Below are 54,039 nucleotides of genomic sequence, written 5' to 3'. Positions count from 1 at the left end.
CTCTGGTTATTAATGTTGCCGCCAAGGTTGTTGGTGCCTTGTGCGACCAGGCGTGTGATACCTGCACCGCTGGCGACGTTGGCAAAGTCACCGTCACTCAACTCGTGTGTTTGACTGAGGATCTGTTGCGACGGGTTGGCATTGACGGTCGTAGGGTTTGGATCGGGAATCATCGGTGGAACCACCGCGTTGCGCGGTTGTACATCACGCTTGATCGTTATGATGCCGTTATCAGCCTGTACTGGCAGGCAGACACTTGAGCCCAATGCGCATCCAATCAGCAGAAGGCTATAGATGCTCTTATTAAATGTCCCCACAGCGGCAATTCCTTCTGTAAGTGGAACGCTGGCCCTTATCAGCGTTGCGAGGTAGAGAGCAGAAGGTGTGCCGGTTTTGCTTTTTCTTTTAAAAACAGTTAGTTGACTGAAATTGACGAGCGGGTCAAAAAAAGTTGTTACACCGCTGAGACAGGCTTACGCAAAAACGCCGCGCCATGCAGGCGGCATTGCTCGCTAAGGTAGCTGAAGGCTTGTTGTATCAGTGGTTTAACATATTCTCGCCCAAGCGCTCGGGCCGCTTTAACTCGCGGGTTTACCCAAGAGTGGGTGTTTCAGGAATGGACATTTGATGGCGGGGCGGGTTGCCCTGTCAGGTCTTGAGCAAGCGTGTCACAGCCAGGAACGCCGCGGCCCTGCGCTGTGTCCAGTCACCTTGCAGTACCTCGAATGGCTGGCGGTGCAGGTCAAGCCATTGGCGGCTGGCCAGGAAAAACGCCTGGCGTTCTGTCAGGTGTGGTTGGCAGCGCTGACCGTCGTCATGCCAGGCCACAGTTTCGGGGCTTAGCAGCAAATGCAGGTCGTAGTGCCGTGCCAGCAATGCTTGCTCGATCCATGTCGGGCAATCGCCAAACAATGTGCGACTCCAAAGGATATTGCTTAACAGGTGTGTATCGAGAATCACCAGTGAGGGTTGTTGGGCGCGTGCCTGGTCTTCCCAGGTCAGTTGGCCTTGAGCTATGGGTGTGATGTCTTCGTAGCGGGTTTCGCGGGCTTCGCTATCAATGAAATGGCGAACGTACTCACCGACCAACAGGCCGCCAAAATGGGCGTGAATTTCTCCCGAAAGCCAGCTCTTGCCGCTGGATTCGGGACCTGTGAGCACCAGCACCTTCATGTACGCAATGCCGGGTCGGCACGCCATTCACGCCAGCCTTGCACGGCCAGCAGCAGGAACAGTGCATAGAGGGCAGACGTGAGGTACATGCCTTTGTAGATGAACAGCCCGACAAAAATCACATCAACGGCGATCCACAACGGCCAGCATTGCACGCGTTTTTGCGCCATCCACATTTGCGCGACCAAGCTGAACCCTGTGAGTGCGGCGTCGAGCCAAGGCTGGGCGGCATCGGTCCAGTGCGCCATGGCGGCACCCAACAGCACACTGCCCAGCCCGCCGACCGCGAGGCCCAAAGCGACTGACTTTGAGTCAAGCCGGCTGACATGCCGGCCGGTGTTCGCTTCACCTGCGCGAGTCCATTGCCACCAGCCATAGAGTTGCAGCGCGGCGTAGATCACTTGCAGGAGCATGTCCGAATACAGCTTCACCTCAAAAAAGATCCAGCTATAGAGCAGCACCATGACCAGGCCGATCGGCCAGCACCAAGGGTTCTGTTTGACCGTCAACCAGACGGCGATCACACCGAGGGCGGCGGCAAACAGTTCAAGCCCGGACATGGAAGTTCCTTGGGGAAGACGAAGTGGGGGGCGGATTGTACCTAGGCAGTAGGGAAGATCCATAGCGACACAGGACCAAAATCTGAAACGCAACTGTGGCGAGGGAGCTTGCTCCCGCTGGCTGCGTAGCGGCCCCGAATACTGCAACCGGATTTCTACAGGAGAAATTCAGTCAGCTTTTTTTGCGACTGCTGCGCAGCCGAGCGGGAGCAAGCTCCCTCGCCACAAGATTGATCGTGAGTGTTGTTACACGCGAAACTGCTTGAGCAGCCCGTTCAGTTGCTCGCTCAGGTCTTTCAGTCGAACACTCGCCACACTCGATTGCTCCGCTGCCAACGCCGTACTGTGGGACAACCCCGCCGCCTGGGTCACGTTCTGATTGATGTCTTCCACCACATGGGCCTGCTGCAATGTCGCGCTGGCGATCGAAGCGTTCAGCCCGTTGAGGTTGCGCAACGCCTGGCCAATCGCATTCAGACTCGCACCGGCCAGGCCCGCCTGTTCAATCGTCAGTTGTGACGCGCGGCTGCTGTCGCCGATGACCTTGACCGCTGCTTCGGAATGGCTTTGCAGGCGTTCGATCATCAACTGGATTTCCGCAGTGGACTTCTGCGTGCGCTGGGCCAGCAGGCGCACTTCATCGGCCACCACCGCAAACCCTCGGCCCTGCTCACCCGCCCGGGCGGCTTCGATGGCGGCGTTAAGGGCGAGCAGGTTGGTTTGCTCGGCGATGGAGCGAATCACCTCCAGAACGCTGCCGATCTGCGTACTTTCCGTTGCCAGGGTGCGAATCACCTCCACGGCTTGATCGATGGTGCCGGACAGTTTGTCGATCTGTTGCAAGCTTCCGTCGATGTTGATCTGGCCCTGTTGCGCCTGGGATTCGGCATCGCGCATTTCGCTGGCCGCATGCTCGGCGTTCTTCGCCACATCCTGCACGCCATAGGTCACTTCATTAATGGCCGTGGCCACCAGTTCCATCTGCTGGGACTGCTGCTGGCTGCGTTGCTGCGCTTGGGCGGCGTCATTGCCCAATTCACTGGACGACTGACCCAACGCGCTGGCGGATACCTGCAACTCGGTGATCACCAGGCGCAGCTTGGTGGTAAACGCGTTGAAGTGCCGTGCCAGTTGCGCCACTTCGTCCTGGCCGTGGGTATCGAGGCTGCGGGTCAGGTCACTTTCACCGCTGGCGATGTTAGCCATCGCGTTCACCGTGTCCTGCAGCGGGCGCACAATACTGCGGGCAATCAGGATCACCAACAGCGCCATCACCAGCGCAATCACCGCGCCAACGAAAGTGGCCTTCCACACTTGGCCATTAAATTCGGCCTGCATGTCATCGATGTACACCCCCGAGCCAATCACCCAGCCCCAAGGCTCGAAGAGTTTGACGTAAGAGGTTTTTTCCACCGGGGCGCTGGCGCCCGGTTTCGGCCAGCGGTAGTTGACCATGCCGGCGCCCTTGGCCTTGGCCACGGCGACCATTTCGTTAAACACCGCAAAGCCATCCGGGTCGCGGATGGCCGAAAGGTTCTGGCCATCGAGCTTGGGGTTGGCCGGGTGCATGATCATCACTGGCGTCAGGTCGTTGATCCAGAAATAGTCATTCTGGTCATAGCGCAGCCCGCGAACGGCTGTCAGCGCCTGCTTCTGCGCGGCATCGCGGGTGAGGGTGCCGGCCGTTTCCAGGTCATGGTAGTAATACAGAATGCCGCTGGCGGTCTGCACCACGTGCTGGGTTTTCTGCGCCTTGGCCAGATAAAGGTCGTCGTGAATCTGTTTGAGCATCAAGGCGCCCAATGTCAGTAACATCACCACGGACACGATCAAGATGAGCCACAAGCGTCGGCTGATCGACACACTGCGCAAGCTGTTCATAACGCTGTCACTCCAATTTTCTTTTTATTGTCATAAACGATTGCCAGCATCCAACCACGCTTTGCCGGTCGGGCCTATGCGACCCAAGTCTTATTCCGCAGCAGCGTTATAAAGACTTGTCTGATAGGATTTCGGCCCCGCGCGGAAAAACCTGAATCACGCTCTATTTTCACGGAATTTTTACGGTTTCGTCTGGATCCTGTGCGCACGGAACTTCAACTACGCTCAGCGCAATGAACGTTTAAATAAAACTAACGGGGCATGCCTGGGGGCATTGCTTCTTGGGGGATTGATGGATCTTTGGACTGCCTTTCAGGCATTGATACTTGGCGTAGTAGAAGGGCTGACAGAGTTTCTGCCCATTTCCAGTACCGGGCACCAAATCATTGTGGCCGACTTGCTCAACTTCGGTGGTGAACGGGCTATCGCGTTCAACATCATTATCCAGTTGGGTGCAATCCTGGCGGTAGTGTGGGAATTTCGTCGCAAGATTCTTGATGTGGTCACCGGTTTGCCGACGCAACCAAGTGCGCGTCGCTTCACCGCCAACCTGCTGATCGCCTTTATGCCGGCGGTGGTACTGGGGGTGATTTTCTCCGACCTGATTCACCATTACCTGTTCAACCCGATTACCGTCGCGACGGCGTTGGTGGTGGGCGGTGTGATTATGTTGTGGGCCGAGAAACGCCAACATCAGGTGCATGCCGAAACCGTCGACGAGATCACTTGGCAAGATGCACTGAAAGTCGGTTTCGCTCAGTGCCTGGCCATGATTCCAGGGACGTCGCGTTCCGGCTCGACCATCATTGGCGGGTTGCTGTTCGGCCTGTCGCGCAAGACCGCTACCGAGTTCTCGTTCTTCCTGGCGATGCCGACCATGGTCGCGGCGGCGGTGTATTCGGGTTTCAAATACCGTCACCTGTTCGTGCCGGCGGATTTCCCGGTATTTGCAGTGGGTTTCGTCACGGCGTTCATCTTCGCGATGATCGCGGTCCGTGGCTTGCTCAAGTTTATCGCCAGCCACAGCTACGCGGCGTTTGCCTGGTACCGCATCGTGTTCGGGCTGGTCATTCTGGCCACTTGGCAGTTTGGCTGGATTGACTGGTCCGCGGCCAAACCATGAGTGACGCCGGCAGGCGCCACGACCCCGGACGCAGTTCCGGGGGAGAGCGCATCCAGCATCTACGGTTGAAACTGCTGGTTTTCGCAGCACTGTGCGCGGTGCCGCTGTTTGGTTCAGTGTCGCTCTGGCTGCGTGGGGTGTCGTTGATTCCGTTCGCAGCGTACGGGATCGTCAGTGTGCTGGCGTTTTTTCTGTACTGGAGCGACAAGCGCAAGGCCCGCGCCGACGCCTGGCGCACGCCGGAAAACGTCTTGCACGCGGTCGAACTGGCCGGTGGCTGGCCCGGCGCCTTGCTGGCCCAGCAGGTGTTTCGGCACAAGACCCGCAAAGTCTCGTATCAACTGCTGTTCTGGCTGATTGTGTTGCTGCACCAGGTGTTCTGGATCGACCAGATGTTTCTCGGCGCCCACCTGTTGGCCTTGTTTTAAAGCAGCAGTCCCACCTGGGTGCGCTTGGGCAGTTTGCTCACCACCAATTGGTGGGACCGTTGCAACAAGCCTTGCAGTTCTTCGGCACCCAGCGGGTAGGGCGTTTGCATGATGATCCACTGGGCTCTCGCCAGATAGGGAGCCGGGTGGATGCCCGGTCGATCGCAATGGCCCAGGAACAGGTCCTTGTCGACTTTGAAAGCCAGGGAGTCGCCGCGCAGGTTCTGCAACGCGAACATTTTGTTCCCGGCAATCGAAAACACCCGCACACCGCCCCATTTATAGTCTTCCCGCGCACCCGGCAGCGCGAGACAGAATTGCGCGACATCCTCTTCGCTCATACGTCCAGCCTTCATATCAATCGGTCCCCACACGCATTGAATGTTTCGATCAAATGGTCGAGCCAGGCGCGAACCGCCGGCATCACCCCGCGCCGGTGAGGGTAGACCGCTTGCAGCCAGCCGCCAGGCAACGACCAATCGGGTAACAGTTGCACCAGCGAGCCATCTTCCAGCTCCGGCTCGCAATACATCATCGGCAACATCGTAAAACCCTGGCCGGCGAGGGTGCAGGCCTTGCGCACGATAAAGTCATCAATGCCCAGCCGCGCCTCCAGGCTGAGTTCGACACTTTTGCCCTGCTGATCCAGCAGGCGGATATGCACCATACGGTCGGCTTCCAGGGCGCCGAGCACGGGCAGGTTTTTCAGGTCTTCGGGGTGATTGATTTCACGCCCGTGCAAAAACGCCGGAGTGGCGACCATGGCCATTTGGGCCTGGCGCAGGCGTCGGGTCACCAGCAGCGGATCTTCATCGCCCAGTTCACGCACGCGCAAGGCGACATCGACGCCTTCGGTCACCAGGTCGACCCGGCGGTTGAGCAGCATGACTTCCAGTTGCACTTGCGGGTATTTCTCAAGAAATCGGGCGATGACCGTCGGCAACATCTCATGCGCCAGGCCGACGGGGCAGGACACCCGCAAGCGCCCGCGCGGTTCGCTGGACATGCTGGCCACCGCTTCATCGGCCATTTCCGCTTCCAGCAGCATCGCCTGACAGTGCCGCAGGTAACGTTCGCCTACGGCGGTGAGCTTGAGTTGCCGGGTGGTGCGTTGCAGCAGACGCGCGCCGAGGCGTTCCTCCAGCTCGGCGATACGCCGCGACAGACGCGACTTGGGAATGCCGAGCAAACGCCCGGCGGCCGCAAAACCGCCGGCTTCAACCACCTTGGCGAAATAGTAGAGATCATTGAGGTCTTGCATGACGGTGGTCCGATTGTTCTATCAGTGGGACGAACTATCGCATTGTTGCGGTCTAATCAGCTATTGGTTTCGTCTGTAGGATTCACTCCATCAGATCGCCTCGTGGCGGTCCTCACCTGGAGATCACACATGAAACTGTTGCATATCGATTCGAGCATTCTTGGTGACAACTCGGCTTCCCGTCTGCTGAGCAGCGAAGTCGTCAAAGCCTGGCAAACCGCAGAGCCGAACGCCGTGGTCACTTACCGCGACCTGGCCGCCGATGCCATCAGCCATTTCTCCGCCACGACGCTGGTCGCCGCCGGTACTACCGCTGAACTGCGCAACGCCGCCCAACAGCACGAAGCCGAGCTGAGCGCCACGACGCTGGCTGAATTCCTCGCCGCCGATGCCGTGGTGATTGCCGCACCGATGTACAACTTCACCATCCCGACCCAACTCAAGGCCTGGATCGATCGCATCGCCGTTGCCGGTCAGACCTTCCGTTACACCGAAGCCGGCCCTGAAGGCCTTTGCGGTGGCAAGAAAGTCGTGATCGTTTCGACTTCTGGTGGCCTGCATGCCGGTCAAGCCACTGGCGTTGCTCACGAAGAGTACTTGAAAGTGCTGTTCGGTTTCATCGGCATCACCGACATCGAGTTTGTCCGCGCCCATGGCCTGGCTTACGGTGACGAAGTCCGCACCAAAGCCATGAGCGACGCTCAAGCGCAAATCAGCGAGCAATTGTTCGCCGCTGCGTAAGGCTTGCGTAAAAACGTAAAACTGCTCAGGCAACACCCCAAAAAACTCTGTATTCTGGTCACGCAAGTGCCAGATACGGAGTTTTTTGTTTCTGGCCGTTTCAGGTTGTGGCCCAGGTTATGCAACAGGGGGTTAACGCTCCCGTTCTGCAACGACCTTGGTGGCCGCAATTGCTGGTACAAGGCCGCTGCCTCGGTGTTTCGAGGAGAACGGGCTTTCCGGTCAAGTAACAAAATGGTGGGGCATCCTCATGGTGCGTCTTTGTGCAACGTTACTGTTTTGCCTGCTCAGCAGCCTGAATTCAGTGCACGCCGCGCCTGCGCCGCATCCTCACTGGAGCGTCGGCTTCCATGAGATGAGTTTTCTCGACCCCCTTGATTTGCAGCCGATGCACGCCATCGCGTTCTATCCCTCCAGTGATCGTGAACACACCAGTAAAATTGAGGGTTACACGGTCGAGGCCGGTGAGGACATCCCGGTAGCTATCGGCCGTTTTCCGATGCTGATGCTGTCCCATGGCAACACCGGAACCCCGCTGGCCCTGCACGACCTCGCCACCTCACTGGCGCGCAAAGGTTTTGTGGTGGTGGCGGTAATTCATCCCGGCGACAACTCCAAAGACCACAGCCGCCTCGGTACGTTGAGCAACCTTTACGGCCGCCCCATCCAGATTTCCGAAGCCATTACTGCCACCCTGGGCGATCGCATGCTCGCGCCGTTCGTCAATGCCAATCAGGTCGGAGTCATCGGCTATTCGGCAGGCGGTGAGACGGCGTTGATCCTGTCCGGTGCCACGCCTGACCTGGATCGTCTGCGTCGGTATTGCGAGGAACGCCCGGACGATCGCGATGCTTGCAACACCAAGGGTGAATTGATTGTCGATCGTGACGACCTGCAACCCGTGGCCGACCCGCGTGTGCGCGCCTTGCTGTTGATGGCGCCGTTGAGTCTGAAATTCGGCCGTCACACCTTGGCCGATGTGCATGTGCCGGTGCTGCTGTACAGCGGCGACGGCGACAAACTGGTGGCCTTCGACAAGAACGCCGCTGCACTCGCGCGTAAGCTGCCGATTGCCCCGGATTTCAAATTGCTGGCGGGGGCAGGGCACTTCGTGTTCATGGCGCCGTGCAACGATGAACAGATCGCCACCATGCCGGGGCTGTGCACCGACGCTGATGGTGTCGACCGCGAAGGCATCCATCGCGACATGATTTCCGAGGCAGGGCGATTTTTCTCCCGCACACTGGGCATCGCCACTCGGGCAGGCCTGCAAACCGCGGATCAATAAAATATTGTGGGTGTCAGGCCATTGCGCGGCGCTTGAGTAGCAGAGTCAGCGCCAACCCGGTCACTGACATCAACGCCGCGCTAAAGAAAATCCACGTATACCCCAGGTTCAACGCCACCGCGCCCATCAGCGGGCCGGCGATGGCCAGTGCCAGATCAAAAAATACCGCATAAGCACTCAAACCCGCGCCGCGACTGGAATTGGGCACCTGCTTGATCGCCTCAACCCCCAGCGCCGGATAGACCAGCGACAAGCCAAAACCGGTCAGGCCCGCGCCGATCAGCGCATAACCGGTCGAAGGTGCCAGCCACAGCAGCACCAGGCCCACGGTTTCGACGCTCATGCAGGCAATGGCCGAGGTGAATCCGCCGAAACGTCTGATGCTGGAGATGAACAACAGTCGCGCCAAAATGAAGCAGACACCGAACACGGTGAGGCAATACGCGGCACCGGCCCAGCCACGGCTGATGTAATACAGGGTAATAAAGGTGGTTAGCGTGCCATAACCGATGGACGCGAGGCTCAGGCTTGCACCAAACGGTGCAATGCGCCCGAACACCGCCCAGAACGGCAGGCGCTCGCCGCGAATCACCGGCACCGATGGTTTGTGGCGGATCAGCAGCAGTGCGGCAAGCGCCAACAGTGACAGCGCGATCCCCAAACTGGCGAAACCATACTCGGCGACCATCACTACGCCCAGCGGCGCGCCAATGGCGATGGCGCCGTAAGACGCGATGCCGTTCCAGGAGATAGAACGCGCGGTGTGCTCCGCGCCAACTTGGCCCATGCACCAACTGATGGTGCCGACGCCGATCAGGCCCTGGGCTACCCCGAGCAGCAAGCGACCGGCGATCAGGATCAACAGACTCAGCAACGGCATGCTCTGCAGCAACGTCGACATCAGCGTCAACACGCCGCTCAGCACAATGCCCGATAACCCGTAGACAATCGCCCGCTTGGTGCCGATGCTGTCCGACATGCGCCCGGCCATGGGCCGGCTGAGCAGGGTGGCCAGGTACTGCGAGCCAATGGTCATCCCCGCGATGATCGCGCTGAAGCCCAGTTGTTCATGAACATAGCCCGGCAACACCGCAATCGGCAGGCCGATGCAGAGGAAGGCAATAAAGGTATAAAAAACGATGGAGACGATCTGCAGGGTGATCGCCAGGGAGCTTTGCGAGGGTTGTTGCTGCGCAGACATGTCGGCTCGTTCGCGGGCGGCGGTGGGAGAGCTGCATCATGGCTTGGGCTGCGAATAAAAGGAAGCAGGCTAACTATTTTGTCTGACTATTTTTGGTTGTCCTTTAGGGCCCCTTCGCGAGCAAGCCCGCTCCCACATTTGTTCGCATTCTTACAGGAAGAACTCGGTCAAATGTGGGAGCGGGCTTGCTCGCGAAGGTTTCAGCACCAGAAAAACGGTCGGCCATGAAATGCAAAAAGCCCCGTCACATGGACAGGGCTTTTCAGTTTCCGCAGGTGCTTAGAACACTACACCCTGACTACGCAGGTAATCATCATAAGTACCGCTGAAGTCGATCACGCCACTAGGGCTCAACTCGATGATGCGGGTGGCCAACGACGATACGAACTCACGGTCGTGGCTGACGAAGATCAGCGTGCCCGGGTAGTTTTCCAGCGCCAGGTTCAGCGCCTCGATCGATTCCATGTCCAAGTGGTTGGTCGGTTCGTCCATGATCAGCACGTTCGGCTTTTGCAGGATCAGCTTGCCGAACAGCATGCGACCTTGCTCACCACCGGAGATGACCTTGACCGACTTTAGGATCTCGTCGTTGGAGAACAGCATGCGACCGAGGGTGCCGCGAACGATTTGTTCGCCGCCTTGGGTCCATTGGCCCATCCAGTCGAACAGGTTGCAATCATCTTCGAAGTCGTGTGCGTGGTCCTGAGCGTAATAACCCAGCTCCGCGGCGTCGGTCCATTTCACGGTACCGGCATCCGGGGTCAGTTCGTTCACCAGGGTGCGCAGCAGGGTTGTTTTACCGATACCGTTCGGGCCGATAATCGCCACGCGCTCGCCAGCTTCAACCTGGAAGCTGAAGTCCTTGAACAGGGGCTTGCCGTCGAAGCCTTTGGCCATGCGCTCGACGATGACCGCCTGACGGTGCAGCTTCTTGGTTTGTTCGAAACGGATGAAAGGGCTCACGCGGCTCGAAGGCTTGACCTCGGCCAGTTGGATCTTGTCGATCGCCTTGGCGCGGGAAGTCGCTTGCTTGGCTTTCGAGGCGTTGGCCGAGAAGCGGCTGACGAACGATTGCAGCTCGGAAATCTGCGCTTTCTTTTTGGCGTTGTCCGACAGCAGTTGCTCGCGGGACTGGGTCGCCACGGTCATGTACTCGTCGTAGTTGCCCGGGAACAGACGCAGTTCGCCGTAATCCAGGTCAGCCATGTGGGTGCAGACGCTGTTCAGGAAGTGACGGTCGTGAGAGATGATGATCATCAGGCTGGAGCGCTGGGTCAGAATGTTTTCCAGCCAGCGGATGGTGTTGATGTCCAGGTGGTTGGTCGGTTCGTCGAGCAACAGCACTTCAGGATCGGAGAACAGCGCCTGCGCCAGCAATACGCGCAGTTTCCAGCCTGGGGAAACCTCGCTCATCGGACCAAAGTGTTGCTCGATGCCGATACCCAGGCCCAGCAACAGCTCACCGGCACGGGATTCGGCGGTGTAGCCGTCCATTTCGGCGAACTCGGTTTCCAGCTCGGCCACGGCCATGCCGTCTTCTTCGGTCATTTCCGGCAGCGAGTAGATGCGGTCGCGCTCGGCCTTGACCTTCCACAGCTCTTCGTGACCCATGATCACGGTATCGATCACGGTGAATTCTTCGTAGGCGAACTGGTCCTGGCGCAATTTACCCAGACGCACGTTCGGCTCGAGCATGACCTGGCCGCCGGACGGCTCGAGGTCGCCACCGAGGATTTTCATGAAAGTCGACTTGCCGCAACCGTTGGCGCCGATCAGACCGTAGCGGTTACCCGCGGCGAATTTGACCGAAACGTTTTCGAATAGCGGCTTGGCGCCGAACTGCATCGTGATGTTAGCTGTGGAGATCAATTACCTTACCTATCAATGGTTTAGAGCTGGTCGTTTTTGCCTGATACCGATTTGATACCAATCTGGAGCTTTTCCAGCTCCGCCCAGTCTGAGCTTGAGTTGAGCCAACGCGCATACGTCGACAGCAACATTTGGACGCTGTGGCCAAGTTGCTGAGCTATGAAGGCGGGGTTCATGTTGGACATTAAGCATATTGTCGCATAAGTATGACGGCAGTTGTACGGCGGCCGATAAGGGATCTCCAGCGCTTTCAGGGCCGGCCCCCATTGTTTATGAAGGTCTGAGGTCTGTCGGATGTACTCACTGTTCTTCGACGGCGGGAACACGTAGGGCAATTCCTTGATCTTGCCGACACCCTTTTTGCGGCGCTCAGCATACTGGCGGGCGAATTCCAGCGCGTGCAATGCCCGTTCATTGAGCAGCACAAAACGATCTTTTCCGGTTTTGGTGCGTTCTTCGACGACGCCAAGGGCGACGGTGCGACAAACGTGAACCTGGCGCTTGATCAGATCGACGGCATCCCAACGAAGCGCCGCGACTTCAGATAAGCGCATCCCGCTGAAGAACGCGAACTCGAAAAATGCCGCGTAGATACCGCTCGGCCAGTGTATCGCCTCGTAGAGGTGATCAATAATCCGATTCGCTTCTTCCAGTGTGAATGGATTGATTTCCTTCCTCTTCCGTTTCGGACGATCGATAGCCTTGGCGGGATTCTTCTTGATCAGCTCTTCATTCAGCGCCGATTCGAGGATGGTTGTAAGCCTAACCACCGCGTCGCGCCGAACACCTTGAGAGGTCCACTCAATTGACCCAATGACGCGGCGAAGCAACGAGGTAGTTATCATGTCGATTCGAATGAGGGCGAGCGCTGGCACCCAATACAGATTCAGCGCTCCTTTGTAGTTCTTCCGTGTGCCGGCGGTGATCACCCGACCGTCGAGCCAGGATTGGGCGTAATCGAGAAATGAAGGTACACCATCGAGCGACACCGTTGAGCCAGGGAACAACTCTGCATATTTTGCATCATCCAACAGCCCGAGTTTGATCAGGTTATCTACCTGATCGCGAAGCTGGGATGCAGCTTTAATGCCTTTTTGCGTCGTGGGGAAGGGGAGTGTTTCGCTTCTCCGGACACCGTTCCAGGTAAACCGAATCCGGAGAGAGTTGCGGAAGAGCTCCAATCCGTTGGGCAAATCCACTGACTTTCTTGCCATGCCTCATACCTCATTTTGCTATACATAATTCGGCCGCCGCACTTGTTCCAGACCCCTTCGGGGATCTGCTTTCGCGCTCGACGGGTTGATAACGCTCGGTGTGTGGTGCCCAGAATTATTGCCATTTGGGCTTCAGATACCTTATCCACGCCGAGTGGCGGGATTTGGTCAGTTTCATTTTTTTCAGGCATGGCATAACTCCATACCGCCTTATGGCGGCAGTAAGTGTGGGACGAGTTAGGTAGTGGTTTCTTTCGAGAAAGGATCAGGTGCCAGAAGGGTGTGCCGCCAATCTAGAGCAGCAAAATTGGCGCGACAGATCTCGCAGTCATGCCCAACGACTACGTCTTTGGAACTGTCATAAAGCCCTCCAAGGGAATCGCCTATCTGTGCATCGCAGCGTGCGCAATGGTGGTATCCAAAGCAAAAGGTCGTGATCTTGCTGTGCCCAACCAAGGTGCAGACCATTAATTTTTGTGTTTCGTCTTCAAGCCCTTCAATGCGCTTGAATATGTCGTCTTGAGTTATTTCAGACATGGGAAGACCTTGCCCGCCGTTTATTGGCAGGTCGTTAAAAATTTTTGAGATGGAAAGGCATGCTGCTGTATCGTATGCACCGCTCGCCCGGTTCCGGTTTACACGCGGGATGAAACGGGACAGTGCCGGGCGGGTGACTTCAGTTGAGTTTTCCGTTGATCCGTTCGCGCCAGGTTAGTCTCCGAGAAAGATGCTCGGTATTTTCGATCTCAATAACGGTGTACGCGCATTTGTCGAAGTCGTCTTCGCGCAGACTTTTGAGCCAGCTTGCTTCTTTTTTAGCCTCTTCAGCGATGGACGCTTCCAGTTCATGAATGCTGAAGCCGTTGCTGTAGACATGCCAGCCATGAATCACTGCAATGAATCGGCTCATAACCCGAACACCTCCCCACACAGAGTGGATGTCTCAATAGATGCAGGGGATGAGTCGGGGCCGAGCTTCGTCCCGCAGTCGCTGTCATCTGGGTCTTCAATCATGGAGTTCGGCAGACACGAAATTGCGCTGGCGCCGTTGTACGTAGATAGCCAGCACGTCACAGCATGGGTGTCATCGTGCACGACGGTAACGGTCGGGACGTTTGCCGAGGCTTGATAGCCAGTGAGGGCCAGCAGCAAGGTGAAAAGGATCTTTTTCATACAAAGCTCCAAACGAGTCCGATGATGCCCAAGATCGCTAAGACGGCTCTTATCCACAGAAGTGGTTTAGCCGCGTCTTCTAGTGTCTGATCAGGTGGTTCGTGTTTCACAGCAGGCGCTCCCATGTGTCACTGGTGGTTAAATTTTCTTGAGTGATTGGCAGCCGAGCTAGTATCTATCGATCCCCTCCAGATCGTCGGCGTTCTTCTCGTGGATCAGCAGGTAGGCTTTTCGCGTCACCCGCCGGCGATAGCGCCGGGATGACTGGCATTTCTTGGGCATGGCGATACCTTCATTGGATGATCAGAAAAGTTATTCCAGAAAGGGGCAAAGTTATTCTGTTTTAGCTACAGTTATGACTGAGAAAGCTCTATCCAATTGAAGCGCTGTGACTTGTGACCTACATTTCTAATGCATATTCCCACTAAACAAAGCCCGAGTTGCTCCTCTAGCTTGGGGGCATGCAGATGCGAAACCTGTAGTCATAACGGCAGAGGTGAATCTCATGGACGCCAGTAAATCAATACATGCTAAGGAAAAGTCGGGACCGAAAAAGCGGACGAAGTCCGCGCTTGATGACTCTCAATCGGAAGAGAAATGTGAAGCACCATTGGAGCCCGAATGGTTCGATGTGTTTGACGCTATGAGCCTGCTGAACTCTATGACCCGTAAGGTGCGTACTGGTCCTCCCGCCAAACCGCTTTCTAGATAAGTCTGGAGAGGTGATAGTGCTGTATTTAGATCGGGAGTTGCCCATCAGGCATCAATACCGGCATCGTGAGCTCATTATCAAACTCAATTGGAAATGGCCAAATGCAGGTATTCCGGAGAGTGCAGTCGTCCTCTGCGAAAGCGAAGTGCCGGGGGAGTCAGTAATTGCCCTTTATTTGAACGGCCCTTGGACTAGTTTTGATCAGGCAATGTCCGAGGTGATCTTGGCGGGTGAGTTGTGGGTCGACTGCCAATAGATTGCTGCTGTAGTAGCAACTCGGTAACAGTTTTTATGCCTTTTGCATAACTCGGCGGCCTGCTCAGCGCTGCACGGATTAGGTTCTGAACCAGCTTGGCAATGAAGGGCGGATCAGAGAGTGCGGCACCGGCAGACCTCACCATGTCCAAAGCGAAGTTCTGTCCCTCCAGAAACATGACTTGGTTGATAGGGCCACTGATATCGATGGCGCTTATGTCGAGCGGTGGCGCGATGTCGTCGAGAACAGAGGCCAATTGAGTCTCCGGGCAGGAAATGGGCACTGGTTCCCCTTGCGCGCGATCAAGCGCGTGCTGAGCGATGGGGCTCATGGAGTTTCCTTCTGAGAAACGCTCAGACCTACGGCGATTGGGCGGACCCAAATCGGCATGCTGTTGAGCATGAATGTCTCGCCGGCTGCTGCCAGCAATAGGGTGGTGCCCATTACATGGGCGATTGCTTCAGCGGCTGCCGGCGGTACTGCATTACCGATCCGCTCGCGCCAGGCTTGATCACTCAATCCGTCCAACTCGAACTGTTCTTCCGGCTCAACCAAGCTTTGTAACGCAGCCAATTCCAAGGTGGTGAAGGGGCGGTGCCAAGTGCCGTCGAGGCTTTCAATCACGCACGTCAGCCGCTCGTTGGCTTCGGGCAAACGCGGGTCTGCAACGGACCATCGCCCATTATCCTGGTGGGCGCTTGCGGATACAGCGCCGCATTGTTGATTCCACCCAATCACGCCGTAATGGCCACCGGAAAGGAACGCATCGCCTTTCACTCGCTTCAGGCCCGGACGCGGGTCTGCGATCGACAGAGCTCCGCTGGCGACCTGCTGTGAACCGGTGACAGTACCCGCAGTTTTCTCCCAAGGGCATACGTTCAGCTTTCGGCTGCTCGCGTTTGGATGCCAGTTGGTATAACGCGGATCTTGAACTGCATAGGCACCTTGACCCGTAGTACTACCAGCGATAACGGTTCGCGAAGCGCCATCCCATTTGGCGACATTGTATTTGGCGTGGTTGACGCCAGGATCACGCGGGTCGGCAACGCTAAACGTACCTTGCCCAGGAGACTTCACACCGATAATGGCGCCGCTGGTTTCGTCCCATCTTCGAACGCCGAACTGCTGGTATTGCAGGGCATCGGATTTTGCACGGGGATCTGCTATCGAGAACTTGCCATTTGTTGGGCCGCTCCGAGCGGCTACAGTACCGGCCGGCTCTTGCCAATCATGAACACCCAGAAACCCATCGCGAAACTTAGGCACAATCACCAAGTCTCGTAGGTAACCGTCTTCGATTACCAGATCATTCAGGCTGCGCCAGTCTTTGCCGGCGGTTACCAGGGCGAGGCGTACCCACGTTTTCCATTGCAGTGCCGGAACTCGGTGCATGGGGCCAGCAGCCTCGACATTACCTGCAAGCGGCATGCGGCCAAGGATCGAACCAACAGACTTGAGCGTCTTCTTTTCCGGTTCGTACAGGAATGGCGGCACCTTCTCGACGTGGCGGGCGACCAGCAAGAAGCGCTTGCGGCTCTGGGCCAGACCACCAATGACGCCGCAGTCGTGGGTAGTCTCGGCGACGGCGTAGCCGAAGTGAATGAGCAGCTTGTTGATCTGATCCAGCAGATGGCGCCCGCGAGTGGCGAGTCGTGGCACGTTCTCGAACACCAGCAGCGGGACAGCGTCGGCTTTCCATGCCTCGCCGAACAACCAGATACATCGCAGCGTCAATTCGTTCAGGGCCTGGTACTTTGGAGTCTGGCTCATCGTTTCGGACAACAATCCGGACGCGCCTTTGCATGGACTGGAAATAAATACCGCGTCAGGCCGCTGGTAATTTGCTGCTCGGCGGATGTCTTCGACGGTGGCTTCACGCCAACCTAGTGGCGGCTCTTTGCCGTGGAAACGAAAGTATTGATCTCGGGTGAACAGATCCAGCAGCGTTCCCTTTACGCCACTTAAACGCTCGAAATCGGCCAGTCCAGCTGGATCGACGTCGACGCCACCGATACACCGCCAATCGGCTTGAACGTTGCCAACAATTGGCTTGGCTTTGTTGAAGCCTTTGGCGCCGCCACCGAGGCCGCAGCAGAAATGGAAGTGATTGAGTATTCGCTTGAGCATCATGGTGCATTGTCCTGCAGAAGTGGAATGCCAACTGGCGTGCACGCCACTGCCCTCCGACGACGGACGCAGTGGCACGTTTAATGTTTGTGGGCTATTGAATTGAGTACTCGGGATCTCGCGTGACAGGAGTGCAAAAATGAATAGCAAGCCAACTAATCAGCAGGTTGCTGACGTACTGGGAATCACAACGGATGAGGTTCGAACTTTTGTCGTCCACATGAATGCGTTGGCGATACAGGGAGGCTGGGTTCTGACTTTTGCACTTGAAACTCCCGAGCACATTCTCAGTGGACTCAAACTCACCAAGACATTGTCGTGCACCATCGTGCTACCACAGGAAGAACGTCTATTTTGGCGGTCAAGCTTGAAAGGAGATTACTGATGTACAGCAGGCCCACATACAAAGAGATCGCTGAAGTTGCGGGACTTACTGAGGATGAGGTTGGAACCTATTTTGTTAGCTGTCTGCAGCGGCCAGACGGCACTTGGCTGATTTTTTTCGGCAGAGAAGCTTTGAAAGGTCTACGCGGCAAGCTTGGGAAACTGTCAGAGGACCTTACGCTGGCGATTCCAGCGAAACATTCAGAGCGATAGTTGAGGCGATTCAGGTCGCGTAGTAGTGCCGACAGATTCGTCGCGGTTTTGATTGTCGCGGATTGGCGTAACTGTATTCGGTGGGCTATTCCTAGATGACAAGTCTGTTATCGGGTCAAGGAGCAGTCTATGACAGCTGCCGAGCGATCAGAAATGAACCGCCTTATTGTTGCTTGGAATGTTGCGCACCACGCCGTTGATGAATACGTACAGACTAACTTTCCATTCAATTCCGATCAGGTTGTCGTGTTTTTTGAGCTAGAAAGTAAAGTGTATGAAGCTGCGCTAAAACTCAGCGAGTTCTGCATTGTTCCTCGTCTGTGATAGAGGTAGAAAGTTAGAAATTATCATGCTGAAAGTCGCTGCATTTGCATGCGCGCCCTGTCGGCCACCTCATCCACCATGCGACTCAACTCCAAATTGAATTGCACAAGCTCTTTGTGCAGATTCTCCAAGTAGGTTTCATCGCGATAAATCGTCTGAATGTAGAGCTGGCAGTCATCGTCCTGACGTGGATCGAACGACAAAAAATCCCACCATTTCCGGCCGGTGACGAACATGCAGCCTTGCACCTGAGGCATGTGCTCTTCTGGCATGCCGCCAAGCCATGTTGTGATGTGAATTGCTTCGCTGTAGGGACACTTGCTCTCAACCCCTCCATCAGCATCTACGAGGCCGTCAGGGGAGCAGCCAAGCCAATCGTATTTTGGATGTGCGATGAAGCCGCTGGCGTTGACAATGTTCCCCGTAAGCATCTCGTAGGCCTCATGGGAAAAAGGCTCTTGCTCAGTTCCCCAGCGCATTGAAGCGCTTTTGACCTGGTGTTTTGGTTTTTGAGACAGCCGCTCAAAACACAACTCAAGCATGTATGTGGTGCGCGCTTTTTGTGGTTCGCGCTTGCCGTGTTTATCCGGCTTACCCCATGCCATGACATCCTTGAATCGGCTGGCTGTTACCCGACCGACCCGGTCGGCGTTCCATTGCTCAGTGCCCTGCAATCTGCTGTTCACTCGGCCACCTCAACACCGCTAGAATTCGAGTGGGGAATGTCGGTGAATTCAGCATCTACCGTCGCGGCGACTTCCTTCAGTTGCTCGTGCGCTTCCTTGCCAACCCTGGCGCGCATGGTGGGAGTCAACGCCCTCCAAGCCACGGCATAGGCTTCGATGTCTTGTCCTTTTGCGATCTCCAGCAGTTGAGCCAGAGCTTGATCAGCATCGGGTGATGGCTTGGCAGCCCGGATGTTGGAATAGTCGCGAGAGGCCTTCGGTTGACTGGACTGTGAAGGCTGCGAATCGGTCGAATCAGGATTTATTTCGCGTGCCTCTCCGCTGTAGAAATTCGGATCGAATTCATCCGGTGTGTAGCATCCGAGGATCACATCAGGGCAATGTAGGCGAGCCCACTTTTTAGTCGCAAGATAGGCGATCTGTTGTTTCGGGTCTTCTGCCCAAAGTGTGGAGTTCCGCGTTCGTGCCTGGAGGAGAAGGGTTTCGAGCTCACGAGGTTTACTTTCGCCTCTGAACGTTGCCCATACACGAATACCCAAACCTTTCTCATCCTCGATCGACCAGTTCGGATAGCGGTACTCCTTGGTCGAGCCGTCTTCGTTCTTCTTTTTATCGCTCTTGTAGACGCGGAAGTTGCCCAGGATTTTTGGCCAGTCTCCAAACCACTCATAATTCAAGCGGTCTTCGGTTGGGGCGCGTGAAGTGATCACCGCGTTGATCAGTTGCGCCTCGTAGCTGAGCTGGCCACCGTTGACGATGTATGTCTTTTGGGCGACGGCGAAGGGGTTCATCTGCCACTGCATTGACTGAATGATAATCGCCATGCAGTCCGCGGAATTGCCTCGAAAGTGTGCCGGTAGAGATGTTTTGCCGTTGGCCATCAGATCCGCGAGATCCGTCATAGCTTTCATGCTGACGGGATCAAGGATCAATGACGCGGCATTGCGCGATGGTTCGGTGAATGCCTGCACGGCTGTCGATTGCTGTTCGGTGTTTTTCATGGAGTAAGTCCCTGACGCCAATCAAGTGACCGGCATATACGGATGAAGGTCAGGCGAATAGGCGTCGGATCAAAGCTTCAGCTTCGTCGTTACTCAGGTCGAAGCTGACGGCGACCACGTCGACGATTTCGGTCATTGTGATACCGAAGTCGGTCGTGGTCGTGGTCGTGCATGGCTGAGCTTCAGGTAATTCGAGAGCGACTGGCGCGACGTACTCAATAGGGGCAGGGTCAAGAACAGCTGTCGCAGGCGCAGCAGCCTGAGCACGCAGGCGGGCCAACTCGTCCTGGTCGCGCTGATTTTGAGCAGCTTGATCATCCAGCTTCTTCTGCTGGGCTTTCAATTCGTCGCGCTGACGATCCAGTTCGTCCTGGTCACGCTTTGCTTGAATGCGTCGTTGCTCGGCGGCTTCATCGTCCAGGCGCTGCTGTCGTTGACGCAGTTCTTCGAGATCTGCTGCATCTTTCTTCGCTTTTGCATCAGCCGCTTCGCGGGTCACAGCAAGGGTGTGCAGAGTCTCCAGTGATCCAATCGCAGTATCGCGTGCGATTGTCGCTTCACCTTCGAATTCACCATACTCGTCAGGATCAATCACCGAGGCTTTCACGCTTTCCAGAATCGTCGCGATGTCTTCTGACGAGCGAGCAGCATATGCGCTGGCAACCCCACGGAAGCGAGAGAGCTTGGTCTGGATATTCTCTATGCGAACCCGCTCAAGCTCTTCTTTCCGCGCCTTTTCTTCCTTATCGGCTTTTTCCTTGGCCTTGATTTTCTCGTCTATGGGCTCCTCTAGCGCAAGAACCTTTGTCTTCAAATCTTCGCCGAATTGCTTTACTTCCGTGACCCTCGCTTGAGCTGCCTTCACTGCTTCCTGGTATGGCACCAGCACGGATTTTTCGGCATTCTGGATGGCGTACCGGACTTCCCGAATTTCCGCCCGAGCTGACTTCGCATCACCCAAACCTCTCGGGGTCGCGCAGTCAAATACCACATCTTTGAAACGGATCTGGAGATCCTGCATGGCCTTGGCTAGCGGTTTGTATTCCGCGATTTCGGTTGCGGTGCTGACGCCTTCAACTGGTTGTACTTCTTCGCCGACGACAGTGGCAGCTTGTTGATTTTTTGGCATGAGTAAACTCCGCGCCATCCGTAACGAGGCGCTGTTGAATGGGAAATGGATTATTGGGTAATCAGGCCGCCGATTGCCGGGGCGAAAAAAATGATGCCTATGAACAGCAGACCGGTGATGGTTGAAGCAACTCGAATGGCAGTTCGGCGGCTACGCTGACCTTTGGTCATGACGTACCTCCAACCGCTTACGTCCGCCTTGCATGGTTACCGCCAAGCGAATTGGAATGTTCATCACGAGCGTTTCCCGAGGCAATCCCAGCGATTCATTAAGAGGGACGCGGGATGGCGACAGGTGATCCGAAATCAGCTGATCAACCATTTCGTCAATCAGCCTTTTTACTGGCGAAGTACTCATAACGGTTTTCCATACTGGATGGCTGCTAGCCGGCCAGCCGTATCTCGTTGGTGAAGTGCCACACGCCGAGCTTCCTCTGCGTTGTAAGCACGCTCAGTCAGTTCAAGCGACTCGCGCTGATCAATAAATCCATGAGCAAGGTTTGCCTGGATCATGCCGACGCATGTGTTCGATTCTGGAAAGGACGATTGACCGATCCACTCGATTTGCTGCTCGATCATTCGTATTGAAAGGTCATGACCCCGGATCATTCGGCTTCTCCTTCAATCCGTAAAACTCCCCTATCTTGTCGACGGCGGCACTGATGCGCTTTGCACTTGCCTTCCGCTCGGCCAGCTGGCGCTCTGCACGTTCTTCCAATGCCTCCGAACGCATCTGCTCTGCGGCTTCGTAGTCGTGGAACTCTTCGGGTTGCGCTTTCTTCTCGCGCCCCCAAGCGTCGTAGCGCCTGTCCCACTCTCGGGCTTGTGCGCTGTCTGCATAGCTGGTTGGCATAGACTCTCCCCAAACTGGCCGGAATTAGCCCAAAGCCCCTTGCTGATAGCGAGTTGCACAGGGCGAGTTCTTGCAGAATGTCAGGAGCTGATACTGCGTCTCGCGCTTGCCGGTGTGTCTGCTGTAGGCACGTCGCGAGATCTTTGTGACTGTCATTTGGGCTGGGTCCGACCAGTTTTTGCACTGCGGGCACTGGACGCGGTCAGGTTTTGCGTTTTCCATAATTGGTTCCTTACTTGTCAGCGTCGATACAGAAGTACACATGCACGTACTCTTCGCCAATTGCTTCGAGGAAATCGTCGCGGCTGATGTGCTCCAGCACCTCGGCGGCCTCGAAATTTTCGAGCACCGTTTGAACATCCACGTCCGCTGTAACGCGCATATCTGCCGAAGTCCCGGAGATGGTTGAAACGTTGACTGTGTCAGCGTCGAAAGTTATTTCCGTAGTGCCCATGAGATGCTCCATTGACTAGATTTGAGAAGCCGAATGCATAGGTCGCCACCCTGACCGGAAGAGACACTTCCGCAAGGTTCATCCAGCAAGGTGACGACGTATGAAGGCGGTTGAGGTTGGGTGCCAGGTCACACCCAAACGAATGTTTCCCACAAGGAGCCGTGAAATCCCTTGCGAGAACGGAGATTCGTTTGGATGCCCTGAGCTGCCGGTGATAGTTCATCGCGCTCTTGCCGGCTTACGCGTTACGGTCATCCAGACGGCCCGCCGTGAGCGGGTTGGAGATGCTTTCGCATCGGTGAACTCTGAGGCGATGGCGGCGAGCCATCCAACAATCGTTGTGCGTCAGAGCTCACCGATGCGCTCTCGATTGAGAGGATCGGGCAGTTAAAGTCAGGCTGACGTGGCACTGGTTGACGAGCTATTGCTTTTGGTGTCCGCCAGCCTGAATGCGCTGGTAGATTTCCTCGCGGTGCACCTGGACGTCTTTCGGTGCCGCGATACCTATCCTGACTTGCTGGCCTTGCACGCCCAACACCGTGACCAGGACGTCGTGGCCGATGTTGATGGTTTCGCCTGTTTTTCGGGTGAGTATCAGCATGTTCCATTTCCTTGCTTTGGTTAATTTCCCAATGCACCCGTCGCCAGGTGCATCAGTGAAATGTTCCGTGTTTCTGGCCGGGGTTACACGCCACCTCCGGCTAGGCGATGTCTTGCTCGGGAGCCCTGAGGGCTCAACAGTCAGTCGCGGCTCTTCGCCCTCTGACACTCTTGGTTTTCACGGCTCCACGCTGCGCCGGGGGAGTGAGGCATCTCCTGTACCGAATTGAGGCTTCGGCTCGCTACCTTGCTGCATTTCTGGTTGTCCCGCGTCGTCGCATCGTCTTACTTCGTGCTGCAGCGACGGGACGAAATATAAGCATGGCGATATTTCATGTCAATAAGAATGCTAATAATATTATTTTTGTGCCCCGTAGAAGCGGCCGGCCTGAAGCCAAAAGCTAGAGGTTTGGAGGACTTGCGTTTTTTTAGTCAAAAAAAAGCCTCGCGGATTGCGAGGCATTGAGGTTTTGTAGATAGCTATTCGGGGATATATGTGCCCATTACGACGCCAAGAATTACCGTGTCGGGGGTTATCTCGTGGACTTTGTATTGAGGGTTAATGGGGATCAACAAACGCCGATTTCCGTCGCTAGAGTAGGTCTTGAAATCGTACGCGCTAGGTTCAGGAAGAGATACAACAACGCGAGACCCTTCAGACGGTGCCCTGTGTGGATTCACAAAAATAGTGCAGCCCACGGGATAAGATTTTTCTCCCGGATAGGGAGATGTCATAGCTGGTGTTTTTACCTTTAAAGCAAAGCCATCTACAGCCCGCTCGGGTCCTAGGACCATCTCCGTTGCTTTTAATAGCTTAAGCTCAGAGATGTCCTTAATGCTTCCTATCATTTCCCAGGAGAACATCGGCCAATTTCCGTCGGAGGCGGACACACTTGATGCTTCGTCAGAGGACGGCAGCATCTCTCCCGCGCCCTCAGCAAGCCACATTGGATTTACTCCGCAGGCAAAGGCAATTCTCACGATATTTGCGCTAGCAAGAGATGCCCCAGTCTCCAGTTGAGAAATCATGGACTGCTTAACGTCTGCAGCTGCTGCGAGCGCAGTCTGGGAGAGGTGGGCGTGCTTACGAGCTTTTTTTAGACGCTGGGCTAGGTTCATGCGAGAAATCTATAAGACCACTAATACTGTTGCAAACAAGTTTTCTAATGAGTAGGCTATAAGCAGAGCGATAATTAAGGCTTTGGTATGACTCCACCTACAACTGTTCAATTAGCTGCACAAAGGCTTATCAATTTTTTTGAGAACAGCCAAACCAAAACAGGGCAAGCACTGGGCGTTTCCCAATCCGTCGTTTCGCAGTGGTCAACGGGCGTCTGTGGCGTCAGCGCAGGTAATGCGTTCAAAGCGGAGGCCGTAACAAAGGGGGCGGTTAAGGCGTGGGAGCTCTGTCTGGACATTCCTCCACCTAATCCTGTGCAGCTTGCAATACCTGGAACGCACAGTCATGCGAACTGAGCCGCAGACTCTCGTCGCGCAATTGCTCTCAGCGGTAAATCAATGGCGTAAGCGTGAAGATTGGGGGCGCGCCACAGCGGCTCAGGTCATCGTAGAAGCCCATGAACGCATCAACGGGCCAGAGATCACAGCCATTCGTTTTGAACCTCCTACCCGAGATACCCACGAGCGGATGCGGGTCAACGCCGACCGGATTTTTCGTTGGCTGGATGACTCAACGAAGGACACCAATTTACTCCCTGCAAATTTTATTCAGTCGATCCTGGCTGCGTTACCTGCCGACCTAAAAATCCAAGTGCTAGGCGAGTTGCTGGTGCCTTTAGGTGTGTCCGTGAGCCTTATCGCCAATGAGCCTGAGAAAGGTGGTGTGCTCCATCACGTACAGGCGGTGATGAAGGAGAGCGGGGAGGCACAGCAGGCGCTGGTTTACCTGTTGGACGATTCGAATCAGGACCGTTTGAGATTTGCTCATCGCGAACTAAGCGAATCCGTGGCAGCAGGAAATCGGGCGCTCTGCCTGATCGAGCAGAAAATTATCGAGGAGGGTAGAGCATGAATAGCCGGCATCGCGTCCTCGCCAAATTCCGCGCACCACTCATTCTAGGAGTCATTTGAAATGCATCCCGGATAGCGCTGCGCACAAGTGTCGAGCAAGCGTCGCTGAAGTTGTCTATCGAGTTTTATACGTCCGGCCTCCTTGTGCCTTTGTTTTGGGAAATCCAGATTTATCACGGATGCGCCGGACACCTAAATCAGGAAATCCCTTTATTCATGAGGGGTTCAGCTGTCTGGACAAATGAAATGCCAGCTTTCCAGATCAATGACGATGAGCGCGAGGCGTTACGAGGTTTGCCGCACACGGCCCGCCTTATATACGTCTTTGGCTTGCGTCCATTTATGGATTACTCAACCGGCATTGTCGGGGTAAAGCGTGGCGTCTCTTGGAAGTCGATAGCCGAAGAACTTTATGTTGAGCCGCACCAAGGCATTAGGGGCGGCGAGCCTACAGAGAAAGAACTTCGGCGAGCGGCGGCATGGCTGGAGAAAGTCGGTTTAATCGGCCCCAATCAAGCTGAGAGGCGTCTTGTTTTTGAGCTTTTGAAAGCGACACGGGATCAATCCGTCCGAAATAAAGTGGGCAGTAAGTGGGCAGACGAAGTGGGCAGTTTTCTGGGCAGGGAAGTGGGGGTAGAAGTGGAAGGTGCCAACCCCAATAGTTACGCAGCCTTCAAAGAAGAAGTGGGCGCCAATGTGGGCAAGGAAGTGGGCATTCAAGTGGTAGGGGGGGGGATGCAGAAAGTGGGCACACCTCCGCTTTCCGCTTTACCTCCTTCTTCTTCTCCTTCGCGGGAGGAGCAAGCGCCACTCCTGAGATTTGCTATGTCCGAGTCTTGGTTGCCAACCCCCGAGGGGTTGGAGGAAGTTCTTTTTTTATACCAGGTCTCCGCCGAGGCGAATACTGACGCTCGCCTGAGAGAGTTCAAGCTGTATTGGGCTTCCCGGCCCGAAAAAATCCAATCACAGGGTCAGTGGGAGCTTGAGTTGGCGGAATCGCTTGAGCGGAATGTTCTGCGTCAGAAGCACGCCGAAGCAATGCGTGCTACTCGCTCAGCCGGCGCAATCAAACCATCTGCAACAGCACGATGTGTCACGCCTGCTCGAACTGTTGCACGTCCAAATTTGGTCTGCGATCTGGCGAAACAATCGCACCAGTTCGCGGAAGAGGCTATGAGCCAAGTTCGAGAGATTCAAGGCATATCTGGGGATGGAGTTGAAGCCAGGAAGCAGTTACTTGCCAAGTTTCACCTTCGGGGAGATCGCAGTCATGCCTAACTTGGAAAAACACTTTCTATCGGATGCGGGAATTCCCGGTCTTAGTGAGGCCTTTGGCGAGGCTTGTAGCAACGTTCGCCCGTGCATGGCTGGCAGAGCGACATGGAGCCATCGTGTTGTGCATCACGCCGCTCGTGAGACTGGCTGGTGGAACCTGAACAACCGAGAAACATTTCCAGGTAACAAGATTGAAGAAATGTTTGAAAGGAATTTTTCCGAGGCGTGCAAAAGATTTATTGAGGGCGCGTACTTGTACAAGATTCCTGCTGGCTCTATTCGAACGCCTGAGATTGCAGATGCAGCGATTAGTACGATTCGCAGTATTTTGAAATTAAATAAACAAAACATCGATCCCGGCTCGGACAACTGAGTTGGCTATAATCTGAGGATGAACAATATGACTGTGAAATACTCTTATGAAGGCCTTATTAAAGATGGCGTGATTAAACGCGCTCGCACCGGGCTTCAGGTTAAATATGAAACACTTGTGCTGGGGTGGAATGCTCGAAACCATAACGCTCGTTGGGAAGAGTCTATTGTTGCGTTGACTGATTATCTTCGCGAAGGCGGGCAGGTTCCCGCGATTGAAGTCCACCTGAACACGGCTACTGGCGAACTGGTAATCGTAGAGGGCTACCGTCGCCATGAGTCATATCGTCGACTGCTGGCCGAAGGTCGGCCCGTTGATCTAATCGACATCGTTCCATTCAAGGGAAATAACGCTGAGCGAATTGCGCGTATCGCGACCAGTAATAATCAGCTAGGTTTGGCGGCCTTGGAATATGCAAATATGTACAGAGAGTTAGCAGCCCTACATATTAGCTCGACTGAAATCGCACAGCTTGTGAAAAAGAGCCGGCCGCATGTTGATGATCATCTTCTACTTGCATATGCGAATGTTGATGTTCGAAATTTGCTTGAGTCCAATCACGTCAGCACAGAAACCGCTGTTAAGTTTCTTCGTGAGTATGGGGAGGAGGCCGGTAAATATCTTGAAGCCGAGCTGCAAAAAGCCCGAGGCCAAGGAAAGGCGAAAGTTACAAAGGGTACGGTGAAAGGTAAATCATTACCGAAAAAAATAGTTACCGGCCTTATTGCCTCAGTCGATTCCTTTACAGCATCACTCGATGATGAAATTCGCAAAAAGCTGTTTCTGATCGAACAAGCGGGGACAGTCGACACTGAGACCATCCCAGTTCCCGCGAAGACGCTACAGGAGCTTCTTGACTCGCACGGTAACGCCGAAGCCGCACGTGCCAAACAATCGGCCAAACAACGCGAGCGCGAAGCGAAGGCAGCGCAGCAGGAGTTAGAGGAAGGTGTGCATGGATGACTTTGCGTCAATGGAGACGGCTATAGCCTCCTGGCTAGCTGTAGTCGCGGCATCTGCATGGTTTGAATGCTTCATGCGGGCGAGGAGGATTTGCCATGGCTGAAATCGCGCTAATCCGAACAGCACAAGGATTAGTACCAGCCAATGAGGCAGATCGTGAGATCGTCCAGAAGTGGAAGCTTGGCCAAGTGATTCACGGCAAATTTACAAAAATGCGCAACGCCAAGTTCCACCGCAAGTTCTTCTCGATGCTTGATCTTGCGTGGGAATACTGGGAGCCAGCAGGCGGCCTTGTCCCCCGGCAGGAGATGCGCGGCATCCTAGGACTGGCCAAATTCTTCGAGGCGCAAAATGGCAGGCCAGGGCAGCTATCCAATGCGGTGGCTGCTTATGTTGACGGCCTCAAGCTCGCTCGCACGGAGCGATATCCCGTAGTCGACAAAAGCCGCGAAGCTTTCCGCGAATGGGTAACGATCGAGGCCGGTCACTTCCACCTGGTGCACACGCCTGATGGAATCCGCAAAGAGGCCAAGTCCATCAGTTGGGCTGAGATGGACGACACCAAATTCGAGCCGGTTTACCGCGACGTCTTCAATGCATGTTGGCGGCTGGTACTGTCTGCGCATTTCCAGTCCGAGGCAGAAGCAATGGTTGCAGCTGAAATGATTGGCGGTTATGCATGAAAGGCCGCACACGATCAGCAGCAGAGAAACACCTGCACGACCGCTTAGCCAATGAGGTGGGCTGCATTGCCTGCCGTGCAGACGGTATCCGCAATATGATGGTCAGCATCCACCACATTGATGGCCGCACGAAGGCGGGCGCCCACGAGAAGGTTTTGCCGTTGTGCGCGGGACACCATCAAGACGGCACCGGCGCACCGGGCCTGATAGCGGTCCATCCGTGGAAACGCCGATTCGAAGTGAAGTACGGACGCCAGCTCGATCTGTTGGATGACTGTACGGAAATACTGAGTGAGCGGGAGTCGATTGAGTGAGCAAGAAGAAATACATCGACTGGGAGCGAATAGAGCTTGATTACCGGGCGGGACTATTCACGCTTCGGGAAATCGCTGCACAGCACGATGTAACTCACGGCGCGATTAATAAGCGGGCAAAGCGTGACGGATGGACACGTGACCTTGCTGAAAGGATTAGATCAAAGGCTGATGAGCTGGTATCCAAGGAGTTGGTGTCCAGCTTGGTATCCAACAAATTTGACAATTCAGATTTGGATACTAATACCTCCGGAGTCGGTGGGGCGGGCATCACAAGCCATCCCAGTGATGATTCGGTATCCAATCTGGTATCCAAAGAAATGTCCCTTTCGGTGCTGGATACCATCCGCGTCTGTGCCGAAGCGATGGTGCAGGTAAAGCTCTCTCATCGGTCGAACATCACTCGTTATCGTGCGCTCATTTCGAGCCTGCTACTTGAGCTTGAGCAGCAGACAGGCAGCGGTGAATTATTCGAGAAACTGGCTGAGCTAATGGAAAAGCCCGACGACAAGGGAGTCGATCGACTGAACGACATGTATCGGAAGGTCATCGCATTGCCATCGCGGATCGATTCAGCCAAGAAGCTTTCCGAGACGCTGAAAATTCTGATCAGCCTGGAGCGTGAGGCTTTCGACATCGCGGCGCCGGTTAAGGTCGAGCACACCGGCAAAGGTGGCGGGCCGATTCAGCATGGCGGCGTCGATCTGACTCAGCTGCCTGATGAAGTGATTGAGGCTCTGATGAATGCTCGCACTTCAAATTGATCGCATCTCGCTGGAGCAAGAGGCCTGCCGTCGTTCCCTGTCCTGTTTTGTACGTGAGGCCTGGCATGTTCTTGAGCCGGGGCAGCCGTATATCCATGGATGGCACGTCGACGTCGTTTGCGAGCACCTTGAAGCCGTAACCCGAGGCGACTTCAACCGCCTGTTGGTCAACATTCCCCCAGGCACTATGAAATCAATGTTGATCGGTGTTTTCTGGCCTGCATGGGAATGGGGGCCAAAGGCAATGCCACATATGCGCTTCATCGGCGCGAGTCATGAGCAGAAGCTCGCTATCCGCGACACGGTGAAAATGCGCCGGCTGGTTACCTCTGATTGGTACCAGGAGCGATGGGGCGTCCACTTGATGGGCGACCAGAACGAGAAGACCTTTTACGAAAACGCTAGCACGGGGTTTCGTCAGGCGTGCGCTGTTGCGAGCATGACAGGTCGCCGTGGGGATAGGGTGACATGGGATGACCCCCACAGCGTGGAAGGAGCCAAGAGCGAGGCCGATCGTGCGACAGCTCTCGACGTGTTCCGCGAGACATTGCCAACCCGACTTAACAACCCGATTTCTTCCGCAATCGTGGTCGTCATGCAGCGACTGCACGAGTCTGATGTTTCCGGTCTGATCCTTGAAGAAGACTTCGGCTATGAGCATCTCATGTTGCCTATGGAGTTCGAGCCAGAGCGCAGGTGCGTCACAAGCCTTGGCGTAGCCGATAAGCGCACCTATGACGGCGAGCTGCTCTTTCCTGATCGCTTCCCCTTGGAGGTCGTCGAACGCGATAAAAAGCTGCTCGGGACCTATGGTCACGCAGGCCAAAATCAGCAACGTCCAGCACCCCGCAAAGGCGGATTCTTCGAGTGGGAAAAACTGGAGATCGTCGAGGCAGCTCCGCCCCTGATTTCGGTCACGCGTTACTGGGACAAGGCAGGCACTGAAGGTGGCGGGGCGTACACCGCCGGCGTAAAGATGGGTCGCAGCAAAGATGGTCTCTGGTACGTGTTGGATGTTGTACGCGGTCAATGGGGTGCAACTACTCGGGAAAAGACTATTAAACAAACAGCTGAAACAGATAGTACTCGCTGCGATATCTGGATTGAGCAAGAGCCTGGTTCAGGCGGTAAAGAGTCCGCAGAAGGGACCATAATGAGATTGGCGGGATATAACATTAGATCAGAGCGCGCAACCGGTGATAAAGCAGTTCGAGCAGAGCCCTATGCCGTGCAAGTTGAAGCGGAAAATATTAAGCTGGTCAAAGGCCATTGGAATAAATTGTTTATCGACGAGCATAAGACATTTCCAAATGGCAAATACAAAGATCAGATTGACGCGGCTAGCGGCTGCTTTAACAAAATTGCGAAAAAATCTACCTTCTGGATGGGCTGATGAATATCTTTGGTTTAACGCTCGGCAGAAAGGCTACAAAACCTTCGGCTGAGAAAACGGTAGCCAGTCCCGTGCGTGGTGCGCTTGCTGATTTTCTTTTGTCTAGCGACATAACCCCCGGTCAGGCAGTCAATTTTTATAAGACAGTTGGCCCGGTTGCAGTTTCTGTTGAGATGATAGCAGGGGAGGTGGAGAAGCTAACTCCCGTATTGATCAGGAAGTCGGATAAAAAGATTGACTCCGCGCATGATGTTGTTTCGCTACTCCTAGGGCCAAATGGATTTGAGTCGTTCGAACAAGTTATTGGTACGCTTGCGCGTTCCTACCTGCTTACCGCATCTGCAAAAGTTACTTTATCTGGAAACATTAACCGGCCTCCGCTTGAACTATTTGCCGTTCGCGCTGGGGCGACATCTTCGCAGTATGATCAGAACGATGGTTTTGCCCGTCTGATCCATGTCACGTCTGGACCTATTCAGGGCGTATACCTCCGTGAGGAAAAGAGAAATCGCGTTCGCTATTTGGATGGCGCGATGCGTGAGGTTGGGTTGATTCAAGGCTATGCCAGTCGTTCTGGTGCAGATCCAGATAGCCCGTTGAACGCTTGTGCGATGGATGCCAGGCAATCGGTATTAAGCCGTCAACACAATCTCGGCGTTTTGAGCAACGGCGGCCGGCTCTCTTTGGTGTTTCTGTTCAAAGATAGCGTCGGAGAAGAAGAGATGAATGCGAGGCGTGAACGGATTCACGAGGACTTTTCAGGCTCTGGCAACGCTGGGAAAATTTCCGTGATCCAGTCTGGTGATTTAGAAATCAAGGAGGCTGCAAAAGGAAAAGTGGATATGGATTTCTCTGTTCTCGACCGAGCTTCTGGTGATGCTATTTACACACGCTTTAAAATCCCTCTTCCTCTGGTACGCCAAGATGCGGCGACCTACGACAACATGCGTCAATCAGTTTTCCAGCTATATGACAGAGCCGTGTTACCACTTGCCCGAACATTGCTCGCAGGCCTCTCCCGCGTTTTGTTACCTCGATACGGAATCGATCCTGCCGAATATGTACTTGGATATGATGAACAGTCTATTGCGCCGTTGTATGACCGAATGATTGAAGTGTTAGAGAAACGCAAGAAAATCGGTGTCGAGACAATCAACGAGCTTAGGGCAGAGATACCAGGGCGCGAGCCAATTGAAGGCGGCGACGCGCTCTATCAGCCGTCGACGCTCGTACCAGTGGGCACGGATATTTTTACCACTGATAACGAAACTGTCTTTGATCTGAAGACATGAGCCCGATAGAAATTGAGGCGGCCGCCCGAGCGGAAGGCGAGACGCGCAACGAGCTAGAAAAGGATCTTTATGCGTTGCTACTGTTGTACTTCGAGAAGGCTTCGAAAGCCGCGTTGCTGGGCTACGTAAAAGACGCAACCCCAACGGTGCCGGAACGCTTAATAGAGGCTCTCGAAGGGGTATTGCGTAGCCATGGGGCAAAAGTTGGCGAAACCTTCGGCCTGTCTGACCTGAATGAAAGTTTGTTTCCACAATGGCTTGATGAGCGAGCCAAGGAATCATCCCAGCAAATATCTGCTACTACCCAGAAAAATGTTATTGCGGCGATTGTCTTGGCCACTAAAGAGCTAGTTGAAGCTGCTGAGGATTCAAGTCGGAGATCAGTTGCGCGAGCTGCCTACGCCCAGGTAAGTCGAACTTTTAAATCGCGGGCTGAAACTGGCGCGATAACAGAAACAACAGCAAGTTCTGAAAGCTCCAAGTTTCATACCGCCGAGGCTGCCACTCTTCATAAAAAGACGTGGGTTACGATGAATGACGGTATAGTTAGGGCTACACACGTTCTGGCCAACATGCAAGAAGTTGATTTTGACGCGACGTTCACTGTCGGTGGTTACCAGATGAGGTTTCCAGCCGATTACAGTCTTGGCGCTCCAGTAAAAGAAATCATTCATTGCCGCTGCATGGCTATTTACACCGAGGGTAGAAAATAATGGCCAATGAGGTAAAAGCCTTTATCCGGCTTGAGCGAAAAGCGTTTTCTGAAGATGATGATTTTTTTGAGGTGTCTGGCTATCTGGCGGTATTTGGCAACGTCGACTACTGGGATGACGTTGTTGAGCCAGGAGCTTTCACAAAGTCTCTGATGGCGTGGGAGTCTTCCGGCTATAAGCTGCCGACGCTGTTCAGTCATGACCATACCGAGCCGGTCGGCGTCTTTACCGAGATGCGCGAAGACAGTTACGGGCTGTTCGTCAAAGCCAAACTGCCGAAGGCGGACCGGTTTGTGACCGAGCGCATGGTTCCGCAGATCAAGTGCGGCTCTATCTCAGGGATGAGCATTGGTTATTACGCGGATGAGGTCGCATATCGCGAGCATATCAGACTGATCAAGTCATGCACCTTGTTTGAAGGCTCTTTGTGCGTTATGCCAGCAAATTCGCAATCTCGAATCACAGGCGTTAAGTCTGCTGCAATTCAAGAATTCCCGACTGCTGCGCGTGATACGCGGTGGGATAGTAAAGCGGCTGAGCTACGCTTGCGGGAATGGTCAGGTGCGAGTGACGCGCCGAACAAGAAATATAAAACATGCTTTCTTTGGTCTGATGAGTCGGCTTCTGATTTCAAGGGCTGCAAATTGCCATTCGTTGACATCGTTGACGGCGAACCAAAAGTTGTTCCGAAAGCTGTATTCGCCGCTGCTGCAACTATTGCTGGGGCATATGGCGGTGTTGATGTTCCAGAGGATGAACAGAAATCGGTTGTAGAAAGCATTAATGCTTATTATAAGCGCATGGATCTAGAGCCGCCGCTCGCTGGTAAATCATTCCGCATCGATGATCTTGAGTTATTCAGTGAGCGCGATTTGGAGCGACAGTTTTGTGAAGGTGTTTCGTTTAGTCGTAAAACAGCTAAACTGCTTGTTGCAAAGATTAAAGTTAAAGAAAATAATGGTCAGGCGGAGTTGGCGGCAGGTCTTAAGTCTGTTGTTGGTTCGCTAAAAAATATAGTTGATCGCACTTAATGTGCGTTTTGTAGTTTTAACGTAACACTGTGCCCGTCGCGTGGGATGCCCGGTTGGTGCTGTGGACTGATTGATAGCCGTGAGATGCGAGCTGTTGAGACGTCCTGCTGAGATCAGCGAACAGTCCAATCAATTTGCGAGGCGGGAAATGTCCGACAATATCGAAGAAGTTCTGAACGAGCTTCGTGCCACCACCGAGCGCCTTGGCGCCCAGCATGCCGAAACGAAGACGATGGCTGCGAAGGCAGAAAAGCTTTTTTCCGATCAAGAGGAAAAAAGTCAGCGCCTTACTTCCGACCTCGAAGCTGCCAAGAAATCATCTGCCGAAGCCGCTGAGCGTCTCGATGCGCTGGAAATGGAGCTCTCACGCAAAGGTGGTCCTGGCACCGGTCGTGACTACAAAGAAAGTCCCGAGTACAAGGCTATCGCCGCCTATGTAAGTCGTGGCACTGACGACATGGATACGGAACAGAAAAGCATCCTGATGCGCTCTGATTCCGGACCTGATGGCGGCTACCTGACCACACCAGAGCTGGATAACGTGATCATCAAGGGGATCACAGAAATTTCCCCGATTCGTTCTGTCGCTCGTGTTCGCACTGTTTCTCGGAAGACACTGCAAGCGCCAGTGCGCACGGGTATCCCAAAAGCGTCCTATGAAGGTGAAGCCGAGGACGGTGACGAATCGCAATCCAAGTACGGTAGTGCGTCGCTGACTGTGCATCGTCTCACCACCACCATTCCAATGACCACCGATCTCCTGCTCGACACAGCTTTCGATTTTGAAAGCGAAGTCATGGCGGACGTATCGGAGGCTTTCGCGTTCGCCGAAGGGCGAAATTTCGTTCTTGGGGATGGCGTCAAAAAGCCTATGGGTTATCTCTCCGTCGCAGCTGGCCTTCAGGATGATGCGCGAATTTCCGGCGCCTCTGGCAAGCTCGATGGCGATGACATCATTCGCCTCACTGGTGACTTGAAGGTTGGATACAACCCGGTATTCGCACTCAATCGGCGCACCCTTGCGGAGATTCGTCTGCTGAAAGGCACAGACGGTCACTATATCTTCCAGCCAGGTCTCAATGGTCAGATTCCCAATCAGATCGCCGGCTTCAATTACATCCTCATGGAAGACATGCCGGATATCGCTGCTAACGCAATACCGCTTTCTTTCCAAGACTTCCGTCGTGGTTACACGATCATCGATCGTACTGGTACCGAAGTTATCCGCGACAACCTCACCGGCAAGAAAGCGGCAATCGTCGAGCTGACCTTCCACCGCTACAACCATGGGCAAGTAACGCTGAAAGAAGCGTTCAAGCTGCTCAAAATCAAGCCGTAAGCAAGAGGGTTTGCGATGCACAATCTTTTTCATGATGCAAAGGTCGCCGTTGTCACCGCTGATACTGCGATTGACCTTTCTGGCTTCGGCTCGGTGCTGCTCATAGCCAGTGCCATCGCTGATCCTGCGGCTGCTATTACCTTCACTGTAAAGGAAGGGAGCACAACCGTATTTGCTGACGCGGCGGTTGTTCCTGAACATCAGTTGATCGGCATGCCAGCAAGCCTCGACGGCGCTAATTCCGTGGTGAAGATCGGCTACCTGGGCGCGAAGCAGTATCTCTTTCTGACGCCGAGCGCAGCGCCTGATGCGATGCATGTGATTCTCTCTAGTTCTGCTAATGCACCGGTGGCGTGATGAGCAAGATCGAGATCAAGAAGTCTGGTACATGGGCGGTTGGGGGCTTTGAGCTGACCAAAGTGAAGAAGGGGGAGGTTCGCGATTTCGGTCCAGCTGAAAACGAGCTCCTCGTCGATTCGGGGTGGGCTGAGTGGAACGCGCCGGACTCCAAAGTCGCTGATGCAGGCAAACCGAAAACGGCTCCGGAGCCAGGCAAAGACGCTCCGAAAGGCGCCGCTCCCGAAGGCAAGCCGCAGGGAGCTCAATGATTTTCGAGGTCGTTACGCTCGCCGAGGTCAAGGCATATCTGAAAGTCTCATCGATAGCTGATGACGTGACGCTTGAGATGATTCGGGTCGGTTGTATTGGCACGGCTGAGCAGGCGACCAACCGAACATTGAACGAGCGGGAGATTACCGTCTCTGCACCGCTGTGCCTGTCACAGCGGTTGGCTCCTGCGCCGTTCTTTGTGGATGGGATTGTCACCGTAAAGATGCTTACGGAGACCGGGACGGCGGACATTCCATCTTCAGCATGGATTGCTGAGCCCGTACATCAGCAATGTCAGCTGACGCTACTGGCGGTTACCGAGCAACCGAATCAGCACATCCGCGATCCACTTCAAGTGACGCTGAATGCTGGCTATAAAACGGTTGGGGATGTACCGGCTGACATTCGCCTAGCAATTCTGGATCTGTGCGCCGTCGAATTCAGCAGGCGGGGCGGATGTGACTGTGGCGCCGGGGTGGAAGAGGCGGCGTTGAAGCAGCTCAGAAAACATCGTATCAGCAGGGTGTTTTGATATGGCCGGCTGCAAGAAAAAATCATGCCTGAAGGCCAGTGACCTCACTCATACGATCGATCTGTATGCCCGATCTCTGGGCGGGATCGATCCTGATTCAATATCGCAATCACCTGAGACATTCACTCTGCTGACGTCGGACATTTGGGCTTCGGTGAATTCGTTTCGTCCTGATCCGACTGATTCGGGTGTCAGCATTGCAGACGCACCGACGCACACGATCCTGATTCGATACGACGCGCCTTTGATGGCTGAGTTTCAGCAGGGAAACCTGTTCCTGCGAGTCGACAAAAAGGCCGAAAACTTCCGGGTGCTGAGTGCGGAGGATGTCGACCTTGACGGCGAAAGCATCAAGATCATGTGCGACTACCGTGGCATCGGTAAGGCCTCGGAGGCGTGATGCTGAGGATCAAGATCACCAAACCTGCACAACGTCGAGTCGACGCCCTGGCGCGCCGGCCGCAGCTGATCGAAGAGGCGAATGGGAAAGCGCTACGCGAGTTCGGTGAGTACCAACAGCGCCGGCTTTACAGGCTGCTTACGACGGGCAAAAGGACAGGGCGCACCTATCTGTTCAGAGGTCGTCGACATGTTGCGTCTGCACCTGGTGAACCGCCTGCGCGTCGAACTGGCCGCCTTTCTCGAACCGTTGGCTACACGTCAAATAATCACCGAATGGAGTTCGGTGATCGTGCCGACTACGGGAAGTTTTTGGAGGAGGGGACACGGCGCATGCGGGTGCGACCACATGTCCGGGCGATAGGTCTATTCGCTGAAGAGAAACTTCGTCAGTTGCTGGCGCAGCAAACCCGCAAAGCCATGAGAGCGCTCAAATGATTACGCCACAAGAACTTATTCAGCATGCCTACGGCGCGCTCGCGACCATCACCACCCGATTTGATGGCCGTTCAATTGCGATCACCAGCGCGCAAATGATCGGCGGAAAAATGGATCTGGCCGCTGACGGTCATCAATTCACGAATGCACGGCTTTTGTGCCGGACCAGCATGGGCGGGGGGCGTGTTCCATCGCTGTCTGGTTTGCTGGAGATCGATTCGTTCACGGCGGATCAGATTGTCCTCAAGCCGCGTCCTGGTCTTCCTGTGCCGCCGGATGGGACCGCTATAGCCTGTGCCGCCTCGGGGTCTTTGAATATTGCAGTGGCGGCTGATATCGACCGCGCAACCGAGCTGTATACCCAGCGCACGGTCAGCATGGCAGTAAAGCCCCCATTCCTGTTCATTATCATGGGGGATGTCGACTCCTCACGTGATCAGCATTCAGTGGGTGACACGCTGGCAATGCCCACAGCTCAAGACATGAATCAGATGACCGTCATCCAACGATTCAGCCTTGCGTGCTTCATTCCCGCGAAAGACGACATTGGGGCCGCAGGAGCCCAGCAACTCGCATATGGAGCAATTGCTAAAGAGCTGATCTCGGCATTTTCCGGCGTGGTGTTCTCCGGATCGGCACAAGCCATCCGATCTATGTTCGAAAGCCATGGGCCTGGCCCGATGAATGATGCCCGTTACGTGCATGTTTACGACTTCCAGGCACCCACAGTCACCACCTGGCAGAACGGAATCAACGGGACGGAATACCCCGACGACGTGCCGTTCCTACGGATCTATCAAGACATGGGCCTTGGTATCGATAGTGATGTCATGAAACTCACGACGGAGCTTGACCAATGAAACAGAAAATCACGCTGCTGAACAAATCAGAGGCGGTCATAGACGGGATCAAGCCCGGCGCGACGACTCAGGTTGACGCCGTCGATGAAAAGACTCCGAGCGATCCATTTTGGCGCCGTCGGCTTGCCGATAAGTCGTTTGCTGTGATCGTTGAGCGAAAAAAAACTCAGCCGCCGCAAGCAACTCAGCCGCCAGAACCAATAGAAGAACAGGACACCGACAATGAGTGAAATCAGTCTTCCTCGCGTATCGCTATCGCTCCTGGCCACGCCCAGTGAGCAGTCCATTGGCAGTCGCCGGGATCTGCTGATTGGTGTCGTCCCTCCGAGCGTTACGAGCTCCGGGTATTTTCAGAATGTCCACCGGATGACGGTCGGCCAGTTGAAGAATCAGTTTGGTTCCGGTGAGCTCGCTGAACGCATCCTGGCTTATCTCGATACCTCGAAAGGTGTCGTGCCGTTCGACGTGATCAGCGTTTCCACGACCGGGACGGGATTTGCGAAAGCGGATATCGAATTTATGGGGGCCGCGACATCAGCCGGTACATTGATTGTGAAAGCCGCTGATGCCAGTCGAGCCGCCGAGGTGCCGGTGGTAGTAGGCGATACAGCCGCTGGAGTCGCTGCTGCTGTCGCCGCGGCCTTGGAGTCGAAATTTCGCGGCTCCCTCGTCGGTGCAGTTGCAACCGCGGATAAGGTCACAATCACCGCCAAGGACGTCGGCATTGGGCCAAACGCCTACGCAATAGCGATCGAAGGCAGTGCACCTGGTATCGTCGCAACACTGACCGGCTGGGCGGGTGGCGCTGCTGTCGCTTATCCGGTCGGCCTCCTCGATGTGATTGGTGAAACCCGCTACACCGGCATCAGTTGGCCGGAGTCCTGGTACGCTAATCGCTCTGATGTCGTGAGTCTTCTTACTGCTCGATTCAACGCAGCAGTTGGCGTGGCTGATGGTGTCGCATTCATTGGCAAACATGCGTCGTTTGCGAACGCCAGTACTGCGGCCCAAGCTAACGATACACACGTACTTGTGCTGGTCGGTAACAATGTCGCGTCGACAGGAACTCACATTGGTCCGGCGGTTATTTATCCGTCTGACATGTTGGCTGTGCGCTTGATGGCGGCACGTTCTCGGCGTCAGACAACCGGAGCTCAGGTTGTTGACCTTGTCGTCGCTCCAGCGGGCGCTGATGCCACTGGCGGTCCATCCCTGGCATCGCTGCCACTGTTCAATACGCCGCTGCCGGCAATTCCAACAGCAAATCCAAGCTTGACGTTCTCCGGTCGTGAGCAACGCCTGCTGCGGGACGATGGTTTCTCACTGATAGGTGTATATGGCGGCCGGACAATCATTGGTGAGGTCGTCACCACCTACAAAACGGATACGACTGGGAACGCCAGCAACACATTCAAATTTCTTGAATACCTGGACACTGGCAGCGTGTGCCGTGAGTACTTCTGGTCAAACCTGAAGCAGACCTTCGCGCAAAGTCGTTTGACACTGGGCGCGCTCATACCTGGTAGGAAGATGGCCAACCGGGCGAGCATCACGGCGGAGCTTCAGCGCATTTACCGCAACCTTGCAGATCTGGCGCTTGTGCAGGCTGGGCGAGATGCAGAACAAGAGTTCATTGAGAACACTGTCGTCGCGGTCAATCTTGAAAGTGGTTCTGTAGCCATCGCCGGGCCGCTGCCAATCGTCACGCAGCTGCGGGAAATCAACTACAACCTGTCCGTCACGTTCGCGGTGTGAGGTAGAAAACTATGTCAATGCAAGCGTTTTCCACTCCCCAGATCATCGTCAATAACGAGACCATCGCCATCGTTCCGAACTCGCTTACGTATGACGGCGGTGAGGGCGAGATCAAAGTGCGTGCGGCGAGCACTGGTGGCGGATCAGCTGTTTCCGTACACACCTTCGACGCCGAGTCGATGGTTAGTAAAGTTAAGTTCGAGATCTACGTCACCGCCGACGCGGACAAGAAGATCGCTAAGTGGAAGTCAATGATCGGCACCAACGTCATTCAGTTCAGTGACCAGCTGGCCAGCGGTGAAGTTATGGCACGCTCTTTCTCCGGCATGAGCTGCACCAACGCCGTCGAGCGCGGGCCGGCGGCTGATGGGAAGATCTCGATCGAGTGGTCTGGCGATCAGATGGCATAACTCACGAGTCGAAACACCGAAATACCTTACCCGTCGAGTGGGATGCTCGGTTGGTGCGGTGAATCCTTCGCATGTGCGCGAGGCATAAACGCAAACCAATCAATCTAGCGAGACGCGAATGAGCAAGTCCTTCGATTTTATCCTGACCAAACCTCTTCAAATTGCAGAAAAGGGCGAGACCGTTGAGTGCTCTCTGATCTGCTTCAACGAGCCGACCGGCAAGGTTGCGGCCAAGGTGTCCGGCCTCAATTCAATCTACACCGCCGCTGTGATGCGGATGGTTGAAAGCATGAAGGAACGTGGCGAGCGTCCAGATCCTGAGGATGCCGAAAAGAAATCTGTTGCTGAAGAGCGTGAGTCTTCCATTGCCGCTGCACGCCTAGCCTTCTATATGGGCAATGGTGACGGCGAGGTCCTGACTGAAAAGTTCATCGCCTTGCTGACCGCGCCTGGCTTCGCCTCGATCGATGGCCGCATCCCGATTTCCTCCTTCCATGTCAACACGATGATGAGCGCCGAAGACATCGACGAGATGATGTTCGATTTTTTGTCACGTTCCGGGAAGCTCTCGCGCTAACTCCCGAACAGTGGTTGGAAGCGTGTGTAGATATCTCCATGGCAAGTGATGGCGCTATCAGCTGTGAGTATGCAATGGGACTTGCGTACTCAGATTTACTGACAGTCGTGGCCAAAGTGAATGCCAATAACAAACTTCGTGCTGAAGCGGCAAAGGGAAAGCGTTGATGTCTTACTCCATTTCATACGCATACGAAATTGTTGATCGCTTTAGCAAGCCGCTGGAGAAAATCGCTGCTGCTGCTCGACGTTCGAGCACTGAGATCATCAAGCAGACGGATCGTATTGCTGCATCGCTTACCGGTGTGTCTTCGGCTGCTAATCGCACCAAGAAAGTCGTCGACAACCTCTCATCCCTCAAGGCAAGCCTGGCACAGACAACACTTGAGGCGGAGCGTATGCGGCGCACGATGGAAAAGCAGATCAAGATTCCGCCGATGCCTGCCATGCCACGAATGCCAGGCCTTCCATTTGCGGGAGGCGCTCGCGGAGGTAGAAGGGCAGGTGGTGCCGGTGGCGCTGGAGGTATGGGGCAGGGCATGCAAGCAGCCGCAGGATTTGTTTTCCCGGCTATTGCGTTGAAGCAGATGTATCAAGCGAGCGCAGGTCTTGAATCATCGTTATCCAATATTGCTCGACTGACTGACCTGAATCCTGCAGGACTTCAAAAATTCAAAAAAGAATCTGAAGGCACTGCAAAGTTTCTCGGTATATCGACCAAGTCGGCAATGGACCTGGCTGCTGGTGCCTCTCAAGCTGGTGTAGCGACGGAGGATTTGCAACGTTTCACGAAACTTAGCGGCATGACAGCCGTGGCTTCCGGATTTGATTTTGCTGAGGCTGGCGAGCTAATTGGTTCGATAAAGTCTCAACTTGGTATATCGATGCCGGATATGGAAAAGCTAGCTGATCAAGTTAACTATATCTCCGATAAAACCGTTACATCTCCAGATAAGATGTACAGAGTTCTTACTCGTGCTTCTGGGGCCTTGCGTGGCTATTCAGTGGAAACGCAAACGGCCCTTGCTGGCTTTTTTTCAAACGTTGAACCGATGCCCGAGGTCGCTGGTACTGCATTGAATGCCACGCTTGGCAAACTAAGGACCATGAAAGGACAGATCGGGGACGTAGCAAGGAAGGATGGTGCAGCAGGCCTTCAACTGTACCTTTCAAAAATGACGCCGATTTATGCGAAAAATCAACGCCAAGCACTATTGATGATGGAGGAACATTTTGGCGTAGAGAACGCGAGGGTTATAGAAAAAGCTCTAAAAAGAGCGGATGAACTCGATAACGCTCTAAAGCTCGCAGGATCAAACGAGGCCATAGGCTCGCAAGCCAAAGAATTTGCGGCTCGATTAAAAACAATGCAGGCGAAAATGGAGGCTTTCTCCGCTCGATGGGAGGACTTGAAAGCGAAAATATTTGATACAAAGATTGGCGGCGGATTTTTAGATTTCGTCAATACAGCAATACTAAAGCTTTCTGACTTTGTTGATAAAAATCCAGAGGTTGCAAAGTTTACTCTGACGGTGCTCGGGCTTGTTGCTGCTTTCTCTGCATTGGCGTTTGTTGTTGGCCTGATTACTTGGCCTGTCATAGCCATCGCAGGTGTAGCGGCTGGAATAAAGCTTGCTTGGGACCATAGTGCTCAATTTCGTCATGCCGTTAAGTCATTGGTAAATGAGTTCTCAGCGCTTTTTAATACGGTGACCGGCGGAAAGGGCTCAATGGATGGCTTCCTGAAAATGTTGGGGCAAGGCCTAGGTGTTGGATTAACCCTCGCAATCAATAGTCTGCGTACAGTAGTTAATCTCTTAGCTCTTATTGGCAAAACCATCATGGCAATTGCTAATAGGGATCTTGCGGCACTTAAAGGTGCATTTAATGATTTCGCTGCAACGCAGAAAGAAATCGTCAGGAGCTCATTGGGGGCCGTAGGGATTGGCGATGAAGTAATTGGTCGGCAAGACAAAGCTGGTGGGTTCGTCCCTCAGGATCTTCTCGCTATAAATAGAGATGTTGGCCCTATTCCTCAGGCGGCGCAGGAGGCGTTTCAGCAACAGCAGCAAACGTGGCAGCATCGCGCTAAATCAATGATAGATATCAGTCTTTCTGCGCCGGAAGGGTTTGGTGCATCAGTGAATCCTCGAGATCTTGCACCAGGAGTGATGTTGAACACTGGAAGTAATCGAGGCGGTAAGCAATGAGCTTCTACAACGGTCTCAAGTTACCTGGGCAGGACCTCATTCTCGGTGCGGCGAAACCTGGCGCCCAGGTGAAACATCCGCTATCTGACCTGCTTCCAGCATCGTTTCGCGGTGTAGAGTTTCTTGTGCGGGATGAATCGGCAAAAGGAATAGGGCGCCGCATCTCGCCCCATGAATATCCGAACTCAGATCGACGTTTTATTGAAGACGTCGGCAAGGTGCTACCGATTATTACGGTCACCGCTTTCGTGTGTGGGCCAGATTGGGTAGAAAAAACTGGTGAGCTCTCAGTCGCACTGAAAAAAAAGGGGCCAGGAAGACTTGTGCTTCCGTTTTTCGCTTCGTTCATGGCTTTCGTTGCGCCGTTTGGTATCAAGGTCGATCAGCGTGAACTTGGTTGCGCTGAGTTTCGGATTGATTTTTACTACGGGGACAACACCATACAGCAGCCGGAGCCGCAGAAAACGCCAGCCGATGTCTCGGCCAAGGCCAAAACGGCGCTGGATAAGATCAAGGACAAATACAACGAGCTGAAGGGCGTGGTGAACTCTGCCTATGCCGCAGCTCAAGAACAAATCGACATGATCAAGTCGTCGGAGTTTGTGGCCGGTATTTCCGAGGTCATGACGATGGCCAGCGATGCCGCCGATGCAATCAAGCTGGCGTCCGATATCGTCGGACGAGCAACGTCCTTTCTGAAAAATCCGGCCGGTTACGGCCTCGCCATGTTCTTGCCATCTGACGTGACACCAGGCCTTTGGCAACTCGCCTCGTACTTCACCAGTGACAACGCGAAGAAAACCAGCGGTGCCGCTATCGGGTTTGCGAAAACCTTTGGTACCGGTGACAGCGGCGCGCCTTACTCGATTGCACTGCATGAGCCCACGACGTGGATTCGCCGGGAGGCCAATGAGAGCCGAATTGCCATCGTCGATGCCAACCGTGTCGCGGCTTTGGTACTGGCCAACAATGCGGTGGCAGCGACTGAGTTTGATACTCGTGAGGAGATCCTTCAGGCCCGGGCAACGCTAAGCGAGGCCTATAACGCAATCATGCGCTCTGGCCATCCCATCAGTTCTAGCGGTGAGGTGATGGTCGCGGTCAATGATGTTGTGGCGGCTACGATCTCAGTTCTGGAGGCGCAAGCACAAAACAAATACCTAACAGAGAGCATCACCGTTCAAACGCCTGTAGCAGCCCCTGTGCTGGCGTACAGATTGTACGGTGAAATTGGCCTGAATGATTCCGTGCAGACTTTGAGGGCGCTCAACCTCGGCCAAGATTCATTGGCTTTGCGTGGCGATGTCGTTGTCTACAGGGGCGCTGAAAATGCTTAGCGTGCAGATTGAGGGCGATACCTGGGACACATGGAAGACCGCAAGCGTGTCAGCTTCGCTCGACACCAACAGTTCCCAGTTTCAATTCACCACCTCACATCCGGGACCGGTGAATTTTCCCTTCAGGGCAGGGCAGGCGGTTCGTATTTATTCCGGTCCGCACATCGTCATGGATGGATTTATTGAGAAGCTCGGCGTGAGCATGTCCACGGCTGGGCACATCGTAAATATCGCCGGCCGCGATAAGTTGGGCGACTTGGTCGACAGTTCCTTGCCAGACAGCGTGAAGTCGATCGCGGGCAGTTTCTCGCTGCTTGAGCTGTGCCAGATGGTTATCCGAGCACTCGGGCCTGCAATCCGTGTCATCGACAAATCGCACGGATATGCGACGAAAAAACACACGGCGCAGAAGACCAGCAAGCAAACGCAAAAGTGCATGGACTTTCTTGTTGAATTCGCGGCAATTGCCCAGTGCTATTTGATCTCCTCTAGTACTGGCGATCTCATTATCTATCGGGCTCCAGGCGAGCATTCGGGATGCAGTCTGAATCACTTTGAAGACAGCTCGCTCAACAACGTAATCACATCCGAAATCAACGTGAGTACGGACCAACGTTTCAATCAATACAAGCTGAAAACTCAAGCCAATGCGGCCAGCAGTTCTTCGGGGGGGGCGATCTTTTCTGAGCCCGTTCCGGACTCGGCGATTTCATCCTTTGGCATTGCGACTGATCCGGAAATACGGGTGTCTCGTATCACCGAAATCATCACAGAAGAATCCATGGGAATGGGCAGCCTCACGGATCGAGCGCACGAGGAGGCAAATCTCAGGCGCGCTCGGGGATCGACGTACACAGCCAGCCTCATCGGTGCGTTGAACGAAAAGGACGAGCCATGGCAGATCGGCACGCTATCGACTGTGACCGATGTATTCGCCGGCATCTCCGGTGAGATGTTAATCAAGTCGGTAAAAATTTCGGCGGATCTGAAGGGCGAAAAAACCTCTCTGGAATTGGTTCCCCCCGATGCATTCGCCAGCGTCGAGCAGCGACGAAAGCCGCGTCGTCGCAAGAAAGACAAAGACGACGATCTCTTCAATATAGGCGGTGAGTAACGTGAATTTTTTAGCGAAGCTCGTGAAGTACGTCGATGCAAAGCGACAGGCCGCAGTTTCTTATCTTGGAACTCCTCAAGATATTGGCGTGCTGCTTCCATATGGCATGCATTCATCGCCACCAGCAGGGGCCGTGTTCGTTGTTCTGCCAATGTCTGGCCGCGCCTCTGATGCTGTGGGGATTCCCAACGCCTCCTGGCTACGCAAGTTGGAGCTGAAGCCGGGAGAAATGTATGTCGGAAATGACGTTGCTGGAACACGGATTTTGTTCAAAGAGGCTGGCGGGATCGAAGTTTTGGCGACGGCGGACGTTGTTGTGCACGCACCAAGAGGGGCGGTGGTGAATGGTGATACAACCGTTAACGGCAATGCGGTAATCAACGGCGACACCGATATCACCGGCACTTTGAAAGTGGCTGGTGTGGTGGTCAATGGGCATGTCCACGCCAATCCGGAAGGCGGCAACGTAGGACCGATGGAATGAGAGATGTAAAGCTGATTCAAGGTGAAGACGGCATCTACGATTTGAGCCTGTCGGGACTTGAGATCGACAGCGTTCAAACCATGGAAACAGCGATCATTGTTTCTCTGTTCACGGATGGGCGAGCTGATGCTTCTCAGGTGCCGGATCCACTCAATCGGCGAGGGTGGATCGGCGACGCCATAAGCGAAGTGCGCCGGAAAATTGGTTCGACACTTTGGCTGTACTCGCAGGCACGTATGACTTCGAAAACGGTAGCAGCGATCAAAGATGCCGCGAACGAGGCGTTGCGTTGGTTCATCGATGATGAAAAAACAGACGACATAACAGTTGCGGTTATTCCTGCACTTTCGAAAGTGACTTTGTTGATTGATTTTGTCATTGGCGCCAGTACACAGCGCTATGCACTTGAGTGGAAACTTTCCTGATGGCCATTACCTACCCGACCTTTGAGCAGTATGTGCAAATCGGTGTCGGCGAATTACGCGAGCAATTGCCCGATATCGATCCGACCATATTTGGCTCGTGGGCCAACGGATTCATAAAAGGCGCTGCGGCGCTGAGCTATTCGCTTCAGATGTCCATTCGCGATCTGGAGCTACAGGCGTTCCCGCAGACAGCGACGGGCGAACACCTTGAAATGTGGGCGGGTTATGAGCTGCTGACGCCAAAACCGGCAGCGCATGCGTCGGGACGCATCAGTGTTCCTGGCACCGTGGGAGACATCATTGCCGTAGGGACAATCTATGGTGACTATGAAACCCAGCAGGCGTGCGCCGTAGAAAAAAACATTCTTTATATCGTTTCGTTCACTCGCTCTGGCACGACCGCCACCGTCGAGTTTCCGGCTGATCACGCCTTGGCCACCAGCATGACGATCACCGTCACGGGCGCCGATCAGGCTGAGTACAACGGCAACCATTCTGTCGTGGTGATCGATGCTCGAAAAGTCTCTTTTATGGTGCTGGGTGCGCCGCCACCTCTGGCTACAGGTCCTATCTCGGTGACATCGATCTACGCCAATGCGCCCGTTATCGCCCAGAAGACCGGAGCTGAGTTCAATCTCCCCGGCGGTGCGGCTGTGGGGGAGGGTTTTGCGCAGTTCGGGGGCATCGGCGGCGGAGCGGACATCGAGTCAAGTGATGAGCTTCGCGAGCGCACGATCCTGTCTCGCTCGATTCTGGAGGGGGTGTTCACTGAGGACCAAATAAAGCTGGCGGCGCTGTCTGTTCCGGCTGTAACGCGGGTGTTCGTCATCAGACCTGAGAGCCACACCGGAAGCGGAACACCGGGTGTGCCCGGCTTCATGCCTGCACCGGGCCAAGTGGCCGTCTATGTGCTAACCGATGACTCTCCGCCGCCGCTGCCTTCTCAGTCGGTGCTTGATGACGTCAAAACGGCAGTGATCACGAAAGGGCGGCTGCCAGCGCAATCGGTGGAAGCCGATGTCTTCACCTTGGCACCAGCATTGCTGCCGGTGAATTTCCAGTTTTCGCAGATCGTCCCCGACAGCTCCACCATGCGCACGGCGATCAACGAACACCTGAAAGCCTTTTTTGAAGATGAAGTGGTTTTTCAGCAAGGCGTGTCGGTGTTGGCGTATTCCGGCGCAATCCAAAACACGGTTGATGGCGTAACGGGGAAAAAGCTCGAAACGTTTACCTTGGCTTCTCCACGGGGTGACATCGTGGCGTTGCCAGGGCAAATGGCAGTTGTCGGCAGTGTGAACTTCCCGTAATGAAAACGACGATTGGTTACGATGCCGAGAACTACGATGCCGAGAATTACTCGGCAACCTTCGAGTTAAAGAATGAAAATCTGGAGATGATGGCGGCACTGTTCGTCGATCATCTACCGGACGGACTGGCTTGGGATTCGAAACGGGCCGAAGGATCTAACACGCGTGGTTTAGTGAAAGCGGTTTCCGCCGAATTTGTTCACTTGTTCGAACAAATTGAAACGCTTTCGGATGAAATCAATATTCGGAAGACAATCGTAGATATTGGCGATTGGGAAACGTCGGTGGGTATTCCATCGAAAAACTCCTGCATGGATGAGCGTTCACTTGAGCTTGCAGATCGGCGATTGGAAGTAGAAGCAAGAATTTCTAGACGGACGACGGTAACGCTTGCTGAAGTGAATACAGCTGCTCAAGTCAGATTTCCTTATTTGAAAGTAGTGTTTAGGCCAGGCGTTGAGGTGGAGGGTAACTTGCAGCCGCCCGGGCCGGAGCGGCATAAGATATATGTGAGGTTTTCCGACTATCCGTGGAAGGGATTTGATTACAGGTTTCCGTTCAGATTTGGTTTGTATAGAAATAAAACAGCTGAGTGCTTTATTCATGGATTGATACAGGCTAACGTTTATATAGTGTTTCAATATTGGTAGATTTTCATGATCGATTTTTCAAAAAAGTTCGACAACATCCAAGGACCGGATGGCGGACTTACAGCAGAAGAATTCAATAATTTTATCACTGAGCTTGAGAATGTTGCTAAGCAGCAGGGTGTTGCATTGAATAGCGACCCTGCGGTAGTAACACAAATTGCTCAAGCGATCTTTCTTGCAGGAATGAAGTCCCAAACGTTTATTGAGTCTGGCTCGGGCAATAACTACCTGATCACGCCGGTGATGGGCGCCAATGGACCACTACTGCCTGACAGCTATACATTGCTGCATGGAGTGAGAGTTGCATTCACCGCCACTCACACGAACAATGGCTCTGCCACCCTTGATATAGGGCAGACTATCGGAACGCTACTCGGAGCAAAACCGTTAAAGCGTCTTTCTGGAGATAATCTCGCTCCAAACGAAATTATTGCTGGCGCTTCATATACCGCGACATTTGACGGGGGCGTATCAACATGGTTTGTTCAGGTTGCTGACGCTATTCAAAATCAGCGGCTAGATGCTTTGGAAGCACAGATCGCTGCGTTTTCGGCACTTCCTATCGGTGCACCTTTGCCGTGGCCTACACCTGTTCCCCCTGCAGGATATCTCACGTTGGCAGGCCAAGCATTCAATCCAAGTATTTATCCGCTGTTAGCACAAGTTTACCCAGGTCTTGTACTGCCAAATGCCTGCGGTCTGTTTATTCGTGGCTGGGATGCGGGTCGTGGTGTCGATTCTGGTCGCGGCCTTCTGACTTATCAAACAGATACAATGCAGAACATTACCGGTGGTTATTCGCAGTCTGGGAATACAGGGGTTGGGACTAGTGCGCATGGGGTTTTCGCGGGAGCCTTAGGCCCGATAGCGTACGGGGAAGGTGGCATTATCTCCGGGTATACGAGTATGACCTTTGATGCCTCGCGTGTGGCGAGAGTAAGTCACGAGAATCGTCCGCAAAATATCGCCTTTCACTACATTTGCAGGGCATTGTAATGGTAACTTTTAAAGATGGTTTTTCCAGCGATAGTGGCGAGATTTCTGTATTTCTATTTCGTCAATCTGACGGAGAGTTTCTCGGTGAGAGCGTAGTTTATATCAGTCAAGGATGTGGGCTTGCTCCCGGCCAAACTCTGGATAACCCGCCTGAAGTAGAACATGGCTGTGTTGCGGTGCGCAGCGGTGATCTGTGGCAAATTGTTGAAGATCACCGTGGCACGCTTTACAGCACCACCAATGGGGCTCCAGTTGAATATCTGACACTCGGCCCACTTCCGGAAAACCTGACAACTGTGCCACGCCCTACGGCTCACCATCGCTGGAACAATATCGAATGGGAAATCGATGTAGAAGCGACGGCCGACGATGATCGAAAGAAAATTGTCGCCGAAGCTTGCCGGTATCTGGCCGAAACCGATTGGTATGTCACTCGGCAGATGGAGAGCGGGAAAGCTATTCCTCCGGACGTCATCGCAGGCCGAAAGGCTGCCCGGGTTAAAGCCAATGGCTGACTTAATTTATCGCGAGCAGGAAGGCCGCGAACTGCTCAACGCCGAAATCGACGGGAATTTCCGATCCCTCGATAACGCGAAAACGGAAAAGACCGAAACCACTGCGATTGATCAGCGGCTCCAGGCTGCGGAAAACACAATCACCGATCAAGGCAACGAACTGACAGATCATGAAGCGCGACTGGATGCCGCTGAACAGCAGATCGGTGGCCAGCAAGTGGAGTTGGCGAATCTTGACCGCCGCTTGGATGTTGCGGAGCCACGTTTGGAAGCGGTCATTCAGTTGGCAGAAGGAACGCAGCAAGCATTTGATTCGCATCAGGCTGCCCTTGATCCACACCCTAAATACGTGCTGGATTCCGACCTGGCTGCGCACGAGTCAGCATCTGATCCGCATCCGGTATACCTCACCTCGACAGAAGCCGATTCGCGATATTTGGCTATCAGTGAAATGTGCACGATTGAGGTTTTCGCTCAAAGCGGCACTTATCTCAAACGACCCGGTGCAGTCCACGTGTTCGCATTGGTCATCGGCGGATCGGCCGGCGCGGGATCTGGGCGACGTGGTGCACCTAGCACTAACCGTTGCGGCGGGATGGCAGGTCAAGGCGGCGCAGTGGCTGAAGATTGGCTGGATGCCTCTCAACTACCCGAAAACATCGCCATTATCGTAGGGCGAGGAGGCATCGGAGGAGCGTCAGTCACTACGGACGATACCAATGGCAACGCCGGGACAAATGGCGGGGATAGCTGGTTTGGCACAAGCGCCGATACCTGGTCATTGGTGGCCTCCGGTGGAATGGCCGGCCTTGGTGGGACCGCTGCGCCAGCTGAGAGAAGTGGCGGTGGATCGATGTATGGCTCACGGGCTGCGCAACCGTCAGGACCGACCTCATTCGGTGCAGGAAAAACAACCATTGATTCTCAGTTTTTGACGACCCAAAGCGTATATGAGCGTCTTGTGTTGTTGGCCAATCGTCCTAAAACCGGCATAGGAGGCAATGGGATTTCGGCGGCCAATATTGCAGGCAGCGGGATATCACTTCCGCCCGCTTATCCCCATTGGTACGGAGCCTCCGTGCCAGGAACATCTACGAAGGCGGGATCGCACAGTGGCACGGGCTTCTACGGTGGAAATGGGATGGCAGGAAATGCAGGTCTTGGCCAGGACGCTATTGGCGGTGGTGATGGAACCGCTTACGGTGGAGGTCCGGGAGGTGGTGGTGCATCGGAAAACGGTTTTCTTTCTGGTGCCGGCGGCGATGGCCATGACGGCGCCGTCATTGTGATCACATACTTCCGAGGCGTCACACATGCAATACCTTGAAATTACAGGCGAGCCTGGCGCCGTCATCTGTCGAGACGAGGTCGGGAACAGTGGCGTGATCCGTCAGGATGAAACCGGTTGGGCCGACTATCAAGCCTGGTTGTCCGCTGGCCATGAGCTTGCATCAATGGCGCCGATCGATAGACGATCACTTGAGGAGCTGCGCATCAGCGCCATTGCCACGGTCCACACTTTGGCGGATGTCACTCTGCGACCCATCACAAGCCGATATCCGCGCACTGAGATCGATTCTTGGCCTGAGCAGTGTATCGAGGCTCGTGCATGGCTCACTAACGACTCCGCGCATACCCCCTTACTCGATGCGATTGCCGGCGGAGTGCCGAATGAAACAATAGAGGCGCTCTGTCTGAACATCCTGAGCAAGGCCGATGGATACAAAGCAGCCGTCGGCTCTGTGATCGCATGGCGTCGTGCATGGACGAAGTGGATCGAGGCACAGGCCGATCTGAAAGAGTTGATCGATTTCGCCCCACAGTTTCCGGAGGTGCCTGATGCCGGAGTTGAATAGCGCTGCAGCAATTGGGGTGTCCGCCGCGACTGGTCTGGGGCTGGCAGTTTTTCCGGGTATAGACGTCGGAGCCGTAATTGGCGGATTTGCGGGGGCATTGTTTTTCGTGGTGTTTGCCGCCGACAAATCCTTCAAGGCGAGCATTGGTTATCTAGTGTCGAGCTGGATTGCCGGCTACTTCTTCGCTGCCGAAATTACATCGCGGGGGATTGAACTGAATTCGGGGCTAACTGCTCTTCTCGGATCGATGGTGTTCGTTATCGGTGCAACCGGGTTATTGGAATGGTTGAAGGGCGGAAAGATGCCGTTTTGGTTTCGCTTTATTCCTGGCTTGAAGGGGAAAAAAGATGATTGATGCAATGACCTTGTTCACGGCTGCCGTGTGCGCCGCAATGTGTTTGCGGCTTGTCGCTTTCCGCCGCAACAACTCTCGGTACCGGTTAGGTATCTCGCTGATGGCTTGGATACTGTCAGCCGCTACAGGGTGTCAGGCTATAGCGTCGGTGTTGGGGTTATATCAGGTCCAGTCACCCTTTGTGCTGATCATCCTGAGCGCTCTTTGCGCCTTAGTGTTTCGGTCTCGCGGCAACGTCGCTCAGATCTTGAGGGTGGATTAACGATGCCGCGGATCGATATCAAGGAGGCTAGTGGGCGTAACACACTGGCATTTCTGGACATGCTCGCTTGGGCGGAGCTCGGGACCGATTACCTGAGGCGTTCGAATGATGGCTACAACGTAATCGTCACCGGCATCGACGGCGAGCTTGAACTGTTCACCGACTACTCAACGCATCCGTTCGCGGGTGGGCGTCGGTCGAAGCTGATCAACCGTAGAGGCCTGACATCGAATGCGTCCGGCCGCTACCAACAGATGCTCAGGCATTGGCCGCACTATCGGAAGCTGCTCAAACTACCCGACTTCGGCCCGATCAGTCAGGACAAGCTGGCGATTCGTCATGTGAAAGAGTGCAGGGCGCTTCCTGATGTGGTGGCCGGTCGCATTGTCGAAGGCGTGGCTAAATGCCGGAATATCTGGGCTAGCTTGCCAGGGGCAGGTTACAACCAGCGCGAACACCATATTGATGATCTGATTCCCCAATACCTGGCCGCCGGTGGAGTATTGGCATGAGCAGCTTTACTGAGTTCAGCGCACCGCTGAATGTTCAATACGACGCTGAGGCCAGCAAGGCGCTGGGGAAAGATCATTGGCGTGTAACCAAAGAGTTTCGGTATTACATCCAGAATAAGGACCGCGGAGAGTGGGTATATGTGCCGGCCGGGTATCTCACCGACGGCGCAAGTGTCCCCCGACTGTTCTGGTCCCTGATACCCCCATGGGGCGCCTACGGGCAAGCAGCGGTCGTGCATGACATCGTCTGCGAGTATTTGAGCATCACAGTAGACGGCAAGCCGCACTCGATCACCCGCGAAGCCTGCGACGAGATCCTGTTCGAGGCAATGACGGTACTCAAAGTCTCGCCATTCAAGCGCCATGCTATCTCTGCAGCCGTGGAGCTCTTCAGACGTCTGTCCCGCGTCGTTCATCCAACCAGCAAGCCAAAGAAGCGTGCGATGGAAGCGAACTGGGATAATTGAAATACTCCTCACAAGCGGGCTGCAGCGATAATAAGCTTGATTCAGTCTGAGCGGCTGAATGGCCGTGATCCGTATGCCTATTTAAAGGACGTTCTCACGCAGCTGCCGACGTAGCGGGCGAGTGAGATTGACGAGTTGCTGCCGCATCAGTGGCAGCTGGTCTATTAATTACGCCAGGCGTGATGCTCGGACGCATAGGGCTAAGGTGCTTTGCGGTAACAAGCCACGGTGTCGTCAGACCAATCAGCATTGCTAGGGGCGCTGCCATTGTTCAAAAAGACGCTAAAATGACGGCCGGTAGTGGCGGGCGTACTGGACCGGTAGAGACTGTCAATACCCCCGCATAATTGCGACAGAGGCCAACCGTGCACGGAGCACATTTCAGTATTGGTCTGAGAGCCGTTGGCGATGGTCGCGCTAGTTGCATTCACGAAGAGCTCCTGCAATTCGATCTGAGTAGGCAAGCGAGCTCCCGCATTGTTGCAATAAGCATCGGCTGCTGACCAGGTTGCAGCCAGAGGACCGATAAAGAAGTCGCCAACATTTGCACCTGCTGCTAACACAATAACCGCTGGCGAAGTTACGGTTGCCCCCTTGTTCGGGTCGGTCTTCGCCGGATCCGTTTCCGGTGTTGCTTTCACTACCACGCTTCCAGCGGTCACTGTCGTGTAGGTGCTACTCGTATTCCCGGTAGAGGCGCCATTGAGCAGCCAGCTATAGCTTGCACCGCTATAGGCATCCCCGTCTGCATCGTTAAATCCTATGACATTTGCCTCTAGAGTGTCGCCCACTCGCGGGGTTGAACCGGGCTTGCTCTTGTTAGTGACCTGCACACCCGTCACCATAGGTGCGCGTCCCTTAACCGTATTGGTGGCGGCCGTGCTTTGCGCCTTTGCGATACCAGAGAGAAGCGCCAAAAACGACAACCCACCTGCGCAACAGCACAGAACAGTTCTGTTCAAAATGTGCACCTCTATAATTAATCAAGTACGTTCATCATTGGTCATCAGAGCGTAGTAGATGAACGTCCGGCGCACACGCCTTGCGTAGTTAAAAGGACGCCCCCCATATTAGGCAGTAACTCCGTAATCTCCCTCGTCTGCTGCGTGGGCAGACGAGTTAAACATCCTCCAGATAGGCAACCGG

The 54,039-nt window shown here is 54.5% G+C and carries 67 protein-coding genes and 1 pseudogene (1 of these 68 running past the window's edge); 46 read left to right on the top strand and 22 right to left on the bottom strand.

Annotated features, from left to right (window positions below; genetic code table 11):
* The 4 genes from EAH78_RS18520 to EAH78_RS18505 all read right to left on the bottom strand — a co-directional run.
* On the bottom strand, positions 1 to 317 hold the 5' portion of the coding sequence (locus tag EAH78_RS18520; RefSeq protein ID WP_140668794.1) for a hypothetical protein. The gene continues 121 nt to the left of window position 1, outside the view; the window shows 317 of its 438 coding nt (coding positions 1-317); it begins with the start codon at positions 315 to 317; its stop codon lies beyond the left edge, outside the window.
* Between the two features lie 331 nt (positions 318 to 648).
* Positions 649 to 1,173: an AAA family ATPase gene (locus EAH78_RS18515; protein WP_140668866.1), complete on the bottom strand. Its 525-nt coding sequence runs from the start codon at positions 1,171 to 1,173 to the stop codon at positions 649 to 651.
* Positions 1,170 to 1,733, bottom strand: a complete 564-nt coding sequence (pnuC, locus tag EAH78_RS18510) for a nicotinamide riboside transporter PnuC (RefSeq protein ID WP_140668793.1) — start codon at positions 1,731 to 1,733, stop codon at positions 1,170 to 1,172. The genes EAH78_RS18515 and pnuC overlap by 4 nt, the downstream gene beginning before the upstream one ends.
* A gap of 246 nt (positions 1,734 to 1,979) precedes the next feature.
* A complete protein-coding gene (locus EAH78_RS18505) occupies positions 1,980 to 3,614 on the bottom strand; it encodes a methyl-accepting chemotaxis protein (RefSeq protein WP_140668792.1) in 1,635 nt (544 codons plus the stop codon).
* A 292-nt stretch (positions 3,615 to 3,906) separates the two neighbouring features.
* Between EAH78_RS18505 and EAH78_RS18500 the strand changes: the two genes are divergently transcribed.
* Together EAH78_RS18500 and EAH78_RS18495 are read left to right on the top strand one after the other, a co-directional pair.
* Entirely contained in the window at positions 3,907 to 4,737 is an 831-nt protein-coding gene (locus EAH78_RS18500; protein WP_140668791.1) for an undecaprenyl-diphosphate phosphatase, read from the top strand.
* Positions 4,734 to 5,165: a DUF1294 domain-containing protein gene (locus EAH78_RS18495; RefSeq protein WP_140668790.1), complete on the top strand. Its 432-nt coding sequence runs from the start codon at positions 4,734 to 4,736 to the stop codon at positions 5,163 to 5,165. Before EAH78_RS18500 ends, EAH78_RS18495 begins: the two co-directional genes overlap by 4 nt.
* Here EAH78_RS18495 and EAH78_RS18490 read toward each other — a convergent pair.
* Together EAH78_RS18490 and EAH78_RS18485 are read right to left on the bottom strand one after the other, a co-directional pair.
* Positions 5,162 to 5,521 carry an MmcQ/YjbR family DNA-binding protein gene (locus tag EAH78_RS18490; RefSeq protein WP_046033107.1) on the bottom strand — a complete coding sequence of 120 codons (360 nt, stop codon included), beginning with the start codon at positions 5,519 to 5,521 and terminating at the stop codon, positions 5,162 to 5,164. The two genes, EAH78_RS18495 and EAH78_RS18490, sit on opposite strands and share 4 nt — an antisense overlap.
* Positions 5,518 to 6,426, bottom strand: coding sequence for a LysR substrate-binding domain-containing protein (locus tag EAH78_RS18485; protein WP_140668789.1), 909 nt, complete (start codon positions 6,424 to 6,426; stop codon positions 5,518 to 5,520). Before EAH78_RS18485 ends, EAH78_RS18490 begins: the two co-directional genes overlap by 4 nt.
* 129 nt (positions 6,427 to 6,555) lie before the next feature.
* Between EAH78_RS18485 and EAH78_RS18480 the strand changes: the two genes are divergently transcribed.
* A complete protein-coding gene (locus EAH78_RS18480) occupies positions 6,556 to 7,167 on the top strand; it encodes an FMN-dependent NADH-azoreductase (protein ID WP_007949372.1) in 612 nt (203 codons plus the stop codon).
* A 250-nt stretch (positions 7,168 to 7,417) separates the two neighbouring features.
* A complete protein-coding gene (locus tag EAH78_RS18475; RefSeq protein ID WP_140668788.1) occupies positions 7,418 to 8,455 on the top strand; it encodes an alpha/beta hydrolase family protein in 1,038 nt (345 codons plus the stop codon).
* A 13-nt stretch (positions 8,456 to 8,468) separates the two neighbouring features.
* Here the strand turns inward: EAH78_RS18475 and EAH78_RS18470 are convergent, their stop codons facing one another.
* From EAH78_RS18470 to EAH78_RS18445, 6 genes are all read right to left on the bottom strand, one after another.
* A complete protein-coding gene (locus EAH78_RS18470) occupies positions 8,469 to 9,656 on the bottom strand; it encodes an MFS transporter (protein ID WP_140668787.1) in 1,188 nt (395 codons plus the stop codon).
* A gap of 279 nt (positions 9,657 to 9,935) precedes the next feature.
* Positions 9,936 to 11,525 (bottom strand): ABC-F family ATPase, encoded by a 1,590-nt coding sequence (locus EAH78_RS18465; protein ID WP_140668786.1) that lies wholly within the window; start codon positions 11,523 to 11,525, stop codon positions 9,936 to 9,938.
* A 20-nt stretch (positions 11,526 to 11,545) separates the two neighbouring features.
* A complete protein-coding gene (locus EAH78_RS18460) occupies positions 11,546 to 12,739 on the bottom strand; it encodes a tyrosine-type recombinase/integrase (protein WP_140668785.1) in 1,194 nt (397 codons plus the stop codon).
* A 237-nt stretch (positions 12,740 to 12,976) separates the two neighbouring features.
* A complete protein-coding gene (locus EAH78_RS18455) occupies positions 12,977 to 13,276 on the bottom strand; it encodes a hypothetical protein (RefSeq protein WP_140668784.1) in 300 nt (99 codons plus the stop codon).
* Positions 13,277 to 13,415: 139 nt separating this feature from the next.
* Positions 13,416 to 13,649 carry a hypothetical protein gene (locus EAH78_RS18450; RefSeq protein ID WP_140668783.1) on the bottom strand — a complete coding sequence of 78 codons (234 nt, stop codon included), beginning with the start codon at positions 13,647 to 13,649 and terminating at the stop codon, positions 13,416 to 13,418.
* Positions 13,646 to 13,912, bottom strand: a complete 267-nt coding sequence (locus EAH78_RS18445) for a hypothetical protein (RefSeq protein ID WP_140668782.1) — start codon at positions 13,910 to 13,912, stop codon at positions 13,646 to 13,648. Before EAH78_RS18445 ends, EAH78_RS18450 begins: the two co-directional genes overlap by 4 nt.
* Before the next feature lie 505 nt (positions 13,913 to 14,417).
* Between EAH78_RS18445 and EAH78_RS18440 the strand changes: the two genes are divergently transcribed.
* Positions 14,418 to 14,624, top strand: coding sequence for a hypothetical protein (locus EAH78_RS18440; RefSeq protein WP_140668781.1), 207 nt, complete (start codon positions 14,418 to 14,420; stop codon positions 14,622 to 14,624).
* A gap of 191 nt (positions 14,625 to 14,815) precedes the next feature.
* On the opposite strand, the gene EAH78_RS18435 is transcribed toward EAH78_RS18440, so the two are convergent.
* Together EAH78_RS18435 and EAH78_RS18430 are read right to left on the bottom strand one after the other, a co-directional pair.
* Positions 14,816 to 15,211, bottom strand: coding sequence for a hypothetical protein (locus EAH78_RS18435; RefSeq protein ID WP_140668780.1), 396 nt, complete (start codon positions 15,209 to 15,211; stop codon positions 14,816 to 14,818).
* Entirely contained in the window at positions 15,208 to 17,007 is a 1,800-nt protein-coding gene (locus tag EAH78_RS18430; protein ID WP_140668865.1) for a DNA cytosine methyltransferase, read from the bottom strand. The genes EAH78_RS18435 and EAH78_RS18430 overlap by 4 nt, the downstream gene beginning before the upstream one ends.
* Before the next feature lie 139 nt (positions 17,008 to 17,146).
* Between EAH78_RS18430 and EAH78_RS18425 the strand changes: the two genes are divergently transcribed.
* Positions 17,147 to 17,392, top strand: a complete 246-nt coding sequence (locus tag EAH78_RS18425) for a hypothetical protein (RefSeq protein WP_140668779.1) — start codon at positions 17,147 to 17,149, stop codon at positions 17,390 to 17,392.
* Positions 17,393 to 17,733: 341 nt separating this feature from the next.
* Positions 17,734 to 17,928 carry a hypothetical protein gene (locus EAH78_RS18420; RefSeq protein WP_140668778.1) on the top strand — a complete coding sequence of 65 codons (195 nt, stop codon included), beginning with the start codon at positions 17,734 to 17,736 and terminating at the stop codon, positions 17,926 to 17,928.
* 23 nt (positions 17,929 to 17,951) lie between these two features.
* Here the strand turns inward: EAH78_RS18420 and EAH78_RS18415 are convergent, their stop codons facing one another.
* From EAH78_RS18415 to EAH78_RS18380, 7 genes are all read right to left on the bottom strand, one after another.
* Positions 17,952 to 18,614 (bottom strand): lambda exonuclease family protein, encoded by a 663-nt coding sequence (locus EAH78_RS18415; RefSeq protein WP_140668777.1) that lies wholly within the window; start codon positions 18,612 to 18,614, stop codon positions 17,952 to 17,954.
* Positions 18,611 to 19,615 carry a RecT family recombinase gene (locus EAH78_RS33040; RefSeq protein WP_140668776.1) on the bottom strand — a complete coding sequence of 335 codons (1,005 nt, stop codon included), beginning with the start codon at positions 19,613 to 19,615 and terminating at the stop codon, positions 18,611 to 18,613. The genes EAH78_RS18415 and EAH78_RS33040 overlap by 4 nt, the downstream gene beginning before the upstream one ends.
* Positions 19,616 to 19,664: 49 nt before the next feature.
* Entirely contained in the window at positions 19,665 to 20,744 is a 1,080-nt protein-coding gene (locus tag EAH78_RS18405) for a hypothetical protein (protein ID WP_240051896.1), read from the bottom strand.
* A gap of 591 nt (positions 20,745 to 21,335) precedes the next feature.
* Positions 21,336 to 21,596: a hypothetical protein gene (locus EAH78_RS18395; RefSeq protein ID WP_140668774.1), complete on the bottom strand. Its 261-nt coding sequence runs from the start codon at positions 21,594 to 21,596 to the stop codon at positions 21,336 to 21,338.
* A 232-nt stretch (positions 21,597 to 21,828) separates the two neighbouring features.
* Positions 21,829 to 22,050 (bottom strand): hypothetical protein, encoded by a 222-nt coding sequence (locus EAH78_RS18390; protein ID WP_140668773.1) that lies wholly within the window; start codon positions 22,048 to 22,050, stop codon positions 21,829 to 21,831.
* 421 nt (positions 22,051 to 22,471) lie between these two features.
* On the bottom strand, positions 22,472 to 22,651 hold the full coding sequence (csrA, locus tag EAH78_RS18385) for a carbon storage regulator CsrA (protein WP_140668772.1): 180 nt from the start codon (positions 22,649 to 22,651) through the stop codon (positions 22,472 to 22,474).
* A gap of 479 nt (positions 22,652 to 23,130) precedes the next feature.
* Positions 23,131 to 23,769, bottom strand: a complete 639-nt coding sequence (locus tag EAH78_RS18380) for a helix-turn-helix domain-containing protein (RefSeq protein WP_140668771.1) — start codon at positions 23,767 to 23,769, stop codon at positions 23,131 to 23,133.
* Between the two features lie 87 nt (positions 23,770 to 23,856).
* Here EAH78_RS18380 and EAH78_RS18375 point away from each other — a divergent pair, with 87 nt between their 5' ends.
* The 39 genes and pseudogenes from EAH78_RS18375 to EAH78_RS18185 form a co-directional block, all read left to right on the top strand.
* On the top strand, positions 23,857 to 24,126 hold the full coding sequence (locus EAH78_RS18375) for a YdaS family helix-turn-helix protein (RefSeq protein ID WP_140668770.1): 270 nt from the start codon (positions 23,857 to 23,859) through the stop codon (positions 24,124 to 24,126).
* On the top strand, positions 24,116 to 24,682 hold the full coding sequence (locus EAH78_RS18370) for a hypothetical protein (RefSeq protein ID WP_140668769.1): 567 nt from the start codon (positions 24,116 to 24,118) through the stop codon (positions 24,680 to 24,682). Before EAH78_RS18375 ends, EAH78_RS18370 begins: the two co-directional genes overlap by 11 nt.
* A 110-nt stretch (positions 24,683 to 24,792) precedes the next feature.
* Positions 24,793 to 25,959 carry a DnaT-like ssDNA-binding domain-containing protein gene (locus tag EAH78_RS32175; protein ID WP_240051895.1) on the top strand — a complete coding sequence of 389 codons (1,167 nt, stop codon included), beginning with the start codon at positions 24,793 to 24,795 and terminating at the stop codon, positions 25,957 to 25,959.
* Positions 25,952 to 26,329 (top strand): hypothetical protein, encoded by a 378-nt coding sequence (locus tag EAH78_RS18360; RefSeq protein WP_140668768.1) that lies wholly within the window; start codon positions 25,952 to 25,954, stop codon positions 26,327 to 26,329. The genes EAH78_RS32175 and EAH78_RS18360 overlap by 8 nt, the downstream gene beginning before the upstream one ends.
* A gap of 27 nt (positions 26,330 to 26,356) precedes the next feature.
* Positions 26,357 to 27,292 (top strand): hypothetical protein, encoded by a 936-nt coding sequence (locus EAH78_RS18355; protein WP_140668767.1) that lies wholly within the window; start codon positions 26,357 to 26,359, stop codon positions 27,290 to 27,292.
* Positions 27,293 to 27,387: 95 nt separating this feature from the next.
* Positions 27,388 to 27,975, top strand: coding sequence for a DUF1367 family protein (locus tag EAH78_RS18350; RefSeq protein WP_140668766.1), 588 nt, complete (start codon positions 27,388 to 27,390; stop codon positions 27,973 to 27,975).
* A complete protein-coding gene (locus EAH78_RS18345) occupies positions 27,972 to 28,289 on the top strand; it encodes a Ref family recombination enhancement nuclease (RefSeq protein ID WP_140668765.1) in 318 nt (105 codons plus the stop codon). The genes EAH78_RS18350 and EAH78_RS18345 overlap by 4 nt, the downstream gene beginning before the upstream one ends.
* Positions 28,286 to 29,053, top strand: coding sequence for a hypothetical protein (locus EAH78_RS18340; protein ID WP_140668764.1), 768 nt, complete (start codon positions 28,286 to 28,288; stop codon positions 29,051 to 29,053). Before EAH78_RS18345 ends, EAH78_RS18340 begins: the two co-directional genes overlap by 4 nt.
* Complete coding sequence (terL, locus tag EAH78_RS18335) at positions 29,034 to 30,446, top strand: phage terminase large subunit (RefSeq protein WP_140668763.1); 1,413 nt, start codon at positions 29,034 to 29,036, stop codon at positions 30,444 to 30,446. The genes EAH78_RS18340 and terL overlap by 20 nt, the downstream gene beginning before the upstream one ends.
* Complete coding sequence (locus EAH78_RS18330; RefSeq protein ID WP_140668762.1) at positions 30,446 to 31,738, top strand: phage portal protein; 1,293 nt, start codon at positions 30,446 to 30,448, stop codon at positions 31,736 to 31,738. Before terL ends, EAH78_RS18330 begins: the two co-directional genes overlap by 1 nt.
* A complete protein-coding gene (locus EAH78_RS18325) occupies positions 31,735 to 32,451 on the top strand; it encodes a hypothetical protein (protein ID WP_140668761.1) in 717 nt (238 codons plus the stop codon). The genes EAH78_RS18330 and EAH78_RS18325 overlap by 4 nt, the downstream gene beginning before the upstream one ends.
* Positions 32,451 to 33,482 (top strand): HK97 family phage prohead protease, encoded by a 1,032-nt coding sequence (locus tag EAH78_RS18320; RefSeq protein WP_140668760.1) that lies wholly within the window; start codon positions 32,451 to 32,453, stop codon positions 33,480 to 33,482. Before EAH78_RS18325 ends, EAH78_RS18320 begins: the two co-directional genes overlap by 1 nt.
* 148 nt (positions 33,483 to 33,630) lie before the next feature.
* Positions 33,631 to 34,821, top strand: coding sequence for a phage major capsid protein (locus EAH78_RS18315; protein ID WP_140668759.1), 1,191 nt, complete (start codon positions 33,631 to 33,633; stop codon positions 34,819 to 34,821).
* A 15-nt stretch (positions 34,822 to 34,836) separates the two neighbouring features.
* Positions 34,837 to 35,178, top strand: a complete 342-nt coding sequence (locus EAH78_RS18310; RefSeq protein WP_140668758.1) for a hypothetical protein — start codon at positions 34,837 to 34,839, stop codon at positions 35,176 to 35,178.
* On the top strand, positions 35,178 to 35,429 hold the full coding sequence (locus EAH78_RS18305) for a hypothetical protein (RefSeq protein WP_140668757.1): 252 nt from the start codon (positions 35,178 to 35,180) through the stop codon (positions 35,427 to 35,429). The genes EAH78_RS18310 and EAH78_RS18305 overlap by 1 nt, the downstream gene beginning before the upstream one ends.
* Positions 35,426 to 35,962, top strand: a complete 537-nt coding sequence (locus EAH78_RS18300; RefSeq protein ID WP_140668756.1) for a hypothetical protein — start codon at positions 35,426 to 35,428, stop codon at positions 35,960 to 35,962. The genes EAH78_RS18305 and EAH78_RS18300 overlap by 4 nt, the downstream gene beginning before the upstream one ends.
* 1 nt (position 35,963) lies before the next feature.
* A complete protein-coding gene (locus EAH78_RS18295) occupies positions 35,964 to 36,362 on the top strand; it encodes a hypothetical protein (protein WP_140668755.1) in 399 nt (132 codons plus the stop codon).
* Complete coding sequence (locus EAH78_RS18290) at positions 36,362 to 36,799, top strand: hypothetical protein (protein WP_140668754.1); 438 nt, start codon at positions 36,362 to 36,364, stop codon at positions 36,797 to 36,799. The genes EAH78_RS18295 and EAH78_RS18290 overlap by 1 nt, the downstream gene beginning before the upstream one ends.
* The gene (locus tag EAH78_RS18285) at positions 36,796 to 37,659 is read left to right on the top strand and encodes a hypothetical protein (RefSeq protein WP_140668753.1); all 864 of its coding nucleotides are present in this window, start codon (positions 36,796 to 36,798) and stop codon (positions 37,657 to 37,659) included. Before EAH78_RS18290 ends, EAH78_RS18285 begins: the two co-directional genes overlap by 4 nt.
* Complete coding sequence (locus tag EAH78_RS18280) at positions 37,656 to 37,889, top strand: hypothetical protein (RefSeq protein WP_140668752.1); 234 nt, start codon at positions 37,656 to 37,658, stop codon at positions 37,887 to 37,889. Before EAH78_RS18285 ends, EAH78_RS18280 begins: the two co-directional genes overlap by 4 nt.
* Complete coding sequence (locus tag EAH78_RS18275) at positions 37,882 to 39,414, top strand: hypothetical protein (protein WP_140668751.1); 1,533 nt, start codon at positions 37,882 to 37,884, stop codon at positions 39,412 to 39,414. The genes EAH78_RS18280 and EAH78_RS18275 overlap by 8 nt, the downstream gene beginning before the upstream one ends.
* Before the next feature lie 11 nt (positions 39,415 to 39,425).
* The gene (locus EAH78_RS18270) at positions 39,426 to 39,824 is read left to right on the top strand and encodes a hypothetical protein (protein WP_140668750.1); all 399 of its coding nucleotides are present in this window, start codon (positions 39,426 to 39,428) and stop codon (positions 39,822 to 39,824) included.
* 118 nt (positions 39,825 to 39,942) lie between these two features.
* Positions 39,943 to 40,401 (top strand): hypothetical protein, encoded by a 459-nt coding sequence (locus tag EAH78_RS18265; protein WP_140668749.1) that lies wholly within the window; start codon positions 39,943 to 39,945, stop codon positions 40,399 to 40,401.
* A 166-nt stretch (positions 40,402 to 40,567) separates the two neighbouring features.
* Positions 40,568 to 42,610 carry a phage tail tape measure protein gene (locus EAH78_RS18260; protein WP_140668748.1) on the top strand — a complete coding sequence of 681 codons (2,043 nt, stop codon included), beginning with the start codon at positions 40,568 to 40,570 and terminating at the stop codon, positions 42,608 to 42,610.
* A complete protein-coding gene (locus tag EAH78_RS18255; protein ID WP_140668747.1) occupies positions 42,607 to 43,947 on the top strand; it encodes a DNA circularization N-terminal domain-containing protein in 1,341 nt (446 codons plus the stop codon). Before EAH78_RS18260 ends, EAH78_RS18255 begins: the two co-directional genes overlap by 4 nt.
* Positions 43,940 to 45,061 carry a phage baseplate assembly protein gene (locus EAH78_RS18250; RefSeq protein ID WP_140668746.1) on the top strand — a complete coding sequence of 374 codons (1,122 nt, stop codon included), beginning with the start codon at positions 43,940 to 43,942 and terminating at the stop codon, positions 45,059 to 45,061. Before EAH78_RS18255 ends, EAH78_RS18250 begins: the two co-directional genes overlap by 8 nt.
* 1 nt (position 45,062) lies before the next feature.
* Positions 45,063 to 45,545 carry a phage baseplate assembly protein domain-containing protein gene (locus tag EAH78_RS18245; RefSeq protein WP_161599690.1) on the top strand — a complete coding sequence of 161 codons (483 nt, stop codon included), beginning with the start codon at positions 45,063 to 45,065 and terminating at the stop codon, positions 45,543 to 45,545.
* On the top strand, positions 45,542 to 45,970 hold the full coding sequence (locus tag EAH78_RS18240; RefSeq protein WP_140668744.1) for a phage GP46 family protein: 429 nt from the start codon (positions 45,542 to 45,544) through the stop codon (positions 45,968 to 45,970). The genes EAH78_RS18245 and EAH78_RS18240 overlap by 4 nt, the downstream gene beginning before the upstream one ends.
* Entirely contained in the window at positions 45,970 to 47,280 is a 1,311-nt protein-coding gene (locus EAH78_RS18235) for a baseplate J/gp47 family protein (protein WP_140668743.1), read from the top strand. Before EAH78_RS18240 ends, EAH78_RS18235 begins: the two co-directional genes overlap by 1 nt.
* Positions 47,280 to 47,930, top strand: a complete 651-nt coding sequence (locus EAH78_RS18230) for a DUF2313 domain-containing protein (RefSeq protein WP_140668742.1) — start codon at positions 47,280 to 47,282, stop codon at positions 47,928 to 47,930. The genes EAH78_RS18235 and EAH78_RS18230 overlap by 1 nt, the downstream gene beginning before the upstream one ends.
* 6 nt (positions 47,931 to 47,936) lie before the next feature.
* Complete coding sequence (locus tag EAH78_RS18225) at positions 47,937 to 48,926, top strand: tail fiber protein (RefSeq protein ID WP_205017966.1); 990 nt, start codon at positions 47,937 to 47,939, stop codon at positions 48,924 to 48,926.
* Positions 48,926 to 49,441 (top strand): tail fiber assembly protein, encoded by a 516-nt coding sequence (locus EAH78_RS32750; RefSeq protein ID WP_140668741.1) that lies wholly within the window; start codon positions 48,926 to 48,928, stop codon positions 49,439 to 49,441. The genes EAH78_RS18225 and EAH78_RS32750 overlap by 1 nt, the downstream gene beginning before the upstream one ends.
* The gene (locus tag EAH78_RS18215) at positions 49,434 to 50,768 is read left to right on the top strand and encodes a hypothetical protein (protein ID WP_140668740.1); all 1,335 of its coding nucleotides are present in this window, start codon (positions 49,434 to 49,436) and stop codon (positions 50,766 to 50,768) included. Before EAH78_RS32750 ends, EAH78_RS18215 begins: the two co-directional genes overlap by 8 nt.
* Positions 50,755 to 51,297, top strand: a complete 543-nt coding sequence (locus EAH78_RS18210; RefSeq protein ID WP_140668739.1) for a hypothetical protein — start codon at positions 50,755 to 50,757, stop codon at positions 51,295 to 51,297. Before EAH78_RS18215 ends, EAH78_RS18210 begins: the two co-directional genes overlap by 14 nt.
* Entirely contained in the window at positions 51,281 to 51,652 is a 372-nt protein-coding gene (locus tag EAH78_RS18205) for a putative holin (RefSeq protein ID WP_140668738.1), read from the top strand. Before EAH78_RS18210 ends, EAH78_RS18205 begins: the two co-directional genes overlap by 17 nt.
* A complete protein-coding gene (locus tag EAH78_RS33400) occupies positions 51,645 to 51,914 on the top strand; it encodes a phage holin family protein (protein WP_140668737.1) in 270 nt (89 codons plus the stop codon). Before EAH78_RS18205 ends, EAH78_RS33400 begins: the two co-directional genes overlap by 8 nt.
* Before the next feature lie 2 nt (positions 51,915 to 51,916).
* Positions 51,917 to 52,426: a glycoside hydrolase family 24 protein gene (locus EAH78_RS18195; protein ID WP_140668736.1), complete on the top strand. Its 510-nt coding sequence runs from the start codon at positions 51,917 to 51,919 to the stop codon at positions 52,424 to 52,426.
* Positions 52,423 to 52,893: a DUF1353 domain-containing protein gene (locus EAH78_RS18190; RefSeq protein ID WP_140668735.1), complete on the top strand. Its 471-nt coding sequence runs from the start codon at positions 52,423 to 52,425 to the stop codon at positions 52,891 to 52,893. The genes EAH78_RS18195 and EAH78_RS18190 overlap by 4 nt, the downstream gene beginning before the upstream one ends.
* Positions 52,894 to 52,905: 12 nt before the next feature.
* A pseudogene (locus EAH78_RS18185) lies at positions 52,906 to 53,007 on the top strand (transposase domain-containing protein); the annotation flags it as partial.
* A gap of 86 nt (positions 53,008 to 53,093) precedes the next feature.
* Here EAH78_RS18185 and EAH78_RS18180 read toward each other — a convergent pair.
* Entirely contained in the window at positions 53,094 to 53,855 is a 762-nt protein-coding gene (locus EAH78_RS18180) for a hypothetical protein (protein WP_140668734.1), read from the bottom strand.
* Positions 53,856 to 54,039 lie beyond the last annotated feature (184 nt).

The sequence above is a fragment of the Pseudomonas arsenicoxydans genome (genome assembly GCF_006438915.1).
Classification (GTDB): Bacteria; Pseudomonadota; Gammaproteobacteria; order Pseudomonadales; family Pseudomonadaceae; genus Aquipseudomonas; species Aquipseudomonas arsenicoxydans_A.
The sequence above is the reverse complement of the archived record's forward strand: the minus strand, read 5'-3'. Positions and strand labels throughout refer to the sequence as shown.

Bases quoted from the DNA above. Each gene is read 5' to 3' on its own strand.
- EAH78_RS18515 (WP_140668866.1), bottom strand. From the start codon at position 1,173: ATGAAGGTGCTGGTGCTCACAGGTCCCGAATCCAGCGGCAAGAGCTGG.
- pnuC (WP_140668793.1), bottom strand. From the start codon at position 1,733: ATGTCCGGGCTTGAACTGTTTGCCGCCGCCCTCGGTGTGATCGCCGTC.
- EAH78_RS18505 (WP_140668792.1), bottom strand. From the start codon at position 3,614: ATGAACAGCTTGCGCAGTGTGTCGATCAGCCGACGCTTGTGGCTCATC.
- EAH78_RS18500 (WP_140668791.1), top strand. From the start codon at position 3,907: ATGGATCTTTGGACTGCCTTTCAGGCATTGATACTTGGCGTAGTAGAA.
- EAH78_RS18495 (WP_140668790.1), top strand. From the start codon at position 4,734: ATGAGTGACGCCGGCAGGCGCCACGACCCCGGACGCAGTTCCGGGGGA.
- EAH78_RS18490 (WP_046033107.1), bottom strand. From the start codon at position 5,521: ATGAAGGCTGGACGTATGAGCGAAGAGGATGTCGCGCAATTCTGTCTC.
- EAH78_RS18485 (WP_140668789.1), bottom strand. From the start codon at position 6,426: ATGCAAGACCTCAATGATCTCTACTATTTCGCCAAGGTGGTTGAAGCC.
- EAH78_RS18480 (WP_007949372.1), top strand. From the start codon at position 6,556: ATGAAACTGTTGCATATCGATTCGAGCATTCTTGGTGACAACTCGGCT.
- EAH78_RS18475 (WP_140668788.1), top strand. From the start codon at position 7,418: ATGGTGCGTCTTTGTGCAACGTTACTGTTTTGCCTGCTCAGCAGCCTG.
- EAH78_RS18470 (WP_140668787.1), bottom strand. From the start codon at position 9,656: ATGTCTGCGCAGCAACAACCCTCGCAAAGCTCCCTGGCGATCACCCTG.
- EAH78_RS18460 (WP_140668785.1), bottom strand. From the start codon at position 12,739: ATGGCAAGAAAGTCAGTGGATTTGCCCAACGGATTGGAGCTCTTCCGC.
- EAH78_RS18455 (WP_140668784.1), bottom strand. From the start codon at position 13,276: ATGTCTGAAATAACTCAAGACGACATATTCAAGCGCATTGAAGGGCTT.
- EAH78_RS18450 (WP_140668783.1), bottom strand. From the start codon at position 13,649: ATGAGCCGATTCATTGCAGTGATTCATGGCTGGCATGTCTACAGCAAC.
- EAH78_RS18445 (WP_140668782.1), bottom strand. From the start codon at position 13,912: ATGAAAAAGATCCTTTTCACCTTGCTGCTGGCCCTCACTGGCTATCAA.
- EAH78_RS18440 (WP_140668781.1), top strand. From the start codon at position 14,418: ATGGACGCCAGTAAATCAATACATGCTAAGGAAAAGTCGGGACCGAAA.
- EAH78_RS18435 (WP_140668780.1), bottom strand. From the start codon at position 15,211: ATGAGCCCCATCGCTCAGCACGCGCTTGATCGCGCGCAAGGGGAACCA.
- EAH78_RS18430 (WP_140668865.1), bottom strand. From the start codon at position 17,007: ATGCTCAAGCGAATACTCAATCACTTCCATTTCTGCTGCGGCCTCGGT.
- EAH78_RS18425 (WP_140668779.1), top strand. From the start codon at position 17,147: ATGAATAGCAAGCCAACTAATCAGCAGGTTGCTGACGTACTGGGAATC.
- EAH78_RS18420 (WP_140668778.1), top strand. From the start codon at position 17,734: ATGACAGCTGCCGAGCGATCAGAAATGAACCGCCTTATTGTTGCTTGG.
- EAH78_RS33040 (WP_140668776.1), bottom strand. From the start codon at position 19,615: ATGAAAAACACCGAACAGCAATCGACAGCCGTGCAGGCATTCACCGAA.
- EAH78_RS18405 (WP_240051896.1), bottom strand. From the start codon at position 20,744: ATGCCAAAAAATCAACAAGCTGCCACTGTCGTCGGCGAAGAAGTACAA.
- EAH78_RS18395 (WP_140668774.1), bottom strand. From the start codon at position 21,596: ATGCCAACCAGCTATGCAGACAGCGCACAAGCCCGAGAGTGGGACAGG.
- EAH78_RS18390 (WP_140668773.1), bottom strand. From the start codon at position 22,050: ATGGGCACTACGGAAATAACTTTCGACGCTGACACAGTCAACGTTTCA.
- csrA (WP_140668772.1), bottom strand. From the start codon at position 22,651: ATGCTGATACTCACCCGAAAAACAGGCGAAACCATCAACATCGGCCAC.
- EAH78_RS18380 (WP_140668771.1), bottom strand. From the start codon at position 23,769: ATGAACCTAGCCCAGCGTCTAAAAAAAGCTCGTAAGCACGCCCACCTC.
- EAH78_RS18375 (WP_140668770.1), top strand. From the start codon at position 23,857: ATGACTCCACCTACAACTGTTCAATTAGCTGCACAAAGGCTTATCAAT.
- EAH78_RS18370 (WP_140668769.1), top strand. From the start codon at position 24,116: ATGCGAACTGAGCCGCAGACTCTCGTCGCGCAATTGCTCTCAGCGGTA.
- EAH78_RS18360 (WP_140668768.1), top strand. From the start codon at position 25,952: ATGCCTAACTTGGAAAAACACTTTCTATCGGATGCGGGAATTCCCGGT.
- EAH78_RS18355 (WP_140668767.1), top strand. From the start codon at position 26,357: ATGACTGTGAAATACTCTTATGAAGGCCTTATTAAAGATGGCGTGATT.
- EAH78_RS18350 (WP_140668766.1), top strand. From the start codon at position 27,388: ATGGCTGAAATCGCGCTAATCCGAACAGCACAAGGATTAGTACCAGCC.
- EAH78_RS18345 (WP_140668765.1), top strand. From the start codon at position 27,972: ATGAAAGGCCGCACACGATCAGCAGCAGAGAAACACCTGCACGACCGC.
- terL (WP_140668763.1), top strand. From the start codon at position 29,034: ATGCTCGCACTTCAAATTGATCGCATCTCGCTGGAGCAAGAGGCCTGC.
- EAH78_RS18330 (WP_140668762.1), top strand. From the start codon at position 30,446: ATGAATATCTTTGGTTTAACGCTCGGCAGAAAGGCTACAAAACCTTCG.
- EAH78_RS18325 (WP_140668761.1), top strand. From the start codon at position 31,735: ATGAGCCCGATAGAAATTGAGGCGGCCGCCCGAGCGGAAGGCGAGACG.
- EAH78_RS18320 (WP_140668760.1), top strand. From the start codon at position 32,451: ATGGCCAATGAGGTAAAAGCCTTTATCCGGCTTGAGCGAAAAGCGTTT.
- EAH78_RS18315 (WP_140668759.1), top strand. From the start codon at position 33,631: ATGTCCGACAATATCGAAGAAGTTCTGAACGAGCTTCGTGCCACCACC.
- EAH78_RS18310 (WP_140668758.1), top strand. From the start codon at position 34,837: ATGCACAATCTTTTTCATGATGCAAAGGTCGCCGTTGTCACCGCTGAT.
- EAH78_RS18305 (WP_140668757.1), top strand. From the start codon at position 35,178: ATGAGCAAGATCGAGATCAAGAAGTCTGGTACATGGGCGGTTGGGGGC.
- EAH78_RS18300 (WP_140668756.1), top strand. From the start codon at position 35,426: ATGATTTTCGAGGTCGTTACGCTCGCCGAGGTCAAGGCATATCTGAAA.
- EAH78_RS18295 (WP_140668755.1), top strand. From the start codon at position 35,964: ATGGCCGGCTGCAAGAAAAAATCATGCCTGAAGGCCAGTGACCTCACT.
- EAH78_RS18290 (WP_140668754.1), top strand. From the start codon at position 36,362: ATGCTGAGGATCAAGATCACCAAACCTGCACAACGTCGAGTCGACGCC.
- EAH78_RS18285 (WP_140668753.1), top strand. From the start codon at position 36,796: ATGATTACGCCACAAGAACTTATTCAGCATGCCTACGGCGCGCTCGCG.
- EAH78_RS18280 (WP_140668752.1), top strand. From the start codon at position 37,656: ATGAAACAGAAAATCACGCTGCTGAACAAATCAGAGGCGGTCATAGAC.
- EAH78_RS18275 (WP_140668751.1), top strand. From the start codon at position 37,882: ATGAGTGAAATCAGTCTTCCTCGCGTATCGCTATCGCTCCTGGCCACG.
- EAH78_RS18270 (WP_140668750.1), top strand. From the start codon at position 39,426: ATGTCAATGCAAGCGTTTTCCACTCCCCAGATCATCGTCAATAACGAG.
- EAH78_RS18265 (WP_140668749.1), top strand. From the start codon at position 39,943: ATGAGCAAGTCCTTCGATTTTATCCTGACCAAACCTCTTCAAATTGCA.
- EAH78_RS18260 (WP_140668748.1), top strand. From the start codon at position 40,568: ATGTCTTACTCCATTTCATACGCATACGAAATTGTTGATCGCTTTAGC.
- EAH78_RS18255 (WP_140668747.1), top strand. From the start codon at position 42,607: ATGAGCTTCTACAACGGTCTCAAGTTACCTGGGCAGGACCTCATTCTC.
- EAH78_RS18250 (WP_140668746.1), top strand. From the start codon at position 43,940: ATGCTTAGCGTGCAGATTGAGGGCGATACCTGGGACACATGGAAGACC.
- EAH78_RS18240 (WP_140668744.1), top strand. From the start codon at position 45,542: ATGAGAGATGTAAAGCTGATTCAAGGTGAAGACGGCATCTACGATTTG.
- EAH78_RS18235 (WP_140668743.1), top strand. From the start codon at position 45,970: ATGGCCATTACCTACCCGACCTTTGAGCAGTATGTGCAAATCGGTGTC.
- EAH78_RS18230 (WP_140668742.1), top strand. From the start codon at position 47,280: ATGAAAACGACGATTGGTTACGATGCCGAGAACTACGATGCCGAGAAT.
- EAH78_RS18225 (WP_205017966.1), top strand. From the start codon at position 47,937: ATGATCGATTTTTCAAAAAAGTTCGACAACATCCAAGGACCGGATGGC.
- EAH78_RS32750 (WP_140668741.1), top strand. From the start codon at position 48,926: ATGGTAACTTTTAAAGATGGTTTTTCCAGCGATAGTGGCGAGATTTCT.
- EAH78_RS18215 (WP_140668740.1), top strand. From the start codon at position 49,434: ATGGCTGACTTAATTTATCGCGAGCAGGAAGGCCGCGAACTGCTCAAC.
- EAH78_RS18210 (WP_140668739.1), top strand. From the start codon at position 50,755: ATGCAATACCTTGAAATTACAGGCGAGCCTGGCGCCGTCATCTGTCGA.
- EAH78_RS18205 (WP_140668738.1), top strand. From the start codon at position 51,281: ATGCCGGAGTTGAATAGCGCTGCAGCAATTGGGGTGTCCGCCGCGACT.
- EAH78_RS33400 (WP_140668737.1), top strand. From the start codon at position 51,645: ATGATTGATGCAATGACCTTGTTCACGGCTGCCGTGTGCGCCGCAATG.
- EAH78_RS18195 (WP_140668736.1), top strand. From the start codon at position 51,917: ATGCCGCGGATCGATATCAAGGAGGCTAGTGGGCGTAACACACTGGCA.
- EAH78_RS18190 (WP_140668735.1), top strand. From the start codon at position 52,423: ATGAGCAGCTTTACTGAGTTCAGCGCACCGCTGAATGTTCAATACGAC.